A 54,618-nucleotide genomic window follows, 5' to 3' on the forward strand; every position below is an offset into this window, starting at 1 on the left:
TTTTAACACCTTAATACCTCCTTGCATTACTTTAACTATAACATCTATAAACCATATATCCCTAAGTGAATTGAGAGCTTCAAACCTTATTATCTCGAAACTGAGTCTTCCAGAAAACTGCCCATTTACTGGAAGACTCGATTTCAAGGTAAATATCCGATTCGGGATACAAGATTCAATTGTCAAATCGTGAAAGTAGATAATCTGAGGGTATCATTTGAAAGGCTTTCAGGATATCGGTTGCTCTCACAGACGTCACCCCCTTGTATTTGATAACCCTGTTATAGAATACTTGTTCGAATTGTTCAAATATCAACAACAAACTTTAACAAAGCCAAAATAAAAAAGCTCAGAGACAGGAGGTGTCTCTGAGCTTTTTTCATCCGGTATAACGATGGTAAAGGGTTTTGGCTTCGGCTGTATCCTGCGTGCCGTGAATGAGCGCACGCCCATCCTTAAAGAACACCATCCGCTTATCCCCGGTCGTAAACGACAGCAGATAAGGATTCTGATCCACCTTGCCGTCCTGACCGGACAACGTCTCAGCAAGAACGGTAAGATCCCATTCCTGCTTTGCTGCCGGGCGGATCTGCACAGAGTCCCTTCCGCAAAGAACCGCGGTCTTCATCTGCTGATCATAGGATAGGAATGGATAGGACGCCTCCCGGCCGCAGGACGGACAGTCGTCCTTTTTCACGCTGGAGACGCCGATGGATGAATGCTGGTTCGTCCATAGATCAAAAGAAACGAGTTTCTTCCTGACAGCGTCCCAGTCTTCCACTAACAGTTTCATAGCTTCCACTGTCTGATGAGCGGTCACCATCTGAACCGCCGGGCTGATAATGCCGGCGGTATCGCACGTCAAACCTCCGAGCGGCACCTGGTCCATCAAGCAGTGCAGACACGGCGATTCTCCCGGCAGAATGGTATAGCTTATGCCATAGCTGCCGACACACGCCCCGTAGATCCAGGGAATGTCATGCTTTTGGGATAAGTCATTGATGATCATCCGGATATCGAAATTGTCGGTGGCATCCATGATGACATCCACTCCGTCCAAGAGCGGTTCCAGTTCCAGCGGTGTCGCATCGACGACCCGTGCATCGATGACTGTTTCACTGTTCACCTCCTGCAGGCGCTGACGGGCAGCGACCGCTTTCGGAAGGCGGGTGTCCGCGTCTTTTTCTGTATACAACTGCTGACGCTGGAGATTGCTCCATTCAACATAATCCCGGTCAAGGATCGTCAGTTTCCCGATCCCGGCACGCACGAGGTTTTCAGCGGCCCCCGTGCCGAGGGCACCTGCCCCGACAATCAGCACATGTTTGCTGCTGATTTTCTTCTGCCCCTTTTCCCCGATGGGCTGGAACAAGGTCTGTCTGGAATATCGGTCATTCATGTTCGGCTCATTCCCTCCATTGGACTGCTGGCCGCAGCGTAACGCTTTTTCGGAATTCTCCCTGCTTCATATCCAAGCCGTCCGGCCTGAATGGCGAGCTTCATAGCTTCTGCCATTTTCACAGGATCGTCGGCGGCGGATACAGCGGTATTCAGCAGAACACCATCGGCACCAAGCTCCATGGCCGCCGCCGCATCCCCCGGTGAACCGATGCCCGCATCTACAATGACCGGGACCTCGGCCTGTTCAATGATCAAATCCAGCTGATGCGGGTTGAGAATTCCCTGCCCTGATCCGATCGGAGACGCCCCGGGCATCACCGCATGGGCGCCCATTTCTTCCAGCCTTTTGGCTAGGACGACGTCATCAGACGTATAAGGAAGAACCGTAAAGCCTTCCTCCAACAGCATTTCAGTCGCCTTTAACGTTTCGACAGGATCAGGGAGCAGCGTTTTTTTACAGCCGATGACTTCGACTTTAATCATATCGCAAAGTCCGGAAGCTTTGGCTAATTTTGCATGCCGTACGGCCTCTTCAGCATTTTCCGCGCCTGCCGTATTGGGCAGGAGTGTATAGCGGCCGGTGTCCAGCTGTTGAAGCAGATCCGGCTGCTGCGGTTCAAAAATATTCATCCTCCGGACGGTAAACGTGAGAATATCGGTTTCTGATACATCTACGGCCTTTTTCTGCGTTTCAAAATCAGGATATTTCCCTGTCCCCAAAAGCAGTCGTGAGTTAAACGTGAAATTTCCAATCTTAAGCATTTTATCCGCCTCCTACGAACTGGACCAGTTCCATTTGATCGCCTTCATGCACCTGTGAATCGGCGTGCTCGCTTTTTTCCAGAATTGTATCGTTCAGTTCCACTATGACCACCCGGTTATCCAATTGGAAATGACTCAAAAGCGTACGGACATCAGCCAGGTGGTCAGGTATTTCATGCCACTCGCCGTTTATTTTCACATTCATGATGATCCTCCTTTATAACGTGATGAAGCTTTGTCCACTCGTCACCCAGTCCGGATCCACCTGCTTCCCTTCGATTTGATCGGCCACCAGCGTTCCAGTCACCGCCGAAAGCAGGATACCGTTCCGGTAATGACCCGTTGCCAGCCACAGCCCTTTTTTCTCAGGGTGAGGGCCGACATAAGGGATGCCGCTTTTCGTCTGTGGCCGGATCCCCGCCCACGTGTGTTCGATTTTGGCACCCTGCAGGGAAGGAAGAAGGTCCCTCGCTTTTTCCATCAATTGAAAAAGACCTTCCACGGTAACGGACTCATCGAAGGAACCCGCCTGTTCGGTAGCGCCGATCACGAGTCGGTTTCCCGCCTTCGGGACGATATAGCATCCTTTTGTAAAAAGAGTCCCTGCGATGAGCGGCCGTTCCGTCTGAACTGAAAAGCATTCCCCTTTAACCGGATACGTTTCCACAATGGTGCGGTCGTGGTTCAGCAGCGATGCGCTCCATGCCCCGGCGGCTGCGATGACTGCCTCCCCGGTATACGTCCCCCCGCCGGTTCTGACTCCAACGACCCGCCCGTTTTCTTCCATAAAGCCGGTGACGTCGGTATGCTCTAGAAAATCCGCTCCGAGGGCCGATGCCGATGCTGCATACGCTTTTGTCAGCTGCGGTGCGTCCACCTGACCGTCCTCCGGCAGGTATAAAGCTCCCCAAAAACGGTCCGAAAGAGCCGGCTCTTTTTGACGCATCTCCCCGGCATCCATCCACTCGGCCTTCTCCCCGGCAGTCTCCTGGAACCGCCCCAGCTGCTGCAGCGATTCCGCTTCCCCTTTGGAGGAGGCGATTTTATACAGCCCTTTCTGCTGCAGCCCGATGTCTATTCCGCTGAGCTCCTTCAATTCGACTGCCAAGGAAGGAAACATCGCCCGGCTCGTTCTGGCCATTTGAAAGAGTGAATCGTCCCCTTTCAGTTCGGACTGAGCACCGAGCATACCCGCTGCGGCGCTTGATGCCTTCTGCCCGGTTTTCCCCCGGTCGATGACGAGCACTTTTTTCTGCCGCCTGGCAAGCTGATAGGACACAGAACTGCCAATGACTCCTCCACCTACAACGATTGCGTCATAAAGCATCCCTTCATCTCCTTTCCAAATGGTATCGATAACGGCGCACCGCTTCTTCAGCGTTTTCTGCCAGAAGAACACCCGACAGCACAGCCGCTCCCGACGCTCCGTAATGCTTAAGACGGGCCGCATTTTCCGGTGTTAATCCCCCAATAGCAATGACAGGCAGGGAAACAGCCCCGGTGACGGTCTTCAGTGCGCCAAGCCCCCTTCCCGGCAGCCCGGGTTTGGAATCCGTCTCAAAGACATGGCCGAATAGAACAGCATCCGCTCCCTCAGCCTCTGCGGCCACCGCTTCTTCTGCCGAATGGACGGAACAGCTGACGTGTAGAGATGGAAACGCTCGCTTCACGTCTTGAACCGATAAACTGTGACCAGCCAGCTGCACTTGTGGCACCCCTTTTGCTGCTGCTACATCCACCCGGTCATTGATGACGAGCTTTTCTTTCGGAAACCCGAGACTGTCTAAAGTCTCAATCGTGTCCGCCGTTTCACGTGCCGACCACTGCTTTTCACGAAGGTGTAAATAATCCACCCACGGTTCAATCGCGGCTGCCCTCGGACAAAGTTCCGCCGGAGACTGGCGTCCTGTGGAGATGACATGCAGGTTCATGCACGTCCTGCCGCCATCGACTGCTTCAGGTCGAACGGCCATTCCTCCATGCGGTACGCCATCTCCCAGAACATATATTCATATTGGCTGCTGATGATAAACAATTCCTTCATCCGGGCCCTTCCGGCATCTGTCTTCTTTTCAGCCAGTTCATCAAGGCGCTCGATCTGCTCCTCCACAAGTGTACGGAACCAATCTCCTCCATAAGCGGCAATCCACTCCTGGTACACGGGTTCTTCCGGCGACGATTCTTTCAAATGTTCACCGACTTCATAATAAAGCCAGTAGCACGGCAGGATCGTTGCAATCACATCTGCTAAATCTCCATCGTACGCCCCTCTGTACATGTGAGACGCATATGCATACGCCGTCGGCGACGGTTTGAACTGCTCCCGCTCCTCCTGCGTAATCCCCAGCTGCTTCGAAAAATTCTCATGAAGTCCAAGTTCTGCTTCGTACGTACTCTGAGCATGAGACGCCATATTGGCCATCACGGCCATATCTTCAGACTTGGCAGCTCCAAGCGACTGGACCCTTGCAAAATGAGACAGATAATAGGAATCCTGGAGGACATAATGACGGAACTTTTCAATGGGAAGCGTCCCTTCTCCGATACCTTTCACAAAAGGATGCTGAAAGCTTCCTTCCCAAATCTCATCCACGGCTTTTCTGATTTCTTCTGAAAATTTCAAGTCCAACCTCTCCTTTGATGAACGATCCGCCACTGGCTTTACCTACTAAAAAAGCCACTTTCCCCGGCATAGGAGAAAGTGGCTGATCTATACATTCATTTCGATCGACATATATAGTCTTCGGCCACTTCCCTACGCTGGTATAAGCCAGATCAGGTTCCAAGAGTCTTAAAGCATTACTTTAATCTCAGCCTTTGAGAAGGCACCCCTAGTGGATCGCTCTGTATTTAATTTCTCTTTCATCGTAACACGTTAGAATTTTTTGTCAAAAATAGATTTTCGTATGACGTTCCACCGCTTTCCTGATACTGTCGGCTGTCCATGGAGGAATCGGGAGGGGACCTTCCCGCTCACCCGGATCGATCCAGACGATGCCGGATACTTCCTCCGGACTTCTTATCCATGGCTCTCCTGTGAAATCGGTTGCTAAAAACACGAGATTCAGAACCTGGGTGTCACCGATTAAAAAGGTGCTGCTGTGCACATAGGTCAGTTCTCCCCCCAGGGTAATGCCGATTTCCTCTTTGATTTCGCGGCGGACATTGTCCTCCAGCACGTGAAGGGAATCCGGGCTGAACTCCATTTTTCCCCCGGGCAGCGAATACAGACCTCCCGCGTGCTCCTCTTCTGCTGACCTTTGAATAAGCAGAATACGGCTGTCTTTCATAATCGCTGCTTCTACGTTTACGATAAATGTATGGGACATAAATAAACCCCTTTCCGCATCCAATCCTTACCAATTTCGACACACCGCATCAAACTCCTCCCCGGCTTGACAAGAAGTAGATGAGCATATTCTTTGTGGATCTTTCCCAAACACCGTACGATACTCTTTGCAGTAAAAAGATGAAGAGGTGTTTCAACTATGGATTTACAACTTAAAGATAAACTTATCCTTGTGACCGGCTCTACTCAAGGAATTGGAAAAGAAATCGCGAAAACTTTCCTTGAAGAAGGGGCACGCGTCGTTATTAATGGACGGACCGCGGAAAAGCTCGATCATGTGGTAGAGGAATTCAAACATCTCGGAGACATTCAGGGAATTGCCGCTGATGTGTCAACGAAAGAAGGGGCAGATGCGCTGATCCAAAAAGTCGATGCCATCGGTGACCTTGATGTACTTGTGAATAATACCGCCATGTTTGAAGTGAAAGACGTGGAAGATGTAACCGATGAGGAATGGATGGGGTACTTTGAAACCAACATTATGAGTGCCGTGCGTTTGTCCCGCCACTTCCTTCCAAAAATGCTTGAACGCGATACGGGACGGATCCTGAACATTTCCAGTGAAGCCGGCGTCAAACCGCTGGCGGAAATGATTCCGTACTCCACCACCAAAGGAGCCGTCAACTCCTTGACCCGCGGTCTGGCGGAGCGTACAAAAGGCACCAGCGTAACGGTGAACGCCGTCCTTCCGGGGCCGACATGGACCGAAGGAGTCGCTGGATTCATGCAGGGAGCAGCGGAAAACGCAGGCGAAGAGCTGGAATCCTTTACGAAGGATTACTTTAACAACAATGAGCCGACCTCCCTCATCCAGCGTTTTGGTACTGTTGAAGAAGTGGCAGGTATCGTCGTTTACCTCGCTTCCCCTAAAGCTTCAGCCATTAATGGAGCCATGCAGAAGGTCGAAGGCGGCATCATCCGTTCTGTCTAAACCTCCCAGACACCCGTTCTTCACTGGACGGGTGTTTTTTTACGCTTATCTCAGGTAAAATATGGCTCGGAAAGGAGGAAATCAATGACACAACTAAAGGTCCTTTCTGCGTGGAACATCCTTCCCGCTGCGCTTTTGATCACTGCCGGATGGTTTCTGTTGGATGACAATCCCTCCAACACCTACACGGGAGTCCTCTTTCTTATCCTGTTCTGGACAGTGAAAAGCGGACTGGACGCCTGGAGGTATCACTTGATCCATCAAAACAAGCATGCCTTCTTAAACCTGGGCCTGACTGCTGTCAGCCTGGTCCTTCTTTTCTATGTTCTATAAAGAGAGGATCGCAAGCAACAATAGAGAACCGTCTTATACCAACAGTAAGGAGCGGGTACATATGTTAAAACGAATTCGAATCACTTTATCAGTCCTCATCGTCCTTTTGTCCGGGTACGGATTATGGACAGGTACATCCGGGGACCTTTTGTCTTTCATCCTCGCAGGTGCAGCCATTCTCATGGTTATCCTTGGCGTAGAAGAACAAAGAGAAACAACCAAATGGCGCGCCTCCCTTTATTATGCCGTGTCTGTTTTCTGCCTGACGGCTTCCACAGCCGGATTCATCCAATAGAAAGAGCTTCTTGAGAAGGAGCATTGCCCCCGTCAAGCAGAACGTGGCTAAACGCAAACGGCAATCGCAGATACACTAAGGGAGAAATCCTTTTTTCCACATGAGAAGAGCCCCTTGAGAGGGCTCTTTACACCAACGTATGGATAAAATCGATTTCACTCATCACCTGAATGCCGTTCCGTTCGAGCAGGGCTGTCGTCACGCCTTTCCCAGACACCTTTCGTCCGCTGAAGGTGCCGTCATGGACGACCGTACTGCCGCACGACGGACTTCCTTCCTTCAACACAACCGTATCAATGTTGAGATCCCTTACTTTTTCCAATGTCAAATAAGCACCTCTTATGTACGTCTCCGTCACGTCCGTTCCTGTCTTTTCCATCACGCGGGCACGGCCTCTCAATACATCCTCTCCATCCCCGCCGACAATCTCAGCTGGAGGCCGCGGCACCATGAAGCCTCCCAGCAGTTCCGGACAGGCGGAAACCGCTCTCTTTTCCAATATTAATTTCTGCACTTCTTCCTGGAGGCAGTCCGTGCCATCGTAACGCACTTTTATACCAGCCAGACAGGAACTGATCAAAATCACCCTTCTTTTCCTCCCTTTGTTTTTTAATTAGCTCTGTTATTGATCTTTTAAACGATTACTAAATCGTCTCCGTCTGGAATCAGGGGTCCGGTCCATTATTTACTCAGGGGATGGGATGGCAGGGAAAACCGTCCGCTTTCCGCGGGGAACGATGAGCCTCCTCGAACTTCGTTCTCCGGGGTCTCACCTTGTTCCTTTTTCCCGCAGGAGTCTACCTGTTTTCCCTGCCATCCCTTTCGTAGTGGTGTAACGGACTTCGGTTATATCCTTTCTAACTACCCTTCTTTGAAGAGACCGCCTTGGGAATGGCGGGACTCCTGTGGGATGAAGGTCCCCCACGGAAAGGGAGTCATTCCCAAGGCCGCCTCATACAAATCCCTGACAGAAAGGGGAGATAGAAGCTCACATGTTAAATAATAACAACCCCAAGCCAAAACAGAGCCTTTTAAATAAGAGAAGCCCGGACCCTTCGAACAGAGTCCGGCCTTTCCTCTTAAACGACTTCCATCAGACAGACACTGAAATACTCTCGTTCATCAGATACGACACGGCGGAGCAGAAAACCACTTGCTCTCCCCAGACGAATGATGTCCTCTGGATCATATTTGTAGGAATTCTCCGTATGAATCCTTTCCTGCTTCTTCACCTCTATCGTGTGGCCGCCCAGGGTGAGAACCTGTTCCCTGCTGCTTTCCAGATGCATTTCTATCCTTCCGGCGGTTGGATTATACAGTGCCACATGGGAAAAACTGTCTACATCAATCGCCGCTTCATGCTCACGATTGATTCTTGTGAGCAGGTTTTTATTAAATGCTGCCGTCACTCCTGCTGCATCATCATAGGCCGCTTTCAAGACTGCTTCGTCCTTTTTACGATCGACCCCGAAAATCAGCTGATCGCCGGGATTCAGAAGACTTCGGATATTCTCCAGAAAAAGCTCCGCCTCCCGCGGTTCAAAATTCCCTATCGTGGAACCTGGAAAGAAAACGATTTTCTTTTTCCCTTTAAAGTCCGGGAGGGTGAACGGCTGTGTATAATCCGTGCTTAGGCCCTGGATATGAATCCCCGGATACGATGCCTGCAGCTGAGTTACCGTATCCGCAAGGAATTCTTCTGAAATATCGATTGGAATATAGCTTTCAATATTCGGCACGTGATCCAGCAGGATTTTCGTTTTTTTACTGCTGCCGCTCCCCAGCTCAATCAGAGCAGCTGGTTTACGGAAAACCGATTTCCATGCACTCAGGTTTTCCAGAAGAATCTGCGCTTCTGTTCGTGTCTGGTAATACTCCGGGAGGTCTGTGATCTGTTCAAACAGCTGCGACCCCTGCTCGTCATACAAAAATTTAGATGATATCCATTTCTTTTCTGCAAAAAGCCCCGTGAGCATATCGGATGAGACCGTTCCATTCAGATGCGCCTTCATACATCCTCCGCCAACCGGAAGCCGCTGAACTGCCACCGCATCTGCGGGTGGAAAAAGTTCCGGTACGTCGCCCGTATATGGGACTGCGGGGTTACACAGGCGCCTCCCCGGAGAACGATTTGATTCGCCATGAACTTGGCATTGTATTCACCCAGCGCCCCGTCCAGTGGTTTATTTCCCGGGTACGGAACGTAAGGGCTCTGTGTCCATTCCCATACATCGCCGTATGCCTTTTCGATTGTCCCGTCGCCCTTATAAATGGAATGCGGCTGATACTGTTCAGCCTCCACAAAGTGACCGTCCACCTCAAGCTCTTCCATGGCATGCTCCCACTCCTGTTCTGTCGGAAGCCTGCGGCCGGACCATCTCGCATACGCATCGGCTTCATAAAAGCTGACATGGCTGACCGGAGCATCGAGATCGATTTTCTGCAGACCGGAAAGCGTGAACATGTGCCACTCCCCGTCTTTGTTCACCCAGTACTGCGGGTGTTTCCACTGATTTTCCTTCACCGTTCCCCAGCCGTCCGAAAGCCAGTGTTCGGGCTGTTCATAGCCACCCGCCTCCATAAACTGAATGAACTCCCCGTTCGTTACCGGTCGGTTGGCTATCTTGTAGGGGTGCAGATATGTTTTATGACGTGGACCTTCATGGTCAAAAGCGAACCCGTCCCCGTTATGACCGATTTCCACGACCCCTTCTTCAAATGCAGAAAATGAAAGTTCAGGGGCACGCCCGTAGGAAGCATCCTGCTGCTCCTTGAATATCGGATAAAGCGGGTTATAGGAAAAGTTGTATTTGATGTCCATGAGGATCAGTTCCTGGTGCTGCTGCTCATGCTGCAGACCAATTTCCACAAGCCCGTCAATATCGGCGTCACCCACACGTTCAGCAAGCAGACGACTCATTTCCTGATCGACATGACGGCGGTAATCCATCGTTTCCTCCACTGTCGGGCGGGTAATCAAACCACGCCTCTCCTGCGGGTGGAATTCCCCGACGGTTTCATAGTAGGAATTGAAGAGGAATAAGAACTCCTCGTTATAATGCCGGTAATCAGGAATGTACACTTCCAGAATGAATTTCTCAAAAAACCACGTCGTATGCGCCAGGTGCCATTTCATCGGACTCACATGTTTCGCCGCCTGCACGACGAAGTCTTCTGTCTGTAACGTTTCTACCAGCTTTTCCGTAAATGTTCTCGTTTCTGTATAGACACTCCATACACTTTGATGGGTCGTTTCCATATAGCAGCTCCTTTTACTCGGTCTTATTTCCAACAGCGGGGATAGGGTTTTCCTTGAACATTCGGGCCAGATGCAGCGTATTGTAGGCAAGCATCTTCACATGACCTTTCGTAAACTCATTCTCCTGCCCTCCGCCTTCATCCAGATAAGACGCACCGGGACCGGCTTCTCCGACCCAGTAGGCATCCACATTCGGCGGAATGACGAAACCGATATGGGACAGGCCGTAAATAATCGAGGCAGCGGCGTGCTTCGCTCCATCTTCGTTTCCGGTGATGACGACGCCCCCGACTTTGTTGTAGTAGACTGCCTGTCCCTTCTCATTCGTTTCACTGCTGCTTCCATACAGACGTTCCATAGCAACACTTGCGATGCTGCTTTTTTCTCCGAGCCAGAGCGGTGTTCCGATCAGAAGAATATCCGCTTCTTTGACCTTTTCAAAGATCTCCGGCCACTGATCCCCTCCGCCGAGGTCCTTGGCCACACCATTCGGGATATGATAATCCGCGAGACGCACCGTTTCCGTATGTACCCCTTCAGTTTCCAGGAGATCCAGCACCTCCCTTCCGAGTGCTTCGGTATGGGATATTTCATCCGATGTTTTCTTTAAGCTGCAGTTCAAGATTAACGCTTTCAGTTCTGCCATCCTGTCCAGCCTCCTTTAAAGTATATTGAATGCTTTTTCCCTTCTTCTTTTATTTTAATCCTGCTTTTTCCAATTTGTAAGGTAAATGACAGAAACTTTACACATGTTTACATTTGAATAGGGCATTTTAGAAGAGAAGAATGGATAAAGGAGTGGGTAGTGATGTTCAAATTGAATGAAAAAGCACCTGATTTCACCCTGCCGAAAATTACCGGCGGTGAATTCTGTTTCTCTGATGATTTGAAAAGCCATGACGAGGATCACTGGCATTTGATTATATTTTTCCGGGGGTCCTGGTGCCCGGCCTGTATGAACGAGCTGGATCAGCTCGAAAAGGAGCAGGGTTACTTCAACGATAAGAAGATCCACTTGATCACGGTCACCCATGATGAACAAGCCGATCTCGAGAAAATGCAGCAGGAGCACCAATTCAGCTTTCCTGTGCTGAATGATAAGGACTTCCAGTTCCTTAAGGACTACCACGTGCACTTCCATGCGGAAGATGCCCCTTACGAAGACCATGGCACCCACGGTGACCCGGCCTACTTCCTGACTGATGCCGAAGGACGCGTCCTGTACCAGCAGAGGCAGACAAGTCCATTCGGTCGACCGGCACCGACAGAATTAAGGAAGATCATCCAGTATATCCGCAGCAACTTAAAAGGCTGAACACAAAACACCCCGCCCGGTGAACAGGTTTCCTTCACCAGGCGGGGTGTTTAATTTTCATGATTCCACGAACCGCATCACATACTAAAAAAGTGCCTTCACGTTAAAAACGGATACGCGTATAATGATCGATCATTCGTTGATTGTGTTCATCGGATCCATCCACATTGCCACTTTTGAAAACCGGCACGTCCATACCGCTCTCCTCCAAGTGATGGATGGTCCGTGTCAAAAGCTCATGGACGATGGCGGTACCCAGGACCGTCGACACGGGGGAATGACTGGTTCCCTTCCCTTTCATGACCGCGTCACCGACCGGTACTTCCATATCAATGACGTTCTCAGCCGCATCTTCAAGCCGCTTCCCTGAATCCAGCCGGGAAGGCTGCGAGGCGGCATAGCGGAGCGATGTCAGAGCTGTGGTATACACACCCCGCTCCCTGAAAAATTCCGCTGCTTCCACTGGAGCCGGATTACGTCCTGAAGTGGACAGGATCAGCACCGCATCTTCAGGCTGTACGTCTTCCTTCTCCAAATAAGGTCCGACAAACCCCGGGGTTCGTTCATACTGACTGGCCTGCACGGCGCCCTTATGAAGCATAAGCGGCTCGATAAGTATCGGACGAACCGGAACTAGGCCGCCGGCCCGGTAATACGCTTCCTGGGCAATCAAGCTGGAATGTCCACAGCCGAACATATGAATGACGCCGCCCCTGCTGATGGCTTCCGCATAGCGGCGGCTGATGGTCGCAAAAGCCTCTGACTGACGTCCTGCCAAGGTCTGAAGACGGCGGGATACATCCAATAAGTAACTCATGACATCCTCCTTACCTCACAATATCACTGATGAACTTATAGCGATCCGCCCTGTAGGTGGATTTGACGACTTCGAACGGAATACCGTTATCAAGATAGCTGCACCGCTCAATATGGAGAACCGGTGCCCCCGCTTCAATTTGAAGTTCAGTGCCTTCATTCTCATCGGCTGCGCGGGCTTCAATCTCCTGACGGGCATGGCTGATTGTAAGATCAAGAACATGCTCCATATACTCATACATTGATCCCTGCACGATATCCTCCGTAAGGTCCGGAAGCAGGGAAACAGGGAGAAAAGACGTTTCGACGGCCATCGCCTGCCTGTCAGCAAACCGGATGCGTTTGACGGCATACACCTCTCCTTCTTCAAGCTTCAGCTTAGAAGCAATATCCTGAGGAGCCTGCATCACATCAAACGATAACAGACGGGTGGCTGAAGTCATGCCGCGGAGCTTCATGTCCTCTGTAAAACTGGTCAACCCCTTCAGCGGCTGTTCAATCTTTTTTTCTGCGACGAACGTCCCTCTTCCTTTTTCCCTGTAAAGGATGCCGTCATTAACCATGTTGGACACCGCCTGTCTGACCGTCATCCGGCTGACTTGAAAGCGTTCGGACAACTCTCTTTCCGAAGGGATCATATCTCCCGCCTGGAATGTTCCTTCACTGATTTCCCGCTTTAAGAATTCTTCGATCTGATAATACATCGGGAGCGGATGATTCTTTTTCAACACAACCCCTCACCCTTTCTCGTTTACTAAAGCATAGGCCTCCTGGTCGACGATCAGCGTCAAATCCGGGTGCCCCTTCAAAGAAGAAGCCGGAAACTGCTCATCTTCCTCTCCGTAAATCAGCTGGCGGATCGCTTCAGCTTTGTGTTTCCCGGAGGCCAGCAGAATGATCCGTTTACTTTTATGAATGGATTGAATCCCCATCGTGACCGCATACGTCGGGACTTCCTCCATTGTATCAAAAAACCGGGCGTTCGCCTGTCGGGTGGAAGGGGTCAATTCAACCACATGGGTACCGCTCTCAAATGACGTCCCGGGCTCATTGAATCCGATATGTCCGTTTTCGCCAATGCCAAGCAGCTGCAGGTCTGGCGGTCCGATCTCATCAATGATCTGTTCATAACGACTGCTTTCCTCAGCCAGGTCCTCTGCTCTGCCATCAGGAACGTAGGTATTCTCCTTCCGAATGTTAATCAAGTCAAAGAAATGTTTGTCCATAAAGCAGCGGTAGCTTTGATGATGGTCCGGACTCAGGCCGACATATTCATCCAGATTTAATGTAGATACACCGTTGTAGTCGGTCTGCCCTTTCTCATAACTCTTCACAAGCTCCTTGTACGTTCCAAGAGGGGTGCTGCCTGTCGCTAAACCGAGGACAGAAGCTGGCTCTTTCTTCAGCTGGCTGTCGATGATCTCCGCAGCTTTTCTGCTGAGTTCCTCATAGTTGTTCGTAACGATAACCTCCATTACTGCACCTCCTCTGCGTTATAGCTGATCTTTCCCCTGCATATCGTCAAGGTAACATTCCCCTGTTCATCCAAGAGCACAAGGTCTGCATCCTTTCCTTGTTCGATGCTCCCTTTGCGGTCTTCGACACCCAGCTGGACAGCAGCATTCCAGGAGGTGATGCTGACCAGTTCCTGCCACGACAAGCCGGCGTGCTGTTTCATCTTTTTAGCGGCTTCCTCCAACGTTAAAATGCTTCCGGCAAGCGTCCCGTCAGCCAGCCTCGCTTCATTGTTTTCCACGAAGACATCCTGGCCGCCAAGGTCATACGTCCCCGGTGGTAGACATTTGGCACGCATCGCGTCTGTGATCAACACCGACCGTCCGCTTCCGATATTCTGATACGCCAGTTTAACGGCATCTGGATGGACATGGATATGATCGACAATCATCTCTACAAGGAGACGGTCGTTCATGAAGGCCGCCCCAACAAGTCCCGGCTCCCGGTGATGCAGGCCGCTCATCTGATTGTATAAGTGCGTCACGTGGCGCGCGCCTTTTTCCACGGCTTCAGTGACCTGATCGAAACGGGCATCGCTGTGGCCGAGGGAGCAGACGACGCCTGTCCGGCTCACTTCTTCAATAAAAGCAGCAGCCCCTTCCGTTTCCGGCGCAACCGTAACAAGCTTGATGTGGCCGCGGCTTTCCTGCTGCCATTCGTGGAACAGGTCGACAGATGGCTTGATGATATGATCCGGATGCTGGGCGCCGGCCTTTTTCTCTGAAATGAACGGACCTTCCAAATGGATGCCTAGCATTTCTGCGCCATCTCCACATTTCTGGGATTCCTTGAATGTCCCGGCATTTCTGAGTGCTTGCGTGATGTTGTCACGTGACTGGGTCATCGTCGTCGCAAGGAAGCTCGTCGTCCCTTCTTTCGGGAGCTGTGCACTCATGCCGTAAAGGGCTTCCGGCACAGCATCCATAACGTCATGACCAGCCGCTCCATGAATGTGCACATCAATGAACCCCGGCACCATCACCCGGCCTTTTCCATCGACAACGGTTCCACCGGTTTCCAGCGCCCCGGTCGAAACCTCAGCGATTTTTCCCTCCCGGATCCGTACAGATCCGGATGAGATGGTGTGGTCAGTGAACACGATGTCCACATTCGTAATGACTATGTCATTCATGCCCGTCGTCCTCCTTTTTCCTGGTGACTTCCAGAATCTCTTTGTCTCCACGCTCTGCCTGTCCATGCTTGAGCACGTGGATCTCTTCATTTTCCAGGTTTGTGAAAATAACCGGAGTAATGATGGACGGTGCTTTCTTCTTCACGGTATCCATATCCACCTGTAATAACGGTGTCCCCAGATCAACAAGGTCTCCGGCCTCCACGAGTGCCTCAAACCCTTTTCCTTGAAGCTTCACCGTATCCAGGCCGACATGAATAAGCAGTTCAAGACCTTTGTCCGTCTCCAGACCAACCGCATGCTTCGTAGGGAAGACCTGAACCACTTTTCCTTTGACAGGAGAAGTGATGGTGCCGTCCGCGGGATCGACCGCAAGCCCCGGTCCCATCATACCTTCGGCAAAGACTTGATCCGGGACTTCTTCAAGTGGAAGGATGCGGCCGGTGACCGGCATGGCGAACGCTTCTTTGTTCAATGTGCGTTCGGGAGAAGCAGGTGCTTGTTCCTGTTCGGTCCTTGAAGCAGCTGGAGCCGTCATCCCCGGGTTCTCCATCTGTTTCTTCATCGCTTCCGCTACAAATTCCACCGTCGTTCCAACAATGACCTGAAGGTTCCGGCGTCCAATCTTCATGACGCCGCGCGCACCGGAACGCTTTAACGACGATTCATCAACGATGTCCCTGTCTTTCATTTCAAGACGTAAACGGGTGGTACAATAATCGAGCGTTGCAATATTATCCGCACCACCAAGCGCTTCGATATAATGATAAGCTTTGGCTTCGTATTCATCTGTACCCTCTTCCACTTCTGTCTGCACTTCTTCCTCATCTTCCCGACCCGGCGTTTTCAAGTTGAGCTTGATGATCAGGAAGTAGAACACAAGGAAATAGACAGCAGCCATAAATAAGCCGATGAGAACGAGTGTGAACGGATTTTGTGCAATGTTGTAATTCAAGACGTAGTCGATCAGTCCGGCAGAAAATCCAAACCCGTGGCGGACATCAAAGAGATACGCCAAAATCATCGATACCCCTGTTAAAGCGGCGTGAACAACATAAAGTAGTGGAGACAGGAACATGAAGGAAAATTCGATCGGCTCTGTTACACCGGTAAGGAACGATGTCAGACCGATACTCAGGAACATCCCTCCAACCGCGGCTTTGCGTTCTTTTTTCGCAGCGGCGTACATAGCGAGACAAGCCGCCGGAAGGCCGAACATCATCACAGGGAAGAATCCGGCAAGAAAGCTTCCTGCAGACGGATCGCCGTTCAGGAAGCGGTTGATCTCTCCGCGTACGACTTCTCCACCTTCTGTAGTAAACGTCCCGAAATCAAACCAGATCAGTGTATTCATCACATGGTGCAGGCCGACTGGAATCAACAGACGATTTAAAAATCCGTAAATTCCAACTCCAGCGGCTCCACCGTTTAATATCCAGTCTGCGGTTGAATCCAGCAGCGCCTGGGGATAGACCCAGACGTAACCAAGAATAAAAGCAGCGACAACCATTACGGCGGAAGTAATGATCGGGACAAACCGTTTTCCTCCGAAGAAAGATAAAAACTCCGGAAACTTGACATCATTATATCGGTTGTAAAGCAAGCCGGCCGCAATCCCGGCGATCACCCCGGCAAAAACTCCCATCTTAACATCTTCATTGATGGCACCGATTCCATTATCAAGAACCAGATACCCGACGGCGCCCGCCAAAGCGGCAGCTCCGCTTCCATCCTTCGATAATCCCATCGCTATGCCGATGGCGAATATAAGGGCAAGGTTGCCCAGAATTCCATTCCCTGCGGCTGTTATAAATGGAAGATCGAGAAAATCCTCCATGCCGAGCCTGACGAGCAGCGCAGCCGCCGGCAGCGTGGCAATCGGAAACATGAGAGACTTTCCAATTCTTTGTAAAAAGTTCAACATGATGCTGTACCCCCTCTAATATATGCAAACGTTTCATTGAAGTTATCGTACCACCTCTCCCTTATAGTTGTCTATACCAGTTTAAATTTTTGAAATATTTAAACTTCAACCGCTTCCAAAAAGGTGGATACCCGGCATTCGGCCGTTTTCTATACCCTTTTGTGCTTTTTTACAAATGTAAGCGCTTAGAATTTCGCATCTGCACAAATAGTTATAGAATCAGGGATGATAAAGTGTTAAAGTAGAAACCGTTTACATCCACCACACAACAATGTATCAACCGATTTCAGGGGGGATTCCATGCTGGAAGTATTAAATCAAATCAACGATGTCCTATGGGGAACACCCAGTCTCATACTCTTATTCGGGACCGGGTTATTTTTAACGGTGATGCTGCGGGGACTGCAGTTCCGAAAACTGTTGTATGCCTTCAAGCTCGCTTTTACAAAAGAAGAAAAAACAGATACAACCGAAAGTGCCGAAGGAGATATCAGTAATTTCAAAACGCTGATGACGGCTTTATCGGCGACGATCGGAAATGGAAACATCGCCGGGGTGGCTACGGCCCTGACACTCGGTGGACCGGGAGCAATCTTCTGGATGTGGATTGTTGGTCTTCTCGGGATGGCTACCAAGTATGCCGAAGCCCTGCTCGCCATGAAGTACCGCGTAAAGAATGAGAATGGCGAATACTCCGGCGGTCCGATGTATTACGTGGAAAAGGGTCTCGGGAGTAAGTGGAAGTGGCTCGCTGTCGCTTTTGCCCTGTTCGGTGCTTTTGCTGCGCTCGGAATCGGCAACAGTGTCCAGTCCAACACAATCGCGGATGTAATGGATGAAAGTTTCCACATTAACGGCTGGATTACAGGAACGGTGCTCGTCCTGTTTACCGCCCTGATCATTTTCGGAGGAATTCAAAGGATCAGTACGGTGGCCGGTTTTTTCGTTCCTGTGATGGCATTTCTATACATAGGCGGAGCTCTACTGATTATTACGATGAACTACAATGCCATTATACCGGCATTTGAGATGATCTTTACGTACGCCTTCCAGCCCGTCTCCGCTGTCGGAGGGTTTGCCGGTGTCGTCGTGATGGAAGCGGTCCGGAGCGGGGTTTCCAGAGGGATCTTTTCCAACGAAGCGGGTCTTGGCACCGCTGCTCTAATAGCGGGGAATGCCAAGACCGATCATCCCGTGAAGCAGGCGCTTGTAGCGATGACCGGTACGTTTATCGTGACGATCATCGTTTGTACGATGACAGGGCTTGTCCTTCTCATGACCGGATTCTGGGACCCGTCCGGCGGGGATATCTCAGGCGTTCAGCACGCCTCCGGGCTTGATGGCGGCGCGCTTACCAGTGCAGCCTTCGGCCATGCTTTAGGAACAGTCGGAGAATATATCGTCGCTTTTTCCGTCATCTTTTTCGGATTCTCAACGATTGTTGGCTGGTATATGTACGGGGAAAAGTGCTTTGAGTACCTGGCCGGACTGAAGTACATCGTCCCTTACCGTCTCGTTTATGTCGGCGCCACCTTCATGGGTGCTGTCATGCAGCTGGATATCGTCTGGGCCTTCGCCAACATGGCGAACGCGCTTATGATGATTCCCAACTTAATCGCCCTCCTACTGCTTTATAAAGTGATTGTCAGTGAAACGGATTCGTTCTTTAACGATTATTTGATGAAACCTCACCACAGCAGCCGAAAAGCAAGCTGACTAAGAAAAGACCTGCCATATTGGCAGGTCTTTTCATTTGTTGAAAAACGTTTGTATTTCCATGGCCTCCGGGAGCTTCGACCACCCCCTTACCGGAGACGAGCATCCGAGCCTCCCCGGAAAACCATTTCGTCGTTAAAGTGTTGATGTCTGTGTATCGTGTTGATGTCTGTGTATCGTGTTGATGTCTGTGTATCGTGTTGATGTCTGTGTATCGTGTTGATGTCTGTGTATCGTGTTGATGGTCACGTTCCGCTTATCGGTGGATGCTTGCCGCGGGCACGGCCTCAGCTAACTTGGGCAGGAAGAACACCTGCCCAAGTGGATCTTCGCCTCGCGCTGTTCCCGCAGGCGTCACCACCGAACGCTCCTCGTGACCACACCAAATGATCAGGTTCAAATACAGGCGTTAGCGACGTCTGTTTATAAAAATCATGATAAAAAATCTCATTGACACTGGGACAAAGCAGAAAAGAAGTCATTTTCGCTACAGGAAGAGGAAAAAGAAACGTCTGCCGGGTGTCCCAACAGACGTTTCCATTACCAAATCGGTTCTTCTTGATTCGTCAGTTCCACCATCCATGGAAAAGCGGATAAAAAGACGGCTTCCGCTGTAAAAAGCAGCGCCAGCCCGGAAACAATCGAGACATCCATCACAAGGGCAAACGGCAGAACCAATGATGGCAGCAGATGAAAAAGCGAAACTTTGCGCATGCTTTTCCGGGATTGGAACTGTTTCTCGCCACAGAACTGGCATACCGCTCCTCGGTCCCTGCGTATGGAAAGCCTCTGTGTATCTTTCCAGGGCCATTCATTTCCACAATTTCTGCATACAGGCATCATTCACGCCCCCTTCTTATCTTTTCTAAACGATCATGGCACCGGGCCTCTCTATGGCCTTTCCAGGACCTTCCCATTACGAGGAAAATCGGTGCTATGGATAGAGAGCTTCCAGCTTATGAAAGGGTTCGGCCGATAGTTGGGATGCTTTCTTTACCCTTCAGCCCTGTTTTCAGAGCGGTTATCCGAACATGACGTTATGTACAGTCCTGTTGATCAGGTCCGCGTATCGGATCCACTGGATGAGAAAAAACACACAGGCAGCCGTATGGACAACAATGGTTACCCACAACAGCCCCTTTTTCCTGGGATGTCTGCCGAGGGCTTTCCTACTCGTCAATACGGCGTATGTTGATATGAAAACCGGGAGGAGAACCGCTGCCGCGAGCACCCATTGGTTAAAGGCTTCCATATGTGTGCCCAGCTTACTTAAACCATCCTCTTCACCGGAAACGTTTGAATTCATGATCGGCCCGGGTTCTTTCCATCCTTCATGGATAACGAGCTGATCTTTGTCGGTTACACTATAATCCAAATAACTGAAATTCATCGTATAATAGATGCCCAGCGTCATCAATAAACTAAGGACGAACACAAGCATCCACCGGATAGGAACAGAAGTCATTGGATCCTCCCCTTTTATTCCAACATCAATCTTTTCACACCGTCCCTCCAAAGCTGACGGTTATCCCATTTTCCGAGGTCAGCCCATACCAGTATAGATAAGGATGGAAACGAGCAGGAACCCGGAGATGAACAACGCTTTCTTGGAGCGGCTCCATGATTTCATCCATCCCCACCTTTTTCTGTCCACATCCAGCCAGAAGTAATCAATGGCCACTGAAATGATGATAATCAGGAGTGCTGGTATCATCGGCCTCCCTCCTTCCATTACGTTTACCTTACCATATAACACCCAATATATTCCATTCTATAAAAATATAAAAACAGGTTTTCTTTTCGAGGATTTGCAGGTATATGGGAAAAAAGCGCAAATATATACCACATACGTTCTTTACATAAAGAACATAGAAAAAGGAGGAAAAACGATTGAATAGATTCATAAACAGGCGGAGGCGGCTATCGAGCATCCTTCTCCTTGTTTCCCTGCTGATCCTCCCTTCTTATGCAGCGGCCGGTACGGAGGACGGGAAGTGGGCGTACACAGCCCTCGGTGACTCCCTGGCCTACGGCATCCAATCGGACGGTTCTGCGGGACTCAGTTATGCAGACTTTCTAGCCGACGATTTAGAGAACGTCGACGGGCTGGAAACGTTCACGAAGGCCTACGCTGTTCCCGGCCTCACCTCAGAAGGGCTGCTCAGTCAAATGCAGACGAACGAGGAAGCCCTGCAGTCAGCTGCTGAAGCCGATTTGATTACGATCAGTATCGGCGCCAACGATTTTTTACAGGTATTCAGTAAAAACCCGGACGAGCTTAAAAACCCGGAAGTCGTTCAATCAATCCTGCAGGAGGTGGGAGACAATTATGGCCAAATCGTCCGGCAGATTCAAGCCGCCAACCCGGATGCGAAGATCTTTCTTATGGGCTACTACAATTCGTTTCCTGCCTACCCAGAAGAAGACCAGAAGCTGTTCATTCAGTTAATGGAAGCATTGAATGAGACCATCCAGAGCGTGGCGTCTGCGTCAGGAAGTGACTATGTCGCAACATTTGACGCTGTAGCTGAGGATTATGATACCTATCTGCCGAATCCGAAAAACGTCCACCCCGGTGAACAAGGGTATGAACGGATATCCGAGGAGTTTTGGAAGGCGGTCAAACCTTATGTCCCTGTGTCGGCAGACAGGATTGCTGGAGCCGACCGGTACGAAACAGCCGTTGAAATCTCTAAACAAGGCTGGGACGCATCCAACACCATCGTCCTTGCCAGAGGAGATCATTTTCCTGATGCCCTGGCAGGTTCTCCACTTGCCTACCACATGGATGCGCCCATTCTTTTGACGAAAGAACGCCTGCCGGCTGAGGTCAAGAAGGAGATCCAACGACTCGGAGCTGAAAAAGCGGTCGTTCTCGGCGGGACAGAAGCCGTCTCCCCTTTCGTTGAAAATCAGTTGAAGGGGCTCGGCCTTACCGTCCAGCGGATTGGCGGGAAAGACCGGTTTGTCACGGCAGCAAATATCGCTGCTGTATTAAACGGCGAACCTGAACAGGCGGTTCTGGCCAATGGCATGGACTTCCCTGATGCTCTGTCCATCGCCTCCTACGCTGCCGGAAAAGGCTATCCGATTTTACTTACAAAGCCGACCCGCCTCCCAGGTGTTACAGCAGCAGCTCTCGAGGATGTGGATTCTACGATCGTGGCAGGTGGAACAAGCGTTGTCTCTAAGGAGGTGCTCCGCGCCCTCCCATCAACCGTCCGCTATGGAGGGTCGGATCGTTATCAAACCTCAGCCCTGATCGCTAAGGAGTTGAATCCGTCCGACCGGGCATATATCGCCACTGGTTCAGATTTCGCCGACGCTTTGACAGGATCGATTCTTGCTGCGAAGGAAAAAAGCACATTCCTGCTTGTTCCTCCCGATCACCTTGATGCTTCGATTGCAGAAGCAGCCGAGAAGTTCGGTATCCGTCACTTCACCATTCTAGGCGGCACAGGGGCGGTCGGCCCCTCCGCAGCAGAAAAGCATATGGAAGCAGCACATGAATAATAAAGACCTGTCTCAGACAGGTCTTCCTCAGCTTTAGAAAAAGCCTGTATTAACCAGTTAGAGTTGTCCATTTGTCGTGTAAGGGGGCACATTCTGCTTGTTGGTGGATGAAATCCGTGGGCACACCTGCAGGCACCACCACCGACCGCTTCTCGTTCCGACGTTAGAATAGATAGGAGAGAGATTATGCACTACGCAGGTTCGCCGATTCAAAAGAACAGCATAGGCGGCATGATTGCCGATTGTGTGGAAAAGAAAAAGGGAAAGCACAGGCGCTGATGACGGCTGCCTGCTGGAATATGAAAAAAATTCCCCAGGGAGCGGTGTCCCTTCCACTCCTGCGGAAGAACGAGTGGTCCGGGATCGCCGAGCGTGGGTTTTGCGAGGAAGCTCGGGCGCTCGTCCGCGGAAAGGGAAGGGATTTTCGCTCCTGGCGGTAAGAAAAAGCTTGTAAGGAAACAGGGTTTTCTCTGCAAGCTGAAAGGAAGACCTGTCTGGGACAGGTCTTCCTTTTATTATAGAAAACACACAAAATAAGGCCCCTCAGCCGTCAAAGCGGCTTTTTTGTATAGTCTTTAGTAGAATAGAATAACAACAGATGAAGAAAAGGAGAAAGCCTATGAAAAAATGGCTGCTGTATATCCTTGCGGGTATGTTCACCCTTGCTCTGCTTGCTTTTGGTGCTTTCTATATATGGGCGGAGCAGACTTACGAAGCCTCGGACCAACTATCCGACATTCCGGATCGGCAGGGAGACTGGTTGATCTTTGAACCGGATGGGGAGACGAAGGCCGGTGTCGTGCTATATCCTGGAGCGAAAGTCGAACCTGAAGCCTACAGCTATATCGGAAACCATCTGCAGGAACAAGGATACCTGACGGCTATTCCGTCCATGAGGTTCAATTTCCCGATCCTTGAAGCACAGAAAGCGGATGACATATTGGAACGTTATCCGCTTGATGAGTGGTTCATCGGCGGTCACTCTCTCGGCGGTGTGGCCGCTGCCGCTTATGCCGGCGAAAATCAAAAACAGCTGAGCGGCTTATTTTTCCTGGCTTCCTATCCGTCTGATCAAGATGACTTTTCAGACACCGATTTCCCGGTGCTGTCCATCTATGGAGAAAAGGATGGACTGACTACGCTCTCAGACATTGAGGAAAAGAAATATCTTCTTTCAAATACTGCTGTCCTCTATGAAATCAAGGGTGGCAACCACGCCCAATTCGGCTGGTACGGGAAACAGAAGGGGGACCATCCAGCGGATATTCCAGTTCAAGAACAGCAGGACATTATTGTCGAAGAGCTCACGACATGGCTTGAAGCATCCTGGAACAAGGGGCATGGGCTGTAGGAAAAGCCCTGAGAAAAATGAAAAGGCCGCCGAACATCCCGGCGGCCTTCCCTGTTGAAAGCAGTTCTCTGTTTGTCAGCGAAAAATCGAATAAAGAAGGAAGGCCAGGACTAAAAGGACAAGAATCAGCGCCGTTCCCTTCCAGCCGAGACCGCCGGCTAAATCCATCAGCCCGCCTCCGTGTTCCCGGCCGGGGCTGTTTCTTTTTAAATCCTTCTGCCTCATCCTCTCCCTATCATAAGCTTTATCGGATTTGGTCATAAATGATCCGCTCCCCTTTGTTCATGAATCGAAGTGCTTCTCGACTACCATGCCGATGTAAACCAGACAGCCGGCAGAAACACCGAGCATGATTCCATCAATAAACATTCCCACAAGCCCGCCTGTCAAAGCGTATGTGGTGACTTTCCATTTCATCATGACAAGAACTCCTTATAAGCGATAAAATACTAAACCCGAAGACTTTACTTGGACAGCTTTTTGATGTTGCCGATTTCTCGAGCGTTTATTAATACCCATACCAGTCCCATAGGGAGAAAGAGGGAAAAGAGATCCGCAGGTTTACGCCCAAAATTAGTAAGTCCTAAAAATCCAAGGGCGATGACAGGGAAAGCAATAAGTGTGGAAATTTCTATCCTTCTATTCCTGCGCCACTTCTCCCTTCCCATCTGCTCCTTTTCAAAAGCCTCGATGACTCTTATATCTTTGGACCCCCAAGCTTCTCCTCTCCATAACGAGAAAAGCTTGTACATGGCTATGCCTATTAAAACAACTGTACCAAGGTTTAAGAAATACGCCGTCGGCCATTGATTGAACACACAAACCGCATAGAAACCAAGCAGCCCAACCGTCAAAAGATTGGAGAATAAAAACTGGCGCTTCTTCGCCTGTCGCACACGCTCGATATCGACGCTTTCTACCTTCGCATCCTCATTCGTCTGCATACAGCAAATTCCCTCCCAAGAAGTAAGCATCTGCTATATTTTTCCTTACCTTGTCGTTTTCGAAACATAACCTTATTAGTAAGCGTATGTATAACAAAGTGTGAATGACTTATGGAGGTGAACCTATGTTCTTCCGGATTTTTCACAAACTCGACCGTCCAAAGAAAAACGCCCTGCTCTCCATATCCATCCTTTCACTGATCGTGGGCCTGGTCATCCTTTTCCTGTAACTCTCCCCCCATGAATCCTTACGTCCCGGACGGCTCATACGTTTCATCATCGGTCCATTCCAATTGAAATACGATCGCATAATCCGCCTCTTTTACAGCCTCCGGCATCTGCCGGGCATCTTCGATTCCCGGCACCCTCAGCATATTCTCTTTACCGGCAATCATATAAGCAGGGTAATAGGAAACCCCTTTTTCCATGTTGAAGGCCTGCTCGATTCCAGTAAATGAATACCCGGTTAATGAGTCCGGAAGCTGAATCGTTCCTCCTGCCCGGATCCCCCTCGTTGCGACGCTCACAGACGTTTGTTCTTCCATTTCACCGAAGTGAAAGCTGAAGAGGTCTTTTTTATAGATTTCCTCCCCTGCTTCTCCGGTGAATGATGAAAACCGTTCTTCCGGTTCGCTTCCATCTTCGATCACATAAATCGTAGTCTTTAAGCCCTCTCCTTCAGGTATTTTCCCCTCTATAGTGAAAAAACGTTCGAATCCGCTGCCCAGATGGGAAATGATTGTTTCTTCACGCTCCGACAACTTTGCCGGCTTAACTGCCAGCGTATCCTTCGGTGCTTCCTTCTGTTCAGGTTCTGCTTCTTCATTCGAGCAGGCAGCGAGCATTAGACCAAGCATCATAAATATCACAATTTTTTTCATATCTTTCTCCTTCTCATCCATGGACAGAAAGCAGCTCGGACACCGTCACGAACTGATAGCCTTCCTTCTCCAAATAGTCCAGCAGCGTCGGCAAAGCTTCGGCTGTTTCCTTATGCACATCATGAAGCAGCACAATCGATCCAGGAACGACTTCTTCCTCGATCACTTTGTTCACCGCCTCCGGATCTCTGGTTTTCCAGTCGTGGGAATCCACGGACCATAAGACGACCGATGACCCGAAGTGCCGGGCGGCTTCCTCCACGGTATCATTCACAGCACCGTACGGGGGACGGAAAACCGACGGCTGCTGCCCCGTGACGTCTGAAATTTTCTTACGGGACGCCTGCATTTCATTCTTGACGGCCGGCATCCCAATCTTCGTTAAATCCTTGTGCTGATCGGTATGGTTACCGATCTCATGCCCCTCCTCAGCCACCCTTTTGGCAAGGTCGGGATATTTATCCACTTGTTCCCCCATCATAAAAAATGTGGCTGTAGCGTTGTGCTGCTTTAAAATATCCAGAACTTCCGGTGTCACTTTCCGATTGGGGCCATCATCAAAGGTGAGGGCGACCACTTTTTCTCCGGAGTCTGTATAGGAAAGCACCCGTTCCAGAGATACATCGACTTGCACAAAACCTCCCTTGTCCATCCCGAGGTCTTCCGGGTTGAAATAAGCGGTCAGATCCTTATCTTGTATGGTCCAGTTCCAATCATCCGGCCGGTTTATCACAGCTTTAAGCGCTTCTTCCTCAGCGTTTTCCTTTTTCAGCTGTTTCTTTACATTGTTCTGGATCCCTTTGACGGCTTCCGGGTTATCCAGCATTTTCGTGAGCTTCACGAGTTGATTTTCCTGATTCAGTGTAAAAACCCGCACGTTTGAGTCGGCGTGCCCGTCTTTTATTCTTGTGTGGGAGCGGAAAATAAAACTGTATGTATCCCCGCGCCCCCTTTGAGCATCAACCTCAATGGTTAAATGGGCGCGGCGTCCGTTTCCGAGCTTTTCCTTATGCTTCTCCACCTGTGCCAGAAAGTCTTCTTTTTCCTGGCGGGTCCACGCCTGGACAGTCTCGTTCTGTTCCTTCTCGTCCATAGAGGCCGTGCTGATGGAGAGCGTGTAGGTGTCCGCCTCCTCCGTCTCCTCCTGAAAATAAAGGTAGGGGGCACTGCTGCTTTTACCAGATACAGGCGTAAGCCATTTCACCATTCCTGTTCCTATTAGACCGGCAATCAACAGAAGAACGACCCAGCCGGGCCATTTAATCCGCTTGATCAGTGGTTTTTTCTTTATCATTTCCCCTTCATCCTTTTCTAATAATCTTCCTATCTATTATTCCAAATTTATACATATTTCTCAATGTTCTTTTTTGATAGAAAAGATGCAAGGGCGAATCTGCCTCTGACCAGTGCCTCACGCCGGTTCCCAGGACTGTATCATTCAAGCCGCCGTCCAATACAGACACCAGCACCTGTTTGTCCAGAGATTCGAAAAAAATCCGTCAGTATTTCACGAGAAGTCTGCTTCAAGTTCAGTCCTGTAGTTCCATTGCCGGCATCGAGGGCTTCATGATGGACAGCTCAGACCTTGTTCACAACCACGTTTTTTTGAAAGGGAAATCAAAATTCCCCCTAAAAAAAACAGCACCGCCTCTGCGGTGCTGTTTTCAAGATAAAACCCTATTTTTCTGCGCCTCCAGGACATCTTCCAACAGCTGGATGTATTCTTCCTGCATATCCTCATGTTTCATTCCCATTTCAATGAGCGCGCGCATATACCCAAATTTATAACCGATATCGTAACGATCTCCCAGGAGTGGAAAGGCCGCTACGCTTTCCCGCTGCAGAAGGCTCTTGATGGCATCAGTCAGCTGATATTCTCCCCCCTCTCCTTTTTCAATGCTGCGGAGATCCTGGAAGATGGAAGGCGTCAGAACATAACGGCCCATGATTCCAAGTGTAGACGGAGCTTGATGGGGCTGAGGTTTCTCGATAAGGTCGGATACCTCGTATCGTTTCTTGTCCTTGGCAGCGTATTGGATAATACCGTATTTATGGACATGCTCACGCCTCACATTCTGGACACCGATAACGGATTGCCGCGTTTCTTCATACACAGCCATCATCTGTGCGATCGCCGGCTTTTCAGACATCATCAAGTCATCACCGAGCAGAACAGCAAACGGTTCATCTCCTACAAAACTCTCCGCACAGAGAATCGCATGACCGAGGCCGAGCGGTGTCGTCTGTCTCACTGCCTGGAAAGTGGCCAGAGAGGCAAGCGACTGGACTTCTCTTAGTTCAGACCACTTCCCTTTCTCATCCAGATGCTGTTCCAGTTCAATCGAGCGGTCGAAATGATTGAGGATGGCCTCTTTGTTTCTGGATGTGACAAACAGGATTTCTTCAATGCCGGCTTGAACCGCTTCCTCGACAATGTACTGGACCGCCGGTTTATCAACGATCGGAAGCATTTCCTTTGGCAGGGCTTTGGTAGCCGGTAAAAAACGCGTTCCTAATCCTGCCACCGGGATGACAGCTTTTTTTATGGTCATAATGACTCTCTCCTTTTTAATGTGATGAAAATACCCACCAGCGGCTCAGGCCGTAATTGATGAATAATCCGCCAAGCGTTGCGGCTGCTTTCGCTGGGAGGACGGGCAGGCCGGCTGTTTCGACGGATCCTATCAAAAGCGCCGTCGTTATGATAAGCGTAAAAAGGTTAACTCCAATGAACTTGACGAATGCTTTCATTCCACCTTCTGCTTTAAAAGTAAAGCGGCTGTTCCATACATAGCTGTTCCCGACTCCGCAGCTGTAGGATAGAAGCTGGGCCGCCATGTAAGGCAGGCCTGCTGAGGAAAGCAGGAAGAAAACGGTGAAATCCACCACCGTATTCAAGCCGCCGACAGCGCTGAATTTTAAAAACTGCCAAGGATTACTTCGAACGGACAGCCGCATGGTCTTTCACCGACCGTCCATACGTTTCCTGAACGATATAGGAAGGCCGTCCTTTCGACTCGTCATAGATGCGCCCGATATACTCGCCGATGATGCCGAGCATTAACAGAACGAATCCGAAGAAAAACAGCTGGATAACGATGACGGACGACCAACCAGGCACCGCAGCGTCTGTGAACAACCGCTGATAGATGACATAGATCATATAGAGAAATCCAATCATAGAAACCATCGCTCCGCCGTAGCTTGAAAGTTTGAGCGGCTTATAGGAAAAGGAGGTAATGCCGTCCAGGGAGAGCTTGATCATTTTTCCGAGCGGGTATTTCGACTCCCCGTATTCCCGTTCATCACGGTCGTATTCCACCGCTGTCTGCTTGAAACCGACCCAGCTGACAAGCCCGCGGACGAACCGGTTTTTCTCCTGCAGCTGGTTCATCTGGTCACAGACTTTCCTGTCAATTAAGCGGAAGTCACCGGTATCAAGCGGAATATCCACATCCGTCAGGGACCGGAGCAGCCGGTAATACATTGAAGCGGTCACCTTTTTGAAGAAGGTTTCTCCTTTTCTCTCTGCCCGCTTTGCGTAAACCACGTCATAGCCTTCCTTCCACTTTTCCACCATATCCTTGATCCGCTCAGGGGGATCCTGGAGGTCGGCGTCGATAACGACGACCGCCTCTCCTCTTGCCTGGTCCATTCCGGCTGTAATAGCCACCTGGTGACCGAAGTTGCGGGACAGGTCAAGCACTATCACAGAGGGATCCCATTCGCTGTACTCTTTAACCATGGGCAGCGTGCCATCCCTGCTTCCGTCATTTACGAATATCAATTCATACGGCTCATCTAAATCATTCATCACTTTTTTCAGACGTTCATACGTCATGCCAATGACTTCTTCTTCGTTATACATCGGGATAATGATGGAATACATGATATAGCTGCCCATTTTATTCGCCTCCATTTTCTAATGTGACTTTATATAACTGCGTGAAACCATCTGTGGATGTGCTCTGCCATTCTTCCTCTGGTACAGCGGTCCCGTTTTCCTGAATCCATGTGGTCACTTCCTCATTGGAGCCTCCTCTTTGAGATTCAGAGAGCAGAAAGTAACTTACGTCCCCCTCTGCAACGGCTGCTTCCAGTTCCTCTACAGAATAGACCGGGTCACTACCAGAAAAGCCGCCCATAATCATTACGGACTCTTTTTCATCGACGATGTACGGAGTTGCTGTACTGTATTGTACCGTTCCAAACAAGTAGGTTTCCCCTGTATTGTTTTCGCGTAAATACTCCAGAGTCTTTTCATCAAGGTCCTGGGTGACTGGTCCGGCTCCTCCTCCTTGACCATCACCGCCTTCAGCGGCCGTACCGCTGCCCGGGCCATCTTCCAACGGCATGTCGTCTGGAAGACCTTGTGCTGAAACCCTCCGGTCATCATCCCCTTGTCCCTGAGGCGCGTTCCCCTGCGGCATACTCATCTCTGTGGATGGCCCTGCTTCAGGAAGCGCACTATTCCCACCGTACACAATCGGTGTCAAAGACCAGAATGTCGGAACGATCAGGAGGATCAATGTACCCGCGACAGCTACTGTCTGCTTTATGGGCTGTGAATTTTTTTTCATAAGGACGAGCCCGGCCGTTACAACAATGCCCAGCCCGAGAATAAGGATGGACCAGAACGAACCGATTTTTTCTTCATAAGGCTGAAGAATCCACCATTGAGTGGCAGCTGTGGTAAAAACAGCCGCCGGAAGAAGCCATGACTTCCACCCCTCCCCTTTATACAAGGTGAGCAGCTCCACACTTCCTGCACCAAACAATGCAGCGAGAGGCGGAGCAAGCATAATCAAGTAGTAATGGTGGAAAAAGCCTGCAACACTGAAGAATCCTGCGACCGGAAGAAGCCATGCGAGCCAGAAAATCGTCTCATTATGCTTCTCTGTACGTGATTTCCATCGAGCCCCGGCTAACAACCCGGCAGCCGCGAATAATGCAAAAGGCAGCAGCCAGCTTGCCTGGTCCGCCAGGCTATCCTGTAGAAGTCGTAAGACACCCGGATCGCCTAAATCGAACATTCCGCCTCCGCCTCCACCCTGTGCAGCACCGGCGGGCTGACCTGAAGTCCCCACCTGTGGAGGTTCCTGCGTGCCTGAGGATGGCGTGTCTTGACTTCCCGGCGCAGCATCTGTCAGTCCGGAAGGTTGAGCATCAGAAGCGTCCTGTGCCGGCAGTGCGCCCTGGTCCGTTCCACTGCCATCCCCCCCAGTATCCTGACCGAGAAGTCGTGACATGCCATTGTATCCAAAAGCCAGCTCCAATACCGAGTTGGTTGAACTGCTTCCGATATACGGCCGTTCATCCGCCGGCGTCAAGTCAACAACAAGGGCCCAGGAAAGAGAAATAGAAAGGAGAACGAACAGAGAAGCGGCGAGCGTTGTCAGCTTTTTCTTCCACCCTGCCTTCATGGCAACCCATACGAATAAAACAAAGGCCGGGACCACCATGTACGCCTGCAGCATTTTCATATTGAAACCGATGCCGATCAAAGCAAAAGCAGCCACAATGCTCCATAGTTTCTGCTCTCTCACCCCTTTGAACAGGAACCATGTCCCCGCCAGCAGTGTGAATACCAGCATACTGTCAATGTTGTTCGTCCGACTGACCGCTACAGCGATCGGAGTCACAGCCATGGCCAGTGAAGCTATCCTTGCAGCAAGGGCTCCGAAGTTCGGCTTGACGAGAAAATATACAAGCAGGACAGACCCAACGCCTGCCAGCGCCTGTGGAAGGATGACACTCCAACCGGAAAGGCCAAAGATTTCTGCGCTGATCGTCTGAATCCAGAAGGTGACCGGCGGCTTATCCACGGTTACAGAGCCGGCAGAATCCAGCGACGCGTAGAAGAAATTATGAAAACTTTCCATCATACTGCCGACAGCAGTCGTGTAGTAATTATTTGCGTATTCATCTTCCCAAATCAGGAAGAAGTTAAGGAAAGAAACGAGAATGACAGAACCTAAAAGCCACGGGTCCAGCTTCTTTCCCTTCCATCTTTTCAACATCATGATCACTCCTATAGATTATGGCGGTTTATTTACAAAACCCAGTATGAACGATGAAGCTGATTTCCAAATGAATAGAAGCTGAAAGAAAGCTGAAAATGATTTTCCCCCTCATCATCAAGAGTGATTTTCTTGTACAACGAAAAGAATACATAAAGACACCGATACGAGCCTGCCTCATCTTCGGGTCTCGGAGTTGTGCGCATATAAGGCGCTGCTGCGATTTTCACAGCGAATGTGAAACGAAAGAAGGAATAGAAAAGGTAAGCCTCCTGAGAATAGAAAAAAGCGGATGGCATGGATAAAATATTCCATGCCATCCGCTTTTTTGAACTTTACCTTCCATCTATCCTCAGTTTTTCAGTGGCCTTGGATATGGCGGGTCTTTACTTGAATCACGTATTAATCTTTTTCCTGCCTCTATATTCTGATCCAAACCTTACAGCTCCAATAAGAAAAAGAATGCTGGAGAAAAACAGAACCATGCCGTTCCATTGACCATCAAACATTGTAATGTTCACAAGGATCATGGTATGTGTGATTAATAAAAGCACAAACAAAATCACATAGGTTTTCATACGTTGCGACCTCCTAAACATAACCTCTACTCTTCTTTCATCTTCTTCTATCCTAAATAAAACAGCCCTGTCACAAAAAGAAGCCAGGGCACAGCGCTGGAATCATACCGGAATGACATTCCCGGAAAGCTCTGCGCCATTTCTATAATGACAAACAGCAGCACGGAAAAAGAAAAATAGATCGCCGCTGTGATAGGATGTCCCAACGAATATCCTCCTTTGTTATACCGTTCTCCGGCCGAACCGGACATACATCAAAAGCGCACTCCCCACCGCAAACATCCCGGCAGCAATCCCGAAGTAAAAAAAGACCTGCCCCCCAAGCGTGGAGGAAGCATAGCTGAGAAAACTGAAAGCAAACAGTCCCACTCCCAATAAAGCCAGCAAAACCATCGACCCTTTCCACCGGCCTTTCGTCAAGATCGAGCCCACAGCCAACACCAGTAAAATGAAGCTGCTGAACATCAGCATCGGAAACAGCGGCCTGAACTTAGCGGCATACACAAAGTAATCCAGCTGGACAATCTGCTCCTCTCCCATGACCTCCCCGTTAATCATTTGGGAAAAAGGGGCGGAATGAGCCCATTCCCATGATTTATCCAGAAGCGCACTTCCTTCATACCAGGAAACAAGGGCAGAAAAAATGAAAACAACGGAAAGAAGAACACATACGACAAAGGATCGATACATAGAACTCCTCCTCTTTCATTTCCTTTTAGGAATCCATCCGTTCCAAAAGCATGTAGTCCTTTGTTTTTTCTACATCGATTTGATTTCTCCTGCCAAAAGCCAGTAATTCGTCATACCCCTCCGGCTCTGTCATCACCACTAACGGGATGTTCAAGCCTTTATAGGTTTGAATGGCAGCCGCTTTCTTTTTCCAGCCGGTCCGGAAGAATTTAAGCGTTTGGATATGCTCAGGTATCAGTTCTTTCTTTAAAACCCGCTTCTTCAGATAAGTAACGGTATAAATCAATCGCTGATCCTGAATATCAATTTGAAATCGAAATAAACTCCCCATCGCCAAGAATAATAGAATCACCAGGAACAGTTGAATCGTTGCACCAAATGCGCTGGAAAGGAGTAACCACAGAAGGGGAAAGAGAAGTGTGACCGTATCTCTGATTCTCTTCGGATTGATGGAATAGCTCATGACTGATCACCTCCGAACCTTTCCTGCTTTCTTTGGACGCTCCAATAAACAGCTAAGGCTGCCATTTGAAGTGGTAAAAGAAACAGAAAAGGAGAAGATGAATGTGGATGAATGATTTGATAAATGCCGGCTGTTATGACCATTAGCCAAATTCCTAATACGACCATCCGGAGAATCTTTTTCAGCTTATAATCGTTCGTCAAAATTTCCCCCACTCCTCTTTCAGCAAACCATAAACGATTCTGTCATGATGGCTTCCGTTCAAATATTCATACTCACGCAGGACTCCTTCCTTCGTGAATCCGAGCCGTTCGGGAACCGCCCTGCTTTTCCCATTTCCTACCGCCGTCTGAATGTCCACTTTTCTTAAACCAAGCTCAAAAAATGCGTAATCGACCATCTTCCGGACCGCTTTCGTTACAAGACCCCTGCCCGTAAAGGCAGCTCCAAGCCAGTAGCCGATTTCCGTTCTTCCCGTTTCCTGATCTATGTATAGAAATCCAGTGGAACCGGCCAGTTCCCCTTTATACAGGATGCCGGCCCAGAAACCTCCTCCGTCGGCCATCCTTGTCAGGGACCTGCTTATAAAGGCAGCAGAATCACCCGCTTCCTTCGTTTTGTTCGGGAAGGAAAGCCACATCCCGAGATGACTCCTGTTTCTGTCCACCAGCTCAAACAAGGCATCCGCGTGTTTTGGTTCCAGGATGGACAGCTCTACGTCATCATCCACATGCATCGTAAACATATGTTTTCCTCCTCTTCTACGATTCCAATTATTTCAAAAGATTCCCCTGAACTCAATCATTAAAAAAACCTTCTTTTTCATAAAGAAGGCAGTCCGTAGAAAAAGTTCTTCCTATCCAATTAGAGTTGTCCGCCTGTCTTGTTGAGAGGGCACGTTCCGCTTATCGGCGGATGCCTGCCGCGGGCACGGCCTCAGCTGACTTGGTCAATAAACCATCTGACCAAGTGGATCTTCGGCCCGTGCTGTTCCCGCAGGCGTCACCGCCGAACGCTCCTCGTGCCGGTCCCTGTGGAAGAACGAGTGGTCCGAGATCGCCGGGCGTGGGTTTTGCGAGGAAGCTCGGGCGCTCGTCCGCGGAAAGGGAAGGGGCTTTCGCTCCCGGCGGTAAGAAAGAAAAAAGCTTGTAAAGAAACAGGGGTTTCTCTACAAGCTGCCTTCTTTTTTATAAAGAAGGCTTTATCTGCTTTATTTCTTCACAGGCTGTCTGGAAATTTTTCAATGATTCTCCTCCCAGCGCAGACCTGTCACCGCCGAACAATCGCTGCAGGACGATTTCCTGCGCTTGTTCGATAGAGAGGTCTCCACTGTTTAACACGAGCTTTATATAAGACTTAAAATATTCCTTGGTCAATGCGCCCGATTGATGCAGCATACGTCATTCCCTCCTCTATTCTTCATTACAGAAGCAGGAGAGCCTTCCTTGAAGACTCCCCCGGAAGACTCTATGCGTTTTCCTGACGGTTTTCCTCGTGTACCTCTTCGCTATCGTTTTCCTTTGTTTCTTTTTCCTCCACCTCTTCAATGTCTACATGACAGCAGTTTTTATCCGACTTGGAAAACAACCCGCGAAGGCCTTTCTTTTTCTCAGCCATGGATTTCACCTCCTTTAAAGTACCGTCTGCACAATAAACCCTGTGGATACCGCCACCACGAGGATGGAGACAACAAAAGCAGTGACGAGCTTCGGCTTGAACAATTTATTCAACAGAACCACCTCGGGAATACTGGCGCCCGCACCACCGATGACCAATGCGATGATGGCACCGATCCCCATGCCCTTACCCACCAGTGCATCGGCAATGGGCAGAATCGCTTCCGCTCGGATGTACATGGGGATACCAATGACGGAAGCCACCGGGATCGTCCATGGTTGATCTCCACCTGCAAACCTGGCGATCATCTCCTGTGGAATGAAGTCATGGATGAACGCTCCGATGAATACCCCAAGTAGAAGGAACGGCAGGACAGGGTAAAAGAAGCCCCAGGCGTCCCGCAGGGCCACCTTCCATTTCGGCTCATCCTTCTGTGCATCCCCGCTCCCTTTCCGGACCCTTACATTTTTCACGAACTTTTCAAGCCCGAGCAGGTCCCATACCATTCCAATCAGGATGGAAAAAGCACCGACGATCAGAACATAGTACAATGTCAATTCCCAACCGAGCAGCGTCCACAGCAGAAGGACGATGACGGGATTCAAAAGGGGGGACGCTACTAAGAAGGACATCGAAGGACCAAAAGGTGCTTTAGAAGAAAGCAGTCCTGCCAGAATCGGAATCGTCGAACACGAACAGAATGGCGTCAGTGCCCCGAGCACCGTTCCATACAAATAGCCGCTCCACTTATTCGGTCGTTCCAACACCCGTTTAATCCGCTCCTCTGTCACCTTCTGCTGCAGAAGACTGACGAGAAAACTGATGAGAATGAACAATGCGGTCAACTCCGCAAACAAAATGAGGAATGTTTTCATAAACTCGAGAAAAGCATTCATAAGATCCCTCCCTGCATCAACTTTTTTTGATGTAATGATCATAATAGATCAAATTTTTTTGATGGATAATATATAGATTCACCTTGTTTACTGACCAGGGTAAAAGATGCAGCAGAGTTCAGGCGACAAGATTGCTTTGACTTCCGGGTCATTCAACTGGTAATAGTTCCAGGTCCCCTTCTTTTCCCTCTGAATAAAACCGGCATCGTGAAGGATTTTCAAATGGTAGGACAGTTTGGACTGCGGGAGTCCGACAAGCTCTGTCAGATCACAGACACACAGCTGTCCCTTCTGATTCAGTTCATACATGATTTTAAGACGAAGCTGATCTGCGAGTGCCTTGAATTTCTTTTCGTACCCTTCAAAGGAAAGTTCCTTCCCGGTTCCTGCATGTTGATCGACCGTTCTCATTGTCTCACCTCTACATCAAATATTTTTGATCTAACCGCATTATATTCATCCCTCAGGAAGGATGTCAATTGAAAGCATCAACTTTTTTTGATATATGTTCATTCATCCCTTCCTAAGTAAAGCGTCTCCAGCTCTTCTTCCTCTATACCCCGGTTGTGATAAAGCCGGTAAGCCCGCGCATTCGGCTTGGAACTCACCACTCTGTGCAGATGGTGATCAATATAATGGGCAGCCGCGTGGTCATCAACGGCCAGTCCGGGCTTTATTTTCCCTTCGGCCATTAATTTCTTATAAGCGGGCCTTCTTTTCGGTTCTCCATCGTAATGAGGACAGTGGCTTCCGGGGAGAAAGCCGAGCCCTTGCAGCGGTTCCAGTTCCCCGCCGAAAGAATCCGTGATGCCTTCCTCAAACCAGCAGATCGATCCGGCACTGACCCCTGCAAGGATGACGCCCTGATCCCACGCTTTTTTCAGAATCACATCCACCTCCCACTCTTTCCATAAGGCCAGCATATTCCTCGTATTTCCACCGCCGACAAAAAGGATGTCTTTTTCCAGTAGAAAACTGTTGAGATCTCTTGTTGGTGGGTGAAATAAAGAAAGGTGGGAAGGCTGACAGGCATAGTTTTCGAAAAAGTTGTAAAATCTGGCCATATAACTGCCGGAATCTCCGCTGGCGGTCGGGATAAAACAGATGTGGGGCTTTGTTTTCGAAGACTGCTCCAGCAGGTACGTATCCAACAGTGGATTTTCAGGATCCATCGAAAAGCCTCCTCCACCTACAGCGATGATCTGTTTCATAAGCAGCACTCCTTTTCAACATTGATTTATCAGTTAAAATATGTAAAAATATCCAGGAATACAATGGTATTTTTAAAACTCCTCATCAAAAGGGAGAGGTAAAATGACTGGGTTCTTATACAATAGTACGTTGGCTGGATTATTCGGTTTAGGGATGTATCGGTTTATTCTTTTTGAAGGAACGGCAGCCAAAGAGGATGGGCTTTCGTTTATAATTTGTGCCATCGTTATTCTGGCCACAGCCCTTACAGGAAAGCGTTTCGCAGCCAAAGCATCTGAAAAAGCATCCAATGACTGGTTTTACGTGTCTCTTCTGTTTCCATTTCTATGGGGAATAGACGCTTTTCAAGCCATTCAGTATGCGTATCCCCCATTGTTCATTGCCATTATCGGGTGTGGGCTTGCGACCTCTCTTCTGGTCTCCGCATGCTTATGGGATAGACCTATACAAATAAAAAGAAAACGGATTGTCTCAAAGGCCGTCCAGGACTAAATGGAGATAATCCCCATGTCCTCTGATCAAATCCACTTCCTCTACGGACGAAATCCAGAAGAAGTGGAAGGTCAGCCCTTTTTCTTCTCCTCCCCCGGACGGTTCGTGCAGCCAACTGCCTTTCACCTCCGGGGTGTGGAGCTGATAAAAACACCGCTTGTGCGGCTTTCCGTCCTCATTTATCCACGTATCCACCGCCAGTAATTTTTCTACATAGACGGAATTCAGCCCTGTCTCCTCCACCATTTCCCTTACAACAGCATGTAGAGGATCTTCCCCCGGGTTCATAGTTCCTTTAGGAATTTGAATGCCGGCCTCAGGAATCGAATGTTGAAAAACAAGCACCTGCGGCTTTTCTTTATAAAAGCGGGTGATATATCCATAGACTTTCCATACAGGTTCCACAAGCACACCTCCTTTGTTACTGACCCGGGATGATTGTCCCTTGATGGAAATACAGCTGCCATCTGCCATGGGTTTTCTTCCAGATCGAGCTCCTCCACGTGTTCCTCTTCCGCGTCGTATCCTTGACTTTATATGTACTGAGGACCGTATCCTCTGCCAGAATCTGAATCTCATAATGATGCAGCGTCATTTCTGACAGAACGACCCCAAGCTCCAGACAGTCTTTTTTCGTATAAATGATTCCGGAACTGCCAATCTCCCAAAAATCATCTGCAAGGATCTGATCCAGCTTTTCAGCGGAAGACCTGACGTCCAGACTGATATGCGCTCCTTCCAATTCTCTAAGATGGGTTTTGAGTTCTTTCATCTATCCTCCCCCTCTTCTGCTTACCGCCCCTTATTAAAGATTAGTTCTACACTTTTCCTTTTTTATCCTTTTCGTTCACCATCCCTTCCTGTTTATGGTCAGAAAAAAAGACCCCTGCGGGCCTTTTTGTGAGTGATTATGGGTGGTACCATCCACCGTGGCTGTGATGAACTCCGCCCCACGGATAATAATTTCCCTGGCCGTAATGATAACCGTATCCGGGTGCATAGCTGCTGTGTCCGTGCTCGAAGCCGTATCCACCATACGTTCCCTGCCCGTGGTGATACCCGTAGCCCGGGACATAGGTGCCATGTCCATGGTGATAGCCATATCCCGGGATATAAGTCCCGTGTCCGTGATGGTATCCTGCGCCGGGTACGTATGTGCCGTGACCATGATGATAAATCCGTTCCACAACGATCGCCCCTTCCGTTTGCTTCAACCTTAGCCTATGCCGGGCGGGAAGGTGTGGTCTGGGCGGTGATAGAATAAGAATCCGAGGTTTTTTTCATTCGTATGTTCGGTGAATAAATCTGTGAATAGGTATATGTTTCTTCCTGTATACACTCAGCACCAGACCGAATAAAACCGCATGAAGAACCGTAGCATCCATCCCGTAGCTGAGGAAGGGAAGCGGGAAGGATGCGGTTGGCAGGACCCCTATCGACATAAGCACGTGATAAAGGACTGGAACAGCATAGAACACCAGGCTCCCTCTTACCAGCAGCTGACCAAAGGGTTCCTTGATCTCCCTTGTCATCCAGAACAGGCGGCCAATCACAAGAACCAGAAGGGTCAGGAGAATAAGGGCAGCGGCCCAGCCCAGCTGATTCACTATTGAGAGAAAAACGAAATCGGTGTGACCGGAAGGCAGTGGCTCCGCTTGTGAGCTCTCCCCTATCCATGCGGCATGACTGATGACTTCCTCCATCCGCAAATACATATAACCGCCCCCATTCGAGAATTTCTCAGGGGATAAAAACGACAGCAGCCGATCCTTTTGATAGCTGGCAGCAACTGCAAAGAACCACCAGCCAGCATATACAGCTCCGATGATGGCTAACGAAGCCAACGACCAGAGGATTTTTTTGTTCACCCGTTTATGGAGGAACAGGGCCGTAAAGAGCAGCGTATAAATGAACGCAGCATTCGGATCCGCAGCTCCCATGAAAAAATAAACGGGAAGCACATACAACACGATCCCCTTCCACACCTTCATCGGTCCGTTACTGCCGATAGCAGCAAGACCAATGAGAAGCATCGGGATAAAATCGATGCTGGTCACATGAAAGGGTCCGACCTGCACACCCACGCTCCCCAGAATAAGCGTGGTCATCGACATCGGTCCCCACGTCAGAAACATGGCTCCTGCCAGACCCAGCCCGTAAAACAGCCACCCGAGCGGCCTTAGCTTCCTATAGTCAACAAACAGAAGGCCCCCGGCTGCCACGACACCGGCTGCCGTGAAGAAGACTTTCCCGTTGAATGAGTAGCCGTTTTCCCCGCTGAAGATCAGGGCCGTCAGAAAACCGCAGGCCATCAACGCAGCAAGAAGAAAGACCAGCCATCCGTCGATTTTCTCCTTGTATACGTCCTGGAAATGACGGCCGGTTTCCGGTGCACTCCCCATCCGGCGGACCGCTTCCGCCTCAGCCGCTTCCGGACTGAATCCCTTGTTCAGCAGGCTTTCTTTTTCCTGTTGGATATGGCTGTTCAACTCACAGGCAATCCTATTCCCGGTTTCTTTGTCTTTAATAAAGGACTGGACGGTTTGAAGGTAATCGCTTCGTGATTTCATATCTGCCCCGCCTCCACGAGTGTTCGCAGCACCTGTGGTTTGTCGGGGGAGGACTCATATTTCTTAAGCAGTTTTCTTCCCTTTCTCGTCAGAGAATAAAATTTCCGCCCGTCTTCTCTCCACTCCGACTGGATGCACCGCTTCTGTTCAAGGGTGTGGAGCGTCGTATACAGTGAGCCTTGATCGTCTTCAAAGGCTTGAATGCCTCTGGAACGGATTTTACCAGCCAGCGTATAGCCGGTCTCCTCCTGTACGAGGAGCTGTAGAATAGTCAGTCGGATGTGTTCCGGTGTACATTCCTGTCTGGCTATTTTCTTCATCACTTCATTCCGATGTCCCTGATCGAAGGTCAACGGCTTGAAGGATGTATCATCCAGTGCCTGTTTCAGCTTCTTTAATCGTTTGTCCATCAAAGCGTCCCTCCCAGACTTTTTTTCAGCAGGTCTTTGGCCCGCTTCAACCGTGTTTTTAACGTATTTTCATTTTTCTTCAACAGGTCTGCCATCTCTCTTGTCGATAAGTCTTCGTAGTAGTGAAGATAGATGACCTCCCTGTATTTCTCAGGCAGGTCCATCACCGCTGCGGCCAGTTCGTGGTCGACATGGTTCTGGATGACCGTGTCTTCTGTACTGGAGGCATCTTTTGTTTGTTCAAGCTGTTCCTGCTCGGAGACGGTCACCTTCCGGTTGTACCAGCTTTTCAAGTGATCCTTACAGTGATTGATGGCGATCCGCCACAGCCACGTTGTCATTTTCGACGTTCCATTGTATGTATGCAGGTGGTGATAGCCCTTCACGAAAATTTCCTGCGTTAGATCCTCCGCCAGTGCCGCATCCTTGACGTAGGAATAGACAAGGTGGAGGATGGCTGTTCCGTAGTTTTCCATCAGTTCCTGGATGATTGCTTCTCTGTTTTCATGTTCGATCGGTGTATTCATTGAGTGTTCCACATTGTCCCCTCCTGCCCCATTAAACGATACAGGTCTGGAAATAGTTTTACAAAAATAAAAAAAGACAGCACGAAGTGTGCTGCCTCAGGCCAAAACGTCCGGTGCAGGCCATCAAAGATGGCTCCATTCCGGATGTCCTCACTGAAATACGAGGCTGTTTCGTTTCAGGAATCGGTCATGGAACGTCAGAGGCACGCCTTCTCCATCTTTTTCTGCATGAATGTGAAGGTGCGGCTCCGTCGTATTTCCTGTGTTTCCCACTTCCCCTAAGAGATGGCCCGCCTCAACCGCATCTCCCTCCTGGACATGGACTGTGCCCGGTTTCATGTGGGCGATATGAACGTCCACGCCCTGACAGGAAAGAATGACGTGGTTACCAGCGGGATGCTGCTCCTTGTCCGGCTCCGCCTGCGGGAGAATATCTTCATATTCGTCCACCGCTGCTGTCACTTCACCTGTGCACGGACTGTACAGCGGCTCACCGTAGATTTCATAGTCTTCCAGGCTGGCGGGAGATAAGCCGTCAGCACGGACGGTGAGCGCATTGACTTTAAGAATGTCATAAGCATAGGCCTGTGTCTTGGATTCATAGTGATAGTTGATCGACGTACTGGCCCCCCCGTGACCCAATGCATAGACCCCGTGCTTCATTGGAAATTCCATGTCGACGGCCTTGTCTTCTTCCGGCAGGGCGTATCCCGACAGTCCGGAGACCGCAATGGATCCAAAATAAAGGATAAGAAGAAGGCTGATGACCATGGAAAATACAGCCCCTTTCCTCTTCTTTTCCGATTTCTCAGGCAGACTGCGCCAACGCCTGTAGACAAAAACGCTTACTATGAGAAAGCTGAGAGGCAGAAGCCAGCGCATGTAGTGGGTAAACATGTGCCACGGCCCGATGACAAAAATAAATGCCATGAACATGAGAACCGCAGCCCAGTCTATCAAGAGGTATGTACGTTTCGAATACGCTGTTCTCAATAAATGGACAAACAATAGAACGGGCAGTACAAGGTGGATAAAAGCCTGAAACCAGATCAACCAATCATTCCCTTCCCCGAATTAGAACGATGACGCTCTATGATCATCTATACGTTCTGCAATGGAAAAAGTTTCATAGGTTTCAGGCTGCCCCTCCCTACGTACGTCTGCTTAAGTATTCACTGGCACCCAGCACCACAATGGCAAACAAAGCAATCGTGATGACCAGCGCGCCGGGAACACCGGAGGATCCTAGGTAGAGCATAAGCAGGAGGGCCCCGCCGATGCCGAAAGCAGCAAATAACAGCGTTAAAATAACCGGGCGCCCGTACTTCAAGGACTTCCATTTCTTCCATCCGACCGCGGCCAGAATGAGCGCGGCAGCAAAAACAATGACAGCACCTGTCGTCATATGAGTTCCCCCCTTTTTGTAAAGGTATACCCGTAAGAGAAGCGTTCAATCGTGTGTTTTCATAATTTTCACATTGACAAGAGGAATGACCCATGATTAAAATAGTATCCAACTGTTAATAAAAAGAACGGCTGAGAGAGAAATCAAGTAGCCGTCAGGATCCCTGTCGCAGAGAGCCGGTGTGTGGTGAAAACCGGTACATATCCTGACTGTGAATTTCACTTCTGGAGCTTTTTCCACCGCGGTGGAAAACAGTGGCGACTGTTATACGCACAAGTGATGAGTGTAAGCTCATAACAAGGGTGGTACCGCGGTCCAACCGTCCCTACGTCATGTAGGGGCGGTTTTTTTATTTTTCAGCCCTTTGGCGCATAGATGCGGCAAAGTAAAAAAAGAAGGTAAAGGAGCATATGTCATTATGAAACAACAGGAGCAGTGGACATCCAAGATTGGATTTATATTAGCTGCCGCCGGATCCGCCATCGGCCTCGGCGCCATCTGGAAATTCCCTTATATCGCCGGCCAGAACGGAGGCGGAGCATTCTTTCTATTATTCATTATCTTTACATTGTTTCTCGGATTACCCCTGCTGTTAGCAGAGTTCTCCATCGGACGCACCGCTCAGAAAAACGCGGTGGAATCCTATAAAACCATTTCACCAGGTACAAAATGGCACTGGATCGGCATCATGGGGATGATTACATCCTTCCTGCTTTTATCGTTTTACAGCGTCATCGGCGGCTGGATTGTCGCCTACCTGTATAAAACGCTGACCGGACAGCTGGCCTCTGTGGATGCCTCGTCCTACGCGGATCTGTTCGGAAGCACGATTTCCCACCCGTTCGGGAGTGTACTTGTCCAGCTTATTTTCATGGTCATGACCATTCTTGTTGTCTCCCGGGGTGTCCAGCAGGGCATTGAAAAAGCCAGTAAAATCATGATGCCGGCTTTATTTGTTTTGTTTATCCTGCTTGTCATCCGGGCCGTCTCTCTTGACGGAGCGATGGAAGGCATCACTTTCCTGCTGATGCCGGACTTTACAAAAGTAACGTCACAGACGATTTTAGAAGCGATGGGACAGTCCTTCTTCACCTTGAGTGTCGGGGTTTCCGTTATGGTGACGTACAGTTCGTACCTGCCCAAAACCGAGAACCTCCCCCGCGCTGCCTTATCCATCGGCGGCATGAACATTTTCATCGTTCTGCTTGCGGGACTGGCCATTTTTCCGGCTGTGTTTGCGTTTGACCTTCAGGCGGATGCCGGACCTGTCTTGTTATTCCAGGTGCTTCCGACTGTATTCAGCCAGCTTCCGGGCGGCATGATTTTCTTTGCCGGCTTCCTGCTGCTGTTCCTGTTCGCCACGTTGACCTCAGCCTTTTCCATGCTTGAGATCATCGTATCGGTGCTCTCGAAAGGCGACAAAGCAAAGAGGAAGAAATGGGCATGGATCACCGGACTGGCTATCTTCGCTGTCGGCATCCCGTCGACGTTGTCCTACGGTGTTCTGGCAGACGCCACCCTGTTCGGCCGGACCTTCTTCGACAACATGGATTATGTAGTCAGCAACATCCTGTTCCCGATCGGTTCGCTTTTGATTGCCTTGTATGTACCGAACAAAATGAAAAAGTCAGCACTGTATGAAGAACTGCAAAGCGGCAGCCGGATGAAAAAAGGCTTGTTCCAAACATGGTTTATCCTGCTTCGGTATGTTGCCCCGCTTCTGATTATCATCGTCATGCTCGATGTGCTTGACGTATTTTAATCGATAGAGAAAAAAAGGAACTTCCATGTTTGGAAGTTCCGGCTGTAGAAAAAGCCTGTGTTCACCAGATTGAGTTGTCCATGTGTCGTGTGAAGGGTCACTTTCCGCTTATCGGTGGATGAATGCCGCGGGCACGCCCTCAGCTAACTTGGCCAGGAAGGTCGCCTGCCCAAGTGGATCTTCGGCCCGTGCTGTTCCCGCAGGCATCACCACCGAACGCTCCTCGTGCCAACGTCAGCATATATAGAAAGGAGACTGTGCACGAAGCAGATTCGCAGACTCAAAAGAACGGCATAGGCTGCGCGATTGCCGCTTGCTCGGAAAAGAACACCGGAAGGAACAGGCGCTGATGACGGCATTGCCCTCCATCCATCAAGAGTGGGCTGGGTGAAGGAGAGTTTTTGTCGATTTTAAAGAATCCCCAAGGAGCGGTGCCCCTTCCACTCCTGCGGAAGAACGAGTGGTCCGAGATCGCCGAGCGTGGGTTTTGCGAGGAAGCTCGGACGCTCGGACGCGGAAAGGGAAGGGGTTTTCGCTCCTCGCGGTAAGAAAGAAAAAAGCTTGTAAAGAAACAGGGGTTTCTCTACAAGCTGAGGAACTTCCATGTTTGGAAGTTCCTTTTTTTATATTACCAAGGAACAATGGCTTCTGCTCCCGACCGTATCCTTTTGGTTTCATATATTGCTTTTGTAACCTCACTACTTATAGGAGCTTATCTCGACGAGATGGATCGACAACAGATTCAGCTGTATTGGCAGCGGGCACTTGATGGTAATTTATTTATGCAGCCCCTGTTATTATTATTTTGGCAGCATTTTCTGCTTTCATTGTAGGAACTGGAGAGAAGTTATTCCAAGAAGATGATTCAGCATAAAAAGTGTGTAAGGTCCCCTACACACTTTTTTGTTTAAGGTAACTTTCTACCTCCGCTATTTTTGTTCCTGGTTTAATTTGATGGATAATCTTATCTTTTTCAATGTGTATATAGATGTAAGGATCGTCCCTCACAAAGGAATCCACTTCACTCCAAGTTTTTTCAATTGTTTCTTTATGAATAATTTGGATGGATTCATCAGTTAAGTAAACTTCTTTTCCCCCTATAAATCTATCTTTTCTTTTTAATAATGCTTTTTTATTTTTCTTTTTAATACCCTTAAACGTTATAAAAATATATAAGCCCAAACCAACCGTATACAAGAAAATATATGCCATAGGGTGTACAGAAGCTTCAGGGTGAGCGTTTTTATAAAATATCTGAGATGATGTGAGAAGAATAATTCCTACTACAACCGTAAAAATTTGGAATATACTTCCGCTCTTACTATGCTTGAAGAGGTAATCTATGTAAGGGTCCATATCTTCGTTACTTGTAGTATAGTTAATTTTAATCGCCATAAGCACCTCCCCTAAAGGTTGTTTATCTAAAATATTCTTTAAATAGTATAAATGATTCTGAGTATATAAACAAAACCATGCAATTATACGAATGTTTGTTCTTGTTTTTACCATAAGTCTTTTAATGAAAAGTTTGGGATACAGTAAATAAAGCAGCTGATAAATAAGTAGCAGGGAAGGCGGTTAATATCTCATTAAAGGAGAATTATGTAAGAGTGCCTGTTCCTTTCCAAAATAGAAATGGAAGAAACAGGCATGGTTGTAAGGTTTATTATATTCATCGATCCGCACACGATTTCTTTTATTTACTACGTCACGTCCCTCGAACCGGTGCTGTTGTTCATATGTGATGACTGTTCCTTTCGATGGACCCCTCTACCTTTTTTCCAAGAATCGCTTTACCCCTTCTACACAGTAATCATGGTCCATTTGTGGTGTAAGTCCCGCTATAGTAACAGAACCGATCGTACCTGCGTTTTTGATTTTAATGGGCAGTGAGCCCCCTACTGCTTGGTAATCCTCAACAGGAAGCAGGGAACTTTCATCATGTGTAGTGCCCATTTCTTCAAAGCGTGCGGCAATAAATTGTGTGCTGTGGTTATAGTGGTCCACCACTTTTTTCTTCCGATATAACCATTTCACATTCTCTTCCGATGTTCCATCCATTAAGTGAGTGAAAAGCGGGACACGATTCCTTTCAATGTGGACCGCGACAGATTTTCCGTTCTCTTTCGCATATTGGATGAGTTCTAACCCAAGCTCTAATGCCTGTTCATTTGTGAATTGGTCGAACACCAGTTCATTTTCAAGTTGCAGCAGCTCTTCTGTATTCATATCATTTCTCCTTTAAAATAATTGTTGTTTTTTATCTAGTCGATAGTTGATGACAGCAAGAAGAAGTGCGATGGTCACCATAATGGCACCAACCCAAGCTGTATCAAGGTAATTCATCGTCTCCACAACGAAACCGCCGATCGCAGAACCGCCGGCAATTCCTACATTGAAAGCGGAGATGTTCATCGCCGATGCGACATCCTTCGCTTTTGGTACAAGTTTCTCAGCGAGCATGAGAATGTAGGACTGGACCCCCGGGGTCAACATAAAGGCGAATAAACCAAGAATAAAGACGGATAGATAACTTAAGGCCTGGTTCGGCAGCAATACGAATTGTAAAAGAAGCACGAAGATTTGGATGAAGAATACAAATCGCAGGGCCTTTACAGGATGGCTGTTGCTTACTTTACCACCGACGATATTCCCGATCGCCACGGCTGTTCCGTATAAGAGAAGCATCCACGATACAGCCCCTTCGGTGAACCCACTTACTTCCTCCAGTATTGGTGAAAGATACGTAAATAACGCAAAAGTCCCTCCGAAACCGAACGCTGTCATCAGTAGAGCCAGTAAAATTCTCGGGTTCGATATAAGCCGTCCGACATCACCGAGCGTAGGAGATTCGTCCGACCGCTTCATACGATCGACCGCCCAAAGATTGGCGGCTAATCCGATAAGGCCGAGGGCTGCCACAGAAAAGAAGGTGGCTCTCCAACCAACCGCTTGTCCCACAAATGTCCCGAATGGTACGCCGATAATAGTAGCAACCGTCAATCCAGTGAACATAATGGAAATGGCCGACGCCTGCTTGTCTTTTGGCACAAGTTCTGCCGCTACAGTTGCAGCAATGGCGAAAAACACACCATGAGCTACAGCTGTAATAATACGTGATATCAACAATAACTCATACGTCTCCGAAAGCCCTGATAGGACATTTCCAAGGATGAAAACGGACATGAAAGTAAGGAGCAGTCCTTTCTTAGGAAGCTTCCCTGTCATGGTCGTAACAATGGGAGCCCCGATCGCAATGGCTGCTGCGTACCCCGAGATCAAAGTCCCGGCTTTAGTTACGGAAATATCCAAATCCGCTGCAACGGTTTGAAGGAGTCCGACAATAACGAACTCTGTTGTACGGATGGCGAAAGCACTAATAGCCAGGGATAAAAGTCCGATAATCGCTTTTGATGATAATTTACTCATAGATGTCTCCTCCTTACGTCTGGATTACAATAGTTTTGAAATTTGAGCGCTGCAGGCTCTGATCTTTTTACTGATCTGAGTGTCGTATCGTTTCGGAATTCGACTAGCCGGTCCAGATAATGCCAGGGAAGCCACCACTTCTCCATTTCGATAAATAGGAGCAGCAATACAGCGAAGTCCCACTTCCGTTTCTTCATCATCCACTGCATAGCCTTGAGCTTGTATGGCTTTGAGGTGATAGAGAAACAGTTGTTCATCATCGAATGTATTCTCCGTTTGTTTCTTCCACTGCAGTTTTCTCAGAAATTTCCTTTGTTTCGATTCGTCAAAGAAAGCAACGATGGCTTTCCCAAGGGCGCTTCCATGCGCAGGGTCGCGATCTCCAACCTCGGAATGGATCCGCATCGCATGTGTACCATCAACTACCTGGGTCGTAACTACATCTGTCCCGTCCAATATCCCGATATAGGCGGTTTCTCCCAGCTCCTGACTCAGCTCGTATAGTGGCGAAACTGAAACCCAATCCACTAAAGGGTTGTGGTCTTGTTTGAATTCTGCAAGCTTAGAAGAAGCCCGGTACACTTGACCGTTCTTCTCTACATATTCCATGTGTTCAAGCGTATAGAGCATGCGGAAGGCCGTCGTTTTGTTGAGCTTCATGTGATGCATCACTTCATTCATTGTCATTCCGCCGCTGTCCATCAGCAAATTCAGAATGAGCAATCCTTTTTTCAACGTTGAAACTTCATATTGACTCATGAGTGTGTGCCCCCTTTGCACAGGTGTTATCATATAACGCCGTAAAATGTATATCAAAAAAAGAACTTCCGGTTTCGATATATGAAACTCTCAACTTCATGATGAACTTCCAGACCTCATTCCATACTGTTTTGACAAGGGATTCACCCTGATAAGCACCAAATCGATTGCTCTTTTTGAATACAATCGATCAATTGTTCCTTCTGTCGTTTTTTGGTAAAGTTGATGGGCTAGTAACTAGAGGAGGTGAACACCTTGAAAAGAATAATCTTTATAACCATTTTCCTGCCCTTTTTAATAGCTGCATGCAGTAATAGTGATTCCTCAGTCAATGACCCGCAGACTCATGAAGAAACCACAGAACAAAGAGAAAATGATGACAAAGATAATGGAAATGACAATCAACAAGATAAGGTAGTTGAAAATAGTCAGGGGACATTCGAAATGGTTGACTTAGAAAGGGATCTAGGGACATTCGAATCTGGTCCTTTAACCATTCAAGTTAGTGATGTGAGTTTAATAAGTGGTACATACACAGACGAAACCGTGATCCAAAACCTTGAAAAAGAAGATGTAGAGTATGTCAGTATTGGGACAAAAATATCTACTAGGAATGAAGACATATTATTCACCCGCAATCATTTGTCATTAACAACGGGTGCAGGAGAGGAAGTACTCTCGCCAAATGAATTTATGAGTGATGATTTAAGTAAAGATATTCTCAGTGAAACTGATTTAATTAGAGTATTTACGTTCTTCCTGGAAGGTTCAAATGTGGAAGAGATTGATGAAGTGACCCTTCACATCCAATCTCCCCTTAATAGTGAAGGGGAACCTGTGGGCGAAGATATAGTTGTGGACGTTACATTCTAAACAGGTGGCGGTTATGGGAGAAACTCTCTATTTCTGTCATCATCCTGATTCCTTTATTGTTGATTTATGGATGTCAAAATAATGACTAACATAAAAAGAACTTCCAATCTTATGGAAGTTCTTTTTGTACTGGACTTATCCAAAGAACACTCAACTGGTTGAATACTCGAAGTCGATATACCTTGGTGAACCTTTTATTCAAGTACGACATGTTTCTTTTTATGACTTAACTTATGAGTTAGGTGACATCCCGGCCATCATGGCAGCAAACAATAGTAGGGCGGCCGTTCCCAATAAGATAACGATTGATACAGCTGCAAAATACTTCTGTCTCTTAAAAGATAGTATGGATAATATCATGGCTGTAATCAAAAACGTCCATATCATTATAATACTTTTTGAACCTGGAAGAAAAAGTAATGATAGAAACCCGGAGATAGGGACGACGCTTAAGATCAGTATATAGACCCCCAGTAGAATATCTTTATTCTTCAAAGCACCACCCCCTTCTTTCTTCCTTTACTACATATTAAAGAAACTATTTTGCAGGTGCTCATAGCCATTGCACCGCGCAGCTGATGGTGCAGAATGCCCCTAATGCATAAGACTCAAAACTCAAGGAACCGGCAGTTGAAGACTTGATTTTCATGATACCGACCGTACATGAATAATTACACGCCCATTATTAATGATAAATAATTTATAAAAGCAAACCACCCTATGGAGGCTATACTTAATGTAAACACCGTAAGTGACAGGTAAGGGTGATAGCCCGGATTCTCTCTTGATTGTATTAAAAAATATATTGACCCTGAAATACTTACTACAAATATCAATCCAAAGGTAACATTCATTACATTAGACAGTTTGATGCCCAAATCAACAAGTACGTGAATCAAGTAAACCAGGTTAACAATAACCGATAATACTAATAATGTTTTCTTCATAGTACCTCCTTAATGAATGGTCGTGTGTTGATCGATAAATTCAGCTCTTACATAATTCCAATGATTGCAAATGGCAGTAAGAAACTCAATTCTTTCTCAATAAAAAGAGACTTATCTTTCCTACCGATAAGTCCCGTTTCTACAAGACTTAATGCCGTGATAGTTTCAATAATGTTCAACTATTCACTACCTCTGTCTCTTCTTTCTTAAAGATACCAATCAGTAACATAACAAGTCCTATTATGAAGATAATGGGGAAGATATACCACATAATCATTCCTCCCCAACCACTTCCTACGATGACTGCCAAGCTTAACCCTGCAGCAAAAGCAAAAGCCGGGGAGATTGGTATCATAAGAACAATGCCCCATACCATATATTTTTTATTTTGTGGTTTATCCAGGCTGATTACAGATGCTGCCAATACACCTGAAAATGCAATGATATACCCTATAACGATAGCCATAACATCAACCCTTCCTATATTTTTCCCCTCTTTCACTAAACTGCTCTATGAGTTGAATAGGTCTATAACAATAGAATCAGCGAAAGCGGATAAACATAGATCCCATCCGCTCACAAGCATCACATTCAACACTACGCAGACCACCGCACAATTTAAATAGATTCACCAGACCATTACTTGACTACGCCTCTTTTCCCTTTGGTATCTTCCAAAAAAAGACCATTAAACAGCTGCCTTGCTGATACATACACCAATCCCCCAATGGCTACAGCGTATAAATCCAACCACAATCCATCTTGATACCGTTCAGGCTGGGTAAACAGCATCGTTGTCTGGAGTCCACTAATCATTAACGAAGGCATCATAAAGAACAGCCAAGGATTTAAAATCCACTTCCATTTGATTGCACCTTGCAAAGAGTGATGCATCACTTCACCGGCTCCTGCAAGAGAGGCAATATAAAACATTGTCATCCAAACACTGTACAAATCAATCCCATTATCAAGCTCAGGATGATAGTACTCCATGGAAAAGTAAGAAATCAAACTGAGACCTGCCACGGTCCACACAACGGACCACACGAAACGAAGCAGCTTATAGGTAGGAAAAAAGAACCTCTTGAACTCTTGATTCAGTTTTCCCTCATCGCCAAATGAGTCTATGGCGAGACGGATAGCTTCCTCTTCTGAATGCCCCTGGATGAGAAGCTCTTTCACATGATCCCTAAGGTGTCCCACCATCTCTTCTCTCAACTCTTCCTTTTCCTCATCAGGCAGGTTCTTGGTGATCTTCTTTACATACTGCTCAAACTCATCCATTAAAAATCCCCCAAAGTATTATCAATTAATGAATTAATCTGCTTCCAATCCTTACGTTTTCCTGCCAGTACAGTGCGTCCAGTTTTGGTAATGGAATAATACTTCCTCCGCCCGCCGGCGGATTCCGTACTCCAGTACGACCTCACCCATTCCTTTTTCTCAAGCCTCTTCAAAGCCGGGTACAAGGTTCCCTCTTTCATGTGGTAAGCCCCCTCGCTCAGCGTCCTGAGCTTCTTAGTCATTTCGTACCCATAACAGTCCTCCTGCCCCAGGATCGAAAGCAGGAGGATTTCAATGCTTCCTTTCATTAATTCTTTGTTCATTGCGTACCTCCAGATAATGGTAACTACATTGTATAACTACTTACATCGTAAAGCAAGGTAATAGAACCTAAACATTTCCAAAAATAAGAGAGCCCTGCCCCTGCAATGAGAGAGCTCTCTTATGAAACCAATTTCACTTAAAGTTGATCTATCGCTTAAAATGGCTCTACCAGCTGTTTTCCTAAAACTTTTCTTTGATGATCTTTTAATATATCGTAGAATATCAATGATCATTAATTACTTCCGCCATACAACAACATACATTTCGGGCGATTTTTTTCTAATACCGCAATTCAAAATAAAGAGTAGACGACTATAAGTATTATAGATTCGCCTTCGTTATGTAAGAACTTAGCTTATAAGCTAAAAACCCCTGCATTGTTGTTATTAAAGATTCCACTTTTCAAATGCTTCTTCTTTTATTTCAGCATCAGGCATAAAAGGAATAGTATGATACGACCAATCTAAAAATCCAGTTTTGCTCGCTTGAGTCAGAAAGGCTTTTTCAAATTCATTATTTACATAAGTTTTAGTTAAAAACATATGATTCCCTGTATAACTAACTACAACCTCAATATCCTCTTTGCCGACAGTGCTTTGTTCACTTTCTTCCCTGTCTTTATTGATGTCATTTATATAAACACCAGCATCATTAAGAATCAGTGTTTGGGTTCTTAAATATATTGAATCCCAATTCAAAACAAGGGAGAGAATACCTATAAGCGCCAAAGAAAAAAATAAAATCTTTTTCTTTTGTTTCAAACAATCCCTCCTTTACTCTTATTTATATTTTACTGCTCGTTTAGTTAATCGCTCTCATTTCTGGAAGACTTGGTTTGCGACAAACAACCCCACTGGTTTGATCTCAAAATCAAAGATGGAACTTAAGTAAGCTAAATATTTTTCTTGTACGCAAATACTTCTATTAAAATCAATAGCAGCACCCCTATAATAAATAAAAGCATTTGTTCCCAGATTAATAAAAGTGACAGCACGACTACTAAAGCTAAACTTCTTACCCACTGTTTTTGTAAAATCCTCATTCAGAAACACAACTTTCTTTAAATAATAGTTAACGTTCAAACAGCACCCAATCATACATCTAAGTGGCGGCTTGTACCTTACATACGGAATTAGGTCTCTTTAGTTTCAAGGCAGTGATTATTTTGAAACGGAGTTTTACAAAATCCTTCCCACTAGTAGAAAAGCGATTGCTCTTATTTAGCAATCGCTTCTATTTGTGAGAAACAACATAATGATTGGTGGGTCTTTTATAAACCAGTGAAAGCAAAACTATTATAAAGTCCCCTTCGGCTTCTTCATTGATAATTTTTTTAATATGTTCCTTCCAGCTAACAACGCAAAATATAAAGAAATGGTGACTAGTAATATTAGATAAAAGTCTCGTCCAGCAAGGTAAGTGGCAGAGTGAAGACCTTTTATAAGGAAGTGTGCGAACACGTAGGAGATAGGCAATAGAATGATTTTTTCCAGTCCATTTCTTATTTTTTCGTTCTTACGGAATAGGACCCATCCAATTCCACAAATAATTGAAAACCCTACAGCAAACAACAAATAGTAGCTTAAAACAAGCCGAGGTAACGTCATAACAGAACCATCTGTTATTGGATTACCATAAATTAAAGTATTTTCACTTCCATCGGTATTGTAATAATAGATAGAAGAGACCGTTTCCCCTTTCGGGTTTAAGACCGTGTTTTCCAGGTTGCTTCTGCTTATTTTCTGGTGCCAAATTGTTTCCCATGTCGTTATATCATAGACATAACCGGAATTGTCTTCTGCTGGATATTCGGTTACATCAAAGCCAGCGACTTCTTCACTAAAATTCAATAGTACAGTTCCGTCATCCTTTTCGATGATTGAAACCGCATCTTCATTATAAGAGAGGTAAGCTGGCGTCGTCAGATAAGCGATTGTAACCACTGCAAAAACCAATGTTACCAAGATTGAAAATATAATCGTCTGCAGCTTTTTCCTTCGCAATGTATTCTGTATGTTTCTTAAGGGAGCTATATCGGTATCTACCGGCGGTTCTTCAAAAGTCCGCATTTCTTCAAGGCGTTTTTTGCAGTTTTCACAAGAAGCTATATGGTCTTCGACTAGATCCCTGGTATCTTGACTTGCCATATCCTCGGCATATAACGGCAGTATATCCCTGATCACATTACAGCTGATTTTCATCGATAATCCCCCAATCGCGCTTTAACCTTTTCCCTAGCACGGTGATAAGTAACACAAGCCCAGTTATCACTCTTTCCAAACAATTTGCCAATTTGCTTAAATGACAGTTCTCCAAATAAACGGAGCGTAAAGACCTTTTTGTATGGCTCTTTTAAATTCTGGATCATTTCATGTACCTTCACAGACGCTTCTGAAGTGGTTATTTCTCGTTCTACATTGTCTCCACTAGCTGATTCTGGAACGGACTCAAAATCTACGAAGCTTTTTTTCTTACGCAAATAAGAGTAATAACTGTTTTTGGCAATTTGGCATAACCAAACCCGGATATCACTCTCCCCTTTGAAACTGTCTAACGATGTTAATGCCTTCATAAAAGTTTCCGAAGTGATATCTTCAGAAATATGCTTATCGCCTGATAAACGATACACATATAAGAATACATCTTTAAAGTATGTATGATAAATATCCTCAAGCTGTGTCACCATCTCACCTCCTTACATATAAGACGCGATAAACGCAGATATCTTACAAAAATATAAAAAAAACCGAACAAAGTACGCCCGGTCCTTTTTATTAATGGAAGTAAATATTTTATTGTACACGTAAATATTCCAGTGGTGGACGATTAACAAAGTGCTTCTCGATAGAAAGAAGGACTTCCTCGTTACCTGGTATTGAAACTGTATCACATGCTTCTTTAAAGGAAACCCATTTATAATCAC

68 protein-coding genes, 1 riboswitch and 1 other annotated feature (1 of these 70 only partly in view) are annotated in these 54,618 nt (G+C 47.9%); of the genes, 10 read left to right on the forward strand and 58 right to left on the reverse strand.

Annotated features, from left to right (window positions below; all coding sequences use genetic code 11):
* Positions 1–379: 379 nt before the first annotated feature.
* The 7 genes from GLV97_RS17115 to GLV97_RS17145 form a co-directional block, all read right to left on the reverse strand.
* Positions 380–1,399, reverse strand: a complete 1,020-nt coding sequence (locus GLV97_RS17115; protein WP_160890178.1) for a thiazole biosynthesis adenylyltransferase ThiF — start codon at positions 1,397–1,399, stop codon at positions 380–382.
* Positions 1,396–2,163 (reverse strand): thiazole synthase, encoded by a 768-nt coding sequence (locus GLV97_RS17120; protein WP_160890179.1) that lies wholly within the window; start codon positions 2,161–2,163, stop codon positions 1,396–1,398. The genes GLV97_RS17115 and GLV97_RS17120 overlap by 4 nt, the downstream gene beginning before the upstream one ends.
* A gap of 1 nt (position 2,164) precedes the next feature.
* On the reverse strand, positions 2,165–2,368 hold the full coding sequence (gene thiS / locus GLV97_RS17125; protein WP_160835292.1) for a sulfur carrier protein ThiS: 204 nt from the start codon (positions 2,366–2,368) through the stop codon (positions 2,165–2,167).
* Positions 2,369–2,380: 12 nt separating this feature from the next.
* Complete coding sequence (gene thiO / locus GLV97_RS17130) at positions 2,381–3,490, reverse strand: glycine oxidase ThiO (RefSeq protein ID WP_160890180.1); 1,110 nt, start codon at positions 3,488–3,490, stop codon at positions 2,381–2,383.
* Positions 3,491–3,494: 4 nt separating this feature from the next.
* Positions 3,495–4,094 carry a thiazole tautomerase TenI gene (tenI, locus tag GLV97_RS17135; RefSeq protein WP_160890181.1) on the reverse strand — a complete coding sequence of 200 codons (600 nt, stop codon included), beginning with the start codon at positions 4,092–4,094 and terminating at the stop codon, positions 3,495–3,497.
* Positions 4,091–4,786 (reverse strand): thiaminase II, encoded by a 696-nt coding sequence (gene tenA, locus GLV97_RS17140; RefSeq protein WP_160890182.1) that lies wholly within the window; start codon positions 4,784–4,786, stop codon positions 4,091–4,093. Before tenA ends, tenI begins: the two co-directional genes overlap by 4 nt.
* A 112-nt stretch (positions 4,787–4,898) precedes the next feature.
* A riboswitch (TPP riboswitch) is annotated at positions 4,899–5,006 on the reverse strand.
* A 45-nt stretch (positions 5,007–5,051) separates the two neighbouring features.
* Positions 5,052–5,492 (reverse strand): NUDIX domain-containing protein, encoded by a 441-nt coding sequence (locus GLV97_RS17145; protein WP_160890183.1) that lies wholly within the window; start codon positions 5,490–5,492, stop codon positions 5,052–5,054.
* Positions 5,493–5,651: 159 nt separating this feature from the next.
* On the opposite strand from GLV97_RS17145, the gene GLV97_RS17150 reads away from it, so the two are divergent.
* From GLV97_RS17150 to GLV97_RS17160, 3 genes are all read left to right on the forward strand, one after another.
* Entirely contained in the window at positions 5,652–6,443 is a 792-nt protein-coding gene (locus GLV97_RS17150) for an SDR family NAD(P)-dependent oxidoreductase (RefSeq protein ID WP_160890184.1), read from the forward strand.
* An 84-nt stretch (positions 6,444–6,527) separates the two neighbouring features.
* Positions 6,528–6,776, forward strand: a complete 249-nt coding sequence (locus GLV97_RS17155) for a hypothetical protein (RefSeq protein ID WP_160890185.1) — start codon at positions 6,528–6,530, stop codon at positions 6,774–6,776.
* A gap of 61 nt (positions 6,777–6,837) precedes the next feature.
* Complete coding sequence (locus GLV97_RS17160; protein WP_160835285.1) at positions 6,838–7,071, forward strand: hypothetical protein; 234 nt, start codon at positions 6,838–6,840, stop codon at positions 7,069–7,071.
* A gap of 127 nt (positions 7,072–7,198) precedes the next feature.
* Here GLV97_RS17160 and GLV97_RS17165 read toward each other — a convergent pair whose 3' ends face one another.
* The 4 genes from GLV97_RS17165 to GLV97_RS17180 form a co-directional block, all read right to left on the reverse strand.
* A complete protein-coding gene (locus GLV97_RS17165) occupies positions 7,199–7,657 on the reverse strand; it encodes a 2-thiouracil desulfurase family protein (protein ID WP_160890186.1) in 459 nt (152 codons plus the stop codon).
* A 493-nt stretch (positions 7,658–8,150) separates the two neighbouring features.
* Complete coding sequence (gene egtD, locus GLV97_RS17170; protein ID WP_160890187.1) at positions 8,151–9,083, reverse strand: L-histidine N(alpha)-methyltransferase; 933 nt, start codon at positions 9,081–9,083, stop codon at positions 8,151–8,153.
* Positions 9,080–10,330, reverse strand: a complete 1,251-nt coding sequence (egtB, locus tag GLV97_RS17175) for an ergothioneine biosynthesis protein EgtB (protein ID WP_160890188.1) — start codon at positions 10,328–10,330, stop codon at positions 9,080–9,082. Before egtB ends, egtD begins: the two co-directional genes overlap by 4 nt.
* Positions 10,331–10,343: 13 nt before the next feature.
* On the reverse strand, positions 10,344–10,976 hold the full coding sequence (locus GLV97_RS17180; protein ID WP_160835281.1) for a flavodoxin family protein: 633 nt from the start codon (positions 10,974–10,976) through the stop codon (positions 10,344–10,346).
* Positions 10,977–11,138: 162 nt separating this feature from the next.
* On the opposite strand from GLV97_RS17180, the gene GLV97_RS17185 reads away from it, so the two are divergent.
* Complete coding sequence (locus GLV97_RS17185; protein WP_160835280.1) at positions 11,139–11,645, forward strand: peroxiredoxin family protein; 507 nt, start codon at positions 11,139–11,141, stop codon at positions 11,643–11,645.
* A 103-nt stretch (positions 11,646–11,748) separates the two neighbouring features.
* On the opposite strand, the gene GLV97_RS17190 is transcribed toward GLV97_RS17185, so the two are convergent.
* The 5 genes from GLV97_RS17190 to nagE are packed head-to-tail and all read right to left on the reverse strand — an operon-like array spanning position 11,749 to position 17,032.
* Positions 11,749–12,462: a sugar isomerase domain-containing protein gene (locus GLV97_RS17190; protein ID WP_160842079.1), complete on the reverse strand. Its 714-nt coding sequence runs from the start codon at positions 12,460–12,462 to the stop codon at positions 11,749–11,751.
* Positions 12,463–12,472: 10 nt separating this feature from the next.
* Positions 12,473–13,192, reverse strand: coding sequence for a UTRA domain-containing protein (locus tag GLV97_RS17195; RefSeq protein WP_160890189.1), 720 nt, complete (start codon positions 13,190–13,192; stop codon positions 12,473–12,475).
* Between the two features lie 6 nt (positions 13,193–13,198).
* Entirely contained in the window at positions 13,199–13,936 is a 738-nt protein-coding gene (nagB, locus tag GLV97_RS17200; RefSeq protein WP_160890190.1) for a glucosamine-6-phosphate deaminase, read from the reverse strand.
* The gene (gene nagA, locus GLV97_RS17205) at positions 13,936–15,108 is read right to left on the reverse strand and encodes an N-acetylglucosamine-6-phosphate deacetylase (RefSeq protein WP_160890191.1); all 1,173 of its coding nucleotides are present in this window, start codon (positions 15,106–15,108) and stop codon (positions 13,936–13,938) included. The genes nagB and nagA overlap by 1 nt, the downstream gene beginning before the upstream one ends.
* Positions 15,101–17,032, reverse strand: a complete 1,932-nt coding sequence (nagE, locus tag GLV97_RS17210; RefSeq protein WP_160890192.1) for an N-acetylglucosamine-specific PTS transporter subunit IIBC — start codon at positions 17,030–17,032, stop codon at positions 15,101–15,103. The genes nagA and nagE overlap by 8 nt, the downstream gene beginning before the upstream one ends.
* Positions 17,033–17,332: 300 nt before the next feature.
* Here nagE and GLV97_RS17215 point away from each other — a divergent pair, with 300 nt between their 5' ends.
* Complete coding sequence (locus GLV97_RS17215; RefSeq protein WP_160890193.1) at positions 17,333–18,748, forward strand: alanine/glycine:cation symporter family protein; 1,416 nt, start codon at positions 17,333–17,335, stop codon at positions 18,746–18,748.
* Positions 18,749–19,288: 540 nt separating this feature from the next.
* Here GLV97_RS17215 and GLV97_RS17220 read toward each other — a convergent pair.
* The 3 genes from GLV97_RS17220 to GLV97_RS19860 all read right to left on the reverse strand — a co-directional run bounded on the left by GLV97_RS17220 (position 19,289) and on the right by GLV97_RS19860 (position 20,462).
* Positions 19,289–19,588, reverse strand: coding sequence for a TIGR04104 family putative zinc finger protein (locus tag GLV97_RS17220; protein WP_160835273.1), 300 nt, complete (start codon positions 19,586–19,588; stop codon positions 19,289–19,291).
* A 181-nt stretch (positions 19,589–19,769) separates the two neighbouring features.
* Positions 19,770–20,213: a hypothetical protein gene (locus tag GLV97_RS17225; protein ID WP_160890194.1), complete on the reverse strand. Its 444-nt coding sequence runs from the start codon at positions 20,211–20,213 to the stop codon at positions 19,770–19,772.
* Between the two features lie 78 nt (positions 20,214–20,291).
* Positions 20,292–20,462 (reverse strand): hypothetical protein, encoded by a 171-nt coding sequence (locus tag GLV97_RS19860; protein WP_202409559.1) that lies wholly within the window; start codon positions 20,460–20,462, stop codon positions 20,292–20,294.
* A 176-nt stretch (positions 20,463–20,638) separates the two neighbouring features.
* Here GLV97_RS19860 and GLV97_RS17230 point away from each other — a divergent pair, with 176 nt between their 5' ends.
* Positions 20,639–22,261, forward strand: a complete 1,623-nt coding sequence (locus GLV97_RS17230) for a cell wall-binding repeat-containing protein (protein ID WP_160890195.1) — start codon at positions 20,639–20,641, stop codon at positions 22,259–22,261.
* Between the two features lie 619 nt (positions 22,262–22,880).
* A complete protein-coding gene (locus GLV97_RS17235) occupies positions 22,881–23,612 on the forward strand; it encodes an alpha/beta hydrolase (protein ID WP_160890196.1) in 732 nt (243 codons plus the stop codon).
* Between the two features lie 75 nt (positions 23,613–23,687).
* Here GLV97_RS17235 and GLV97_RS17240 read toward each other — a convergent pair whose 3' ends face one another.
* The 19 genes from GLV97_RS17240 to GLV97_RS17330 form a co-directional block, all read right to left on the reverse strand.
* Complete coding sequence (locus GLV97_RS17240) at positions 23,688–23,873, reverse strand: DUF6366 family protein (protein ID WP_160890197.1); 186 nt, start codon at positions 23,871–23,873, stop codon at positions 23,688–23,690.
* 21 nt (positions 23,874–23,894) lie between these two features.
* The gene (locus GLV97_RS17245; RefSeq protein ID WP_160890198.1) at positions 23,895–24,032 is read right to left on the reverse strand and encodes a hypothetical protein; all 138 of its coding nucleotides are present in this window, start codon (positions 24,030–24,032) and stop codon (positions 23,895–23,897) included.
* A 44-nt stretch (positions 24,033–24,076) separates the two neighbouring features.
* Complete coding sequence (locus GLV97_RS17250) at positions 24,077–24,556, reverse strand: hypothetical protein (protein WP_160890199.1); 480 nt, start codon at positions 24,554–24,556, stop codon at positions 24,077–24,079.
* Between the two features lie 248 nt (positions 24,557–24,804).
* Positions 24,805–25,437: a hypothetical protein gene (locus GLV97_RS17255; protein ID WP_160890200.1), complete on the reverse strand. Its 633-nt coding sequence runs from the start codon at positions 25,435–25,437 to the stop codon at positions 24,805–24,807.
* 13 nt (positions 25,438–25,450) lie between these two features.
* The gene (locus GLV97_RS17260; RefSeq protein ID WP_160890201.1) at positions 25,451–26,731 is read right to left on the reverse strand and encodes a polysaccharide deacetylase family protein; all 1,281 of its coding nucleotides are present in this window, start codon (positions 26,729–26,731) and stop codon (positions 25,451–25,453) included.
* A gap of 370 nt (positions 26,732–27,101) precedes the next feature.
* Positions 27,102–27,989, reverse strand: a complete 888-nt coding sequence (gene galU, locus GLV97_RS17265) for a UTP--glucose-1-phosphate uridylyltransferase GalU (RefSeq protein ID WP_160890202.1) — start codon at positions 27,987–27,989, stop codon at positions 27,102–27,104.
* Positions 27,990–28,005: 16 nt separating this feature from the next.
* Positions 28,006–28,395, reverse strand: a complete 390-nt coding sequence (locus GLV97_RS17270; protein ID WP_160890203.1) for a GtrA family protein — start codon at positions 28,393–28,395, stop codon at positions 28,006–28,008.
* Positions 28,373–29,341, reverse strand: a complete 969-nt coding sequence (locus GLV97_RS17275) for a glycosyltransferase family 2 protein (RefSeq protein WP_160835261.1) — start codon at positions 29,339–29,341, stop codon at positions 28,373–28,375. The genes GLV97_RS17270 and GLV97_RS17275 overlap by 23 nt, the downstream gene beginning before the upstream one ends.
* A 1-nt stretch (position 29,342) precedes the next feature.
* The gene (locus tag GLV97_RS17280) at positions 29,343–31,457 is read right to left on the reverse strand and encodes a glycosyltransferase family 39 protein (protein ID WP_202410673.1); all 2,115 of its coding nucleotides are present in this window, start codon (positions 31,455–31,457) and stop codon (positions 29,343–29,345) included.
* Between the two features lie 395 nt (positions 31,458–31,852).
* Complete coding sequence (locus GLV97_RS17285) at positions 31,853–32,035, reverse strand: hypothetical protein (RefSeq protein ID WP_160890204.1); 183 nt, start codon at positions 32,033–32,035, stop codon at positions 31,853–31,855.
* 47 nt (positions 32,036–32,082) lie between these two features.
* Entirely contained in the window at positions 32,083–32,241 is a 159-nt protein-coding gene (locus GLV97_RS17290) for a hypothetical protein (RefSeq protein ID WP_160890205.1), read from the reverse strand.
* 16 nt (positions 32,242–32,257) lie between these two features.
* The gene (locus GLV97_RS17295) at positions 32,258–32,725 is read right to left on the reverse strand and encodes a YjdJ family protein (protein WP_160835258.1); all 468 of its coding nucleotides are present in this window, start codon (positions 32,723–32,725) and stop codon (positions 32,258–32,260) included.
* A 25-nt stretch (positions 32,726–32,750) separates the two neighbouring features.
* Positions 32,751–33,188 (reverse strand): hypothetical protein, encoded by a 438-nt coding sequence (locus GLV97_RS17300; RefSeq protein WP_160835257.1) that lies wholly within the window; start codon positions 33,186–33,188, stop codon positions 32,751–32,753.
* A gap of 199 nt (positions 33,189–33,387) precedes the next feature.
* Entirely contained in the window at positions 33,388–33,933 is a 546-nt protein-coding gene (locus tag GLV97_RS17305; RefSeq protein WP_160842096.1) for a GNAT family N-acetyltransferase, read from the reverse strand.
* 442 nt (positions 33,934–34,375) lie between these two features.
* Entirely contained in the window at positions 34,376–34,585 is a 210-nt protein-coding gene (locus tag GLV97_RS17310; protein WP_160835254.1) for a hypothetical protein, read from the reverse strand.
* Positions 34,586–34,655: 70 nt separating this feature from the next.
* On the reverse strand, positions 34,656–34,805 hold the full coding sequence (locus tag GLV97_RS17315; protein ID WP_160842097.1) for a hypothetical protein: 150 nt from the start codon (positions 34,803–34,805) through the stop codon (positions 34,656–34,658).
* 14 nt (positions 34,806–34,819) lie between these two features.
* Positions 34,820–35,701 (reverse strand): permease, encoded by an 882-nt coding sequence (locus GLV97_RS17320; RefSeq protein WP_160890206.1) that lies wholly within the window; start codon positions 35,699–35,701, stop codon positions 34,820–34,822.
* An 87-nt stretch (positions 35,702–35,788) separates the two neighbouring features.
* Complete coding sequence (locus GLV97_RS17325) at positions 35,789–36,112, reverse strand: ArsR/SmtB family transcription factor (RefSeq protein WP_160890207.1); 324 nt, start codon at positions 36,110–36,112, stop codon at positions 35,789–35,791.
* Positions 36,113–36,210: 98 nt separating this feature from the next.
* On the reverse strand, positions 36,211–36,912 hold the full coding sequence (locus tag GLV97_RS17330; RefSeq protein WP_160890208.1) for a peptidase E: 702 nt from the start codon (positions 36,910–36,912) through the stop codon (positions 36,211–36,213).
* A gap of 103 nt (positions 36,913–37,015) precedes the next feature.
* Between GLV97_RS17330 and GLV97_RS17335 the strand changes: the two genes are divergently transcribed.
* Positions 37,016–37,405: a hypothetical protein gene (locus GLV97_RS17335; RefSeq protein ID WP_160842101.1), complete on the forward strand. Its 390-nt coding sequence runs from the start codon at positions 37,016–37,018 to the stop codon at positions 37,403–37,405.
* Here the strand turns inward: GLV97_RS17335 and GLV97_RS17340 are convergent.
* From GLV97_RS17340 to GLV97_RS17375, 8 genes are all read right to left on the reverse strand, one after another.
* Positions 37,385–37,810 carry an NUDIX hydrolase gene (locus GLV97_RS17340; protein WP_337194116.1) on the reverse strand — a complete coding sequence of 142 codons (426 nt, stop codon included), beginning with the start codon at positions 37,808–37,810 and terminating at the stop codon, positions 37,385–37,387. The two genes, GLV97_RS17335 and GLV97_RS17340, sit on opposite strands and share 21 nt — an antisense overlap.
* Before the next feature lie 16 nt (positions 37,811–37,826).
* Positions 37,827–38,177 (reverse strand): DUF4440 domain-containing protein, encoded by a 351-nt coding sequence (locus GLV97_RS17345; RefSeq protein WP_160835247.1) that lies wholly within the window; start codon positions 38,175–38,177, stop codon positions 37,827–37,829.
* Between the two features lie 136 nt (positions 38,178–38,313).
* Positions 38,314–38,592 carry a hypothetical protein gene (locus GLV97_RS17350; protein ID WP_237416970.1) on the reverse strand — a complete coding sequence of 93 codons (279 nt, stop codon included), beginning with the start codon at positions 38,590–38,592 and terminating at the stop codon, positions 38,314–38,316.
* Positions 38,593–38,685: 93 nt separating this feature from the next.
* Entirely contained in the window at positions 38,686–39,975 is a 1,290-nt protein-coding gene (locus GLV97_RS17355; RefSeq protein WP_160842102.1) for an FtsW/RodA/SpoVE family cell cycle protein, read from the reverse strand.
* On the reverse strand, positions 39,972–40,385 hold the full coding sequence (locus tag GLV97_RS17360) for a PadR family transcriptional regulator (protein WP_160890210.1): 414 nt from the start codon (positions 40,383–40,385) through the stop codon (positions 39,972–39,974). The genes GLV97_RS17355 and GLV97_RS17360 overlap by 4 nt, the downstream gene beginning before the upstream one ends.
* Positions 40,385–40,924: a sigma-70 family RNA polymerase sigma factor gene (locus GLV97_RS17365; protein WP_337192766.1), complete on the reverse strand. Its 540-nt coding sequence runs from the start codon at positions 40,922–40,924 to the stop codon at positions 40,385–40,387. Before GLV97_RS17365 ends, GLV97_RS17360 begins: the two co-directional genes overlap by 1 nt.
* Before the next feature lie 138 nt (positions 40,925–41,062).
* Positions 41,063–41,965: a M23 family metallopeptidase gene (locus GLV97_RS17370; RefSeq protein ID WP_160890211.1), complete on the reverse strand. Its 903-nt coding sequence runs from the start codon at positions 41,963–41,965 to the stop codon at positions 41,063–41,065.
* A gap of 97 nt (positions 41,966–42,062) precedes the next feature.
* Complete coding sequence (locus GLV97_RS17375; RefSeq protein WP_160835240.1) at positions 42,063–42,317, reverse strand: hypothetical protein; 255 nt, start codon at positions 42,315–42,317, stop codon at positions 42,063–42,065.
* A 124-nt stretch (positions 42,318–42,441) separates the two neighbouring features.
* Positions 42,442–42,647, forward strand: a binding site (T-box leader).
* 88 nt (positions 42,648–42,735) lie between these two features.
* Here GLV97_RS17375 and GLV97_RS17380 point away from each other — a divergent pair.
* On the forward strand, positions 42,736–44,079 hold the full coding sequence (locus tag GLV97_RS17380) for a sodium-dependent transporter (RefSeq protein ID WP_160890212.1): 1,344 nt from the start codon (positions 42,736–42,738) through the stop codon (positions 44,077–44,079).
* Positions 44,080–44,970: 891 nt separating this feature from the next.
* Here GLV97_RS17380 and GLV97_RS17385 read toward each other — a convergent pair.
* The 4 genes from GLV97_RS17385 to GLV97_RS17400 all read right to left on the reverse strand — a co-directional run bounded on the left by GLV97_RS17385 (position 44,971) and on the right by GLV97_RS17400 (position 48,267).
* Positions 44,971–45,474, reverse strand: a complete 504-nt coding sequence (locus tag GLV97_RS17385; RefSeq protein ID WP_160842105.1) for a hypothetical protein — start codon at positions 45,472–45,474, stop codon at positions 44,971–44,973.
* Positions 45,475–45,849: 375 nt separating this feature from the next.
* Entirely contained in the window at positions 45,850–46,308 is a 459-nt protein-coding gene (locus tag GLV97_RS17390; RefSeq protein WP_160842106.1) for a heme-binding protein, read from the reverse strand.
* A gap of 12 nt (positions 46,309–46,320) precedes the next feature.
* The gene (locus GLV97_RS17395) at positions 46,321–47,508 is read right to left on the reverse strand and encodes an MFS transporter (protein WP_160890213.1); all 1,188 of its coding nucleotides are present in this window, start codon (positions 47,506–47,508) and stop codon (positions 46,321–46,323) included.
* Between the two features lie 24 nt (positions 47,509–47,532).
* On the reverse strand, positions 47,533–48,267 hold the full coding sequence (locus GLV97_RS17400) for an IclR family transcriptional regulator (protein ID WP_160890214.1): 735 nt from the start codon (positions 48,265–48,267) through the stop codon (positions 47,533–47,535).
* Between the two features lie 255 nt (positions 48,268–48,522).
* Here GLV97_RS17400 and GLV97_RS17405 point away from each other — a divergent pair, with 255 nt between their 5' ends.
* The gene (locus GLV97_RS17405; RefSeq protein ID WP_160890215.1) at positions 48,523–49,140 is read left to right on the forward strand and encodes a hypothetical protein; all 618 of its coding nucleotides are present in this window, start codon (positions 48,523–48,525) and stop codon (positions 49,138–49,140) included.
* Positions 49,141–49,811: 671 nt separating this feature from the next.
* On the opposite strand, the gene GLV97_RS17410 is transcribed toward GLV97_RS17405, so the two are convergent.
* The 8 genes from GLV97_RS17410 to GLV97_RS17445 form a co-directional block, all read right to left on the reverse strand.
* A complete protein-coding gene (locus tag GLV97_RS17410; protein ID WP_160890216.1) occupies positions 49,812–50,087 on the reverse strand; it encodes a hypothetical protein in 276 nt (91 codons plus the stop codon).
* Between the two features lie 175 nt (positions 50,088–50,262).
* The gene (locus tag GLV97_RS17415) at positions 50,263–50,553 is read right to left on the reverse strand and encodes a hypothetical protein (RefSeq protein ID WP_160890217.1); all 291 of its coding nucleotides are present in this window, start codon (positions 50,551–50,553) and stop codon (positions 50,263–50,265) included.
* Positions 50,554–50,726: 173 nt separating this feature from the next.
* Positions 50,727–51,371 (reverse strand): permease prefix domain 1-containing protein, encoded by a 645-nt coding sequence (locus GLV97_RS17420; protein WP_160890218.1) that lies wholly within the window; start codon positions 51,369–51,371, stop codon positions 50,727–50,729.
* A complete protein-coding gene (locus tag GLV97_RS17425; protein WP_160890219.1) occupies positions 51,371–51,694 on the reverse strand; it encodes a PadR family transcriptional regulator in 324 nt (107 codons plus the stop codon). Before GLV97_RS17425 ends, GLV97_RS17420 begins: the two co-directional genes overlap by 1 nt.
* A gap of 387 nt (positions 51,695–52,081) precedes the next feature.
* Positions 52,082–52,456 carry a hypothetical protein gene (locus tag GLV97_RS17430; protein WP_160890220.1) on the reverse strand — a complete coding sequence of 125 codons (375 nt, stop codon included), beginning with the start codon at positions 52,454–52,456 and terminating at the stop codon, positions 52,082–52,084.
* A gap of 534 nt (positions 52,457–52,990) precedes the next feature.
* Positions 52,991–53,896, reverse strand: coding sequence for a zf-HC2 domain-containing protein (locus GLV97_RS17435; RefSeq protein WP_160842113.1), 906 nt, complete (start codon positions 53,894–53,896; stop codon positions 52,991–52,993).
* Positions 53,893–54,381 carry an RNA polymerase sigma factor gene (locus GLV97_RS17440; protein ID WP_202409556.1) on the reverse strand — a complete coding sequence of 163 codons (489 nt, stop codon included), beginning with the start codon at positions 54,379–54,381 and terminating at the stop codon, positions 53,893–53,895. The genes GLV97_RS17435 and GLV97_RS17440 overlap by 4 nt, the downstream gene beginning before the upstream one ends.
* Before the next feature lie 106 nt (positions 54,382–54,487).
* Positions 54,488–54,618 carry the final stretch of an NUDIX hydrolase gene (locus GLV97_RS17445; RefSeq protein ID WP_160835231.1) on the reverse strand. 334 nt of this gene lie beyond the right edge of the window, so the window shows 131 of its 465 coding nt (coding positions 335–465); its start codon lies off the right edge, out of view; the stop codon is at positions 54,488–54,490.

The sequence above is a fragment of the Halobacillus litoralis genome (assembly GCF_009856355.1).
GTDB classification, from domain to species: Bacteria; Bacillota; Bacilli; order Bacillales; family Halobacillaceae; genus Halobacillus; species Halobacillus litoralis_B.

What these genes read in the sequence shown, in the direction of transcription:
- GLV97_RS17115 (WP_160890178.1), bottom strand. Translation starts at nt 1,399, where the DNA reads ATGAATGACCGATATTCCAGACAGACCTTGTTCCAGCCCATCGGGGAA.
- GLV97_RS17120 (WP_160890179.1), bottom strand. Translation starts at nt 2,163, where the DNA reads ATGCTTAAGATTGGAAATTTCACGTTTAACTCACGACTGCTTTTGGGG.
- thiS (WP_160835292.1), bottom strand. Translation starts at nt 2,368, where the DNA reads ATGAATGTGAAAATAAACGGCGAGTGGCATGAAATACCTGACCACCTG.
- thiO (WP_160890180.1), bottom strand. Translation starts at nt 3,490, where the DNA reads ATGCTTTATGACGCAATCGTTGTAGGTGGAGGAGTCATTGGCAGTTCT.
- tenI (WP_160890181.1), bottom strand. Translation starts at nt 4,094, where the DNA reads ATGAACCTGCATGTCATCTCCACAGGACGCCAGTCTCCGGCGGAACTT.
- GLV97_RS17145 (WP_160890183.1), bottom strand. Translation starts at nt 5,492, where the DNA reads ATGTCCCATACATTTATCGTAAACGTAGAAGCAGCGATTATGAAAGAC.
- GLV97_RS17150 (WP_160890184.1), top strand. Translation starts at nt 5,652, where the DNA reads ATGGATTTACAACTTAAAGATAAACTTATCCTTGTGACCGGCTCTACT.
- GLV97_RS17155 (WP_160890185.1), top strand. Translation starts at nt 6,528, where the DNA reads ATGACACAACTAAAGGTCCTTTCTGCGTGGAACATCCTTCCCGCTGCG.
- GLV97_RS17160 (WP_160835285.1), top strand. Translation starts at nt 6,838, where the DNA reads ATGTTAAAACGAATTCGAATCACTTTATCAGTCCTCATCGTCCTTTTG.
- egtD (WP_160890187.1), bottom strand. Translation starts at nt 9,083, where the DNA reads ATGAAGGCGCATCTGAATGGAACGGTCTCATCCGATATGCTCACGGGG.
- egtB (WP_160890188.1), bottom strand. Translation starts at nt 10,330, where the DNA reads ATGGAAACGACCCATCAAAGTGTATGGAGTGTCTATACAGAAACGAGA.
- GLV97_RS17180 (WP_160835281.1), bottom strand. Translation starts at nt 10,976, where the DNA reads ATGGCAGAACTGAAAGCGTTAATCTTGAACTGCAGCTTAAAGAAAACA.
- GLV97_RS17185 (WP_160835280.1), top strand. Translation starts at nt 11,139, where the DNA reads ATGTTCAAATTGAATGAAAAAGCACCTGATTTCACCCTGCCGAAAATT.
- GLV97_RS17190 (WP_160842079.1), bottom strand. Translation starts at nt 12,462, where the DNA reads ATGAGTTACTTATTGGATGTATCCCGCCGTCTTCAGACCTTGGCAGGA.
- nagB (WP_160890190.1), bottom strand. Translation starts at nt 13,936, where the DNA reads ATGGAGGTTATCGTTACGAACAACTATGAGGAACTCAGCAGAAAAGCT.
- nagA (WP_160890191.1), bottom strand. Translation starts at nt 15,108, where the DNA reads ATGAATGACATAGTCATTACGAATGTGGACATCGTGTTCACTGACCAC.
- nagE (WP_160890192.1), bottom strand. Translation starts at nt 17,032, where the DNA reads ATGTTGAACTTTTTACAAAGAATTGGAAAGTCTCTCATGTTTCCGATT.
- GLV97_RS17215 (WP_160890193.1), top strand. Translation starts at nt 17,333, where the DNA reads ATGCTGGAAGTATTAAATCAAATCAACGATGTCCTATGGGGAACACCC.
- GLV97_RS17220 (WP_160835273.1), bottom strand. Translation starts at nt 19,588, where the DNA reads ATGCCTGTATGCAGAAATTGTGGAAATGAATGGCCCTGGAAAGATACA.
- GLV97_RS17225 (WP_160890194.1), bottom strand. Translation starts at nt 20,213, where the DNA reads ATGACTTCTGTTCCTATCCGGTGGATGCTTGTGTTCGTCCTTAGTTTA.
- GLV97_RS19860 (WP_202409559.1), bottom strand. Translation starts at nt 20,462, where the DNA reads ATGATACCAGCACTCCTGATTATCATCATTTCAGTGGCCATTGATTAC.
- GLV97_RS17235 (WP_160890196.1), top strand. Translation starts at nt 22,881, where the DNA reads ATGAAAAAATGGCTGCTGTATATCCTTGCGGGTATGTTCACCCTTGCT.
- GLV97_RS17240 (WP_160890197.1), bottom strand. Translation starts at nt 23,873, where the DNA reads ATGACCAAATCCGATAAAGCTTATGATAGGGAGAGGATGAGGCAGAAG.
- GLV97_RS17245 (WP_160890198.1), bottom strand. Translation starts at nt 24,032, where the DNA reads ATGATGAAATGGAAAGTCACCACATACGCTTTGACAGGCGGGCTTGTG.
- GLV97_RS17250 (WP_160890199.1), bottom strand. Translation starts at nt 24,556, where the DNA reads ATGCAGACGAATGAGGATGCGAAGGTAGAAAGCGTCGATATCGAGCGT.
- GLV97_RS17255 (WP_160890200.1), bottom strand. Translation starts at nt 25,437, where the DNA reads ATGAAAAAAATTGTGATATTTATGATGCTTGGTCTAATGCTCGCTGCC.
- GLV97_RS17260 (WP_160890201.1), bottom strand. Translation starts at nt 26,731, where the DNA reads ATGATAAAGAAAAAACCACTGATCAAGCGGATTAAATGGCCCGGCTGG.
- galU (WP_160890202.1), bottom strand. Translation starts at nt 27,989, where the DNA reads ATGACCATAAAAAAAGCTGTCATCCCGGTGGCAGGATTAGGAACGCGT.
- GLV97_RS17270 (WP_160890203.1), bottom strand. Translation starts at nt 28,395, where the DNA reads ATGCGGCTGTCCGTTCGAAGTAATCCTTGGCAGTTTTTAAAATTCAGC.
- GLV97_RS17275 (WP_160835261.1), bottom strand. Translation starts at nt 29,341, where the DNA reads ATGGGCAGCTATATCATGTATTCCATCATTATCCCGATGTATAACGAA.
- GLV97_RS17280 (WP_202410673.1), bottom strand. Translation starts at nt 31,457, where the DNA reads ATGTTGAAAAGATGGAAGGGAAAGAAGCTGGACCCGTGGCTTTTAGGT.
- GLV97_RS17285 (WP_160890204.1), bottom strand. Translation starts at nt 32,035, where the DNA reads ATGAAAACCTATGTGATTTTGTTTGTGCTTTTATTAATCACACATACC.
- GLV97_RS17295 (WP_160835258.1), bottom strand. Translation starts at nt 32,725, where the DNA reads ATGTATCGATCCTTTGTCGTATGTGTTCTTCTTTCCGTTGTTTTCATT.
- GLV97_RS17300 (WP_160835257.1), bottom strand. Translation starts at nt 33,188, where the DNA reads ATGAGCTATTCCATCAATCCGAAGAGAATCAGAGATACGGTCACACTT.
- GLV97_RS17305 (WP_160842096.1), bottom strand. Translation starts at nt 33,933, where the DNA reads ATGTTTACGATGCATGTGGATGATGACGTAGAGCTGTCCATCCTGGAA.
- GLV97_RS17310 (WP_160835254.1), bottom strand. Translation starts at nt 34,585, where the DNA reads ATGCTGCATCAATCGGGCGCATTGACCAAGGAATATTTTAAGTCTTAT.
- GLV97_RS17315 (WP_160842097.1), bottom strand. Translation starts at nt 34,805, where the DNA reads ATGGCTGAGAAAAAGAAAGGCCTTCGCGGGTTGTTTTCCAAGTCGGAT.
- GLV97_RS17320 (WP_160890206.1), bottom strand. Translation starts at nt 35,701, where the DNA reads ATGAATGCTTTTCTCGAGTTTATGAAAACATTCCTCATTTTGTTTGCG.
- GLV97_RS17325 (WP_160890207.1), bottom strand. Translation starts at nt 36,112, where the DNA reads ATGAGAACGGTCGATCAACATGCAGGAACCGGGAAGGAACTTTCCTTT.
- GLV97_RS17330 (WP_160890208.1), bottom strand. Translation starts at nt 36,912, where the DNA reads ATGAAACAGATCATCGCTGTAGGTGGAGGAGGCTTTTCGATGGATCCT.
- GLV97_RS17335 (WP_160842101.1), top strand. Translation starts at nt 37,016, where the DNA reads ATGACTGGGTTCTTATACAATAGTACGTTGGCTGGATTATTCGGTTTA.
- GLV97_RS17345 (WP_160835247.1), bottom strand. Translation starts at nt 38,177, where the DNA reads ATGAAAGAACTCAAAACCCATCTTAGAGAATTGGAAGGAGCGCATATC.
- GLV97_RS17355 (WP_160842102.1), bottom strand. Translation starts at nt 39,975, where the DNA reads ATGAAATCACGAAGCGATTACCTTCAAACCGTCCAGTCCTTTATTAAA.
- GLV97_RS17360 (WP_160890210.1), bottom strand. Translation starts at nt 40,385, where the DNA reads ATGGACAAACGATTAAAGAAGCTGAAACAGGCACTGGATGATACATCC.
- GLV97_RS17375 (WP_160835240.1), bottom strand. Translation starts at nt 42,317, where the DNA reads ATGACGACAGGTGCTGTCATTGTTTTTGCTGCCGCGCTCATTCTGGCC.
- GLV97_RS17380 (WP_160890212.1), top strand. Translation starts at nt 42,736, where the DNA reads ATGAAACAACAGGAGCAGTGGACATCCAAGATTGGATTTATATTAGCT.
- GLV97_RS17385 (WP_160842105.1), bottom strand. Translation starts at nt 45,474, where the DNA reads ATGGCGATTAAAATTAACTATACTACAAGTAACGAAGATATGGACCCT.
- GLV97_RS17390 (WP_160842106.1), bottom strand. Translation starts at nt 46,308, where the DNA reads ATGAATACAGAAGAGCTGCTGCAACTTGAAAATGAACTGGTGTTCGAC.
- GLV97_RS17395 (WP_160890213.1), bottom strand. Translation starts at nt 47,508, where the DNA reads ATGAGTAAATTATCATCAAAAGCGATTATCGGACTTTTATCCCTGGCT.
- GLV97_RS17400 (WP_160890214.1), bottom strand. Translation starts at nt 48,267, where the DNA reads ATGAGTCAATATGAAGTTTCAACGTTGAAAAAAGGATTGCTCATTCTG.
- GLV97_RS17410 (WP_160890216.1), bottom strand. Translation starts at nt 50,087, where the DNA reads ATGAAGAAAACATTATTAGTATTATCGGTTATTGTTAACCTGGTTTAC.
- GLV97_RS17415 (WP_160890217.1), bottom strand. Translation starts at nt 50,553, where the DNA reads ATGGCTATCGTTATAGGGTATATCATTGCATTTTCAGGTGTATTGGCA.
- GLV97_RS17420 (WP_160890218.1), bottom strand. Translation starts at nt 51,371, where the DNA reads ATGGATGAGTTTGAGCAGTATGTAAAGAAGATCACCAAGAACCTGCCT.
- GLV97_RS17425 (WP_160890219.1), bottom strand. Translation starts at nt 51,694, where the DNA reads ATGAACAAAGAATTAATGAAAGGAAGCATTGAAATCCTCCTGCTTTCG.
- GLV97_RS17435 (WP_160842113.1), bottom strand. Translation starts at nt 53,896, where the DNA reads ATGAAAATCAGCTGTAATGTGATCAGGGATATACTGCCGTTATATGCC.
- GLV97_RS17440 (WP_202409556.1), bottom strand. Translation starts at nt 54,381, where the DNA reads ATGGTGACACAGCTTGAGGATATTTATCATACATACTTTAAAGATGTA.